The sequence below is a fragment of the Saccharothrix sp. NPDC042600 genome, assembly GCF_040647305.1.
Lineage (GTDB): Bacteria > Actinomycetota > Actinomycetes > Mycobacteriales > Pseudonocardiaceae > Actinosynnema > Actinosynnema mutabilis.
The window spans coordinates 1-49,323 of record NZ_JBEZBW010000060.1; the positions used below are offsets into that span (position 1 = coordinate 1).

The following is a 49,323-nucleotide window of genomic DNA, read 5'->3' on the forward strand; positions in this document are numbered from 1 at the left end:
GTTCCTCGCGAAACTTTTTCAGGCCGACCCCGGCGATCTGTGGTTGGGCTGCGCCCAGGCCGTACGGGGGACGAACCGAGGCCCTTCCTGTGGCTTGACAGCCAAGAGGAGCGCCTGCGGCGCAGAAGCGCGTGGCAGGGCGACAACGGCTGTGGCGGGAGGGAAGCCCTGGCGCGGGGGAGCCCGGCGCGGGGGAGCCCGGCGCGGGGGAGTCCGGCGCAGGGGGGAGCCCGGCGCGAGAGTAGCGGCGTAGGAGGTGCTAAGGGCGCATCTCGTAAGTGCCGGACAGTGCGGCAACTTGGTTCCACACCCGTTCGAACCGCTCGCGATCCACCACGGGCTTCCGCACCGCGCCCAACGCCCACTCCTGTTGCGCCCCGGTCGAAGAAGCCTTCCCGTGCAGTGCCACGGCCCACGCGGAGAAGTCCCGCACCAGTACGTCGAACACCTGGTCCACCACGTCGGCGTCCAACCCGGTCAGCCCGGCCTGCTCCAGCACCAGCTGCCCGTAGACCACCAGCGTGAACAGTTGCCCCAGCGTCAGCAGGAAGTCCAAGTCCTTCTGCTGCTCCGCGTCCGGTGCGGCCGTCGTCAGCAATGTTCGCAGGCCCTGCGCCTGCTGGTGGAACCGCGCCACGTTCGGCACGTGCGCGAACGCCCGGTAGGCGGCTTCCCAGTCGTGGAACCGGATCGAGCCCAGGCCGCGTGCCGGGCCCTGGTGCCAGAAGAAGTCGTCGTCCTTCGGCTCGTGGACCGTGGGCACGGCGGCGTACTCGACCGGCTGGAACAGGTACGCGGGCATGAACTTCAGCACCAGGGCCAGGTTCACGTGCACCGTGCCCTCCAGCTTGGGCAGCGCGCCGATGTCCCGGCCGGCCATCGAGAAGTACGTGTCCTTCTCGAAGCCCTTGGCCGCGATGACGTCCCAGAGCAGGTCGATCACCTGCTCGCCCTCGCTGGTCACCTTCATCTTGGTGACCGGGTTGAACAACAGGTACCGACGATCTTCCGGTGACGCCGTGCGGAAGTAGTCCACCGAACGGTCCGCGAACAGCTTCATGGCGATCAAGCGCGCGTACGCGTCCACGAAGTTCTGCCGCACGTGCGGGAACTCGGTGACCTTCTTGCCGTACAGGACCCGGTTGTGGGCGTGCGTGATCGCCTCGTAGAACGCGTGCTCCGAGATGCCGATGGACGCCGTGCACAGGTTGAACTTGCCGACGTTCACGGTGTTCAACGCCGCGCTGAACGCGTCCGCCCCGGTGTGCAGCACGTCCTGCGCCGCGACCGGGTAGTCCTCCAGCCGGAACTCGCTGACGAACATCTGCGAGTCCACGACGTTCTTGACCAACTTGTAGTTCGGGTGCGCGCTGTCCACGGCGAAGAACACGTACCCGTCCGGCCCGTCGACGTCCGCCCGCCGCCCGAACACCGACACCATGCCGGCGACGTTGCCGTTGCCGATGTAGTACTTGCCGCCGTTGGCGACGAACCCGCCGTCGCCGGTCGGCGTCAGGACCATGTCGGTGGAGTAGACGTCCGCGCCGTGCTCGCGCTCCGACAACCCGAACGCGAACACCGCGCCGCCGTCCAGCAGTTCGGCGGCCCGCTTCTTGGCGGCGGCGTTGTCGCTCATCCAGATCGGGCCGAGGCCCAGGACGGTGACCTGCCACGTGTACCAGTACTGCAGGCCGTAGAAGCCGAGGATCTCGCTCAGCGCCGCGTTGCGCGTCGCGTCCCAGCGCTTGTCCGGGTGACCGTCCGCTTCGGCGGCCGGCGTGAGGAAGGTGGCGAACAGCCTCTCCCGCGCGGCGAACTCCAGGAACTCGGCGTACCAGACCCGGGACTGGTCGTCGGCGATGAGGCGCCGCTTGCCGCGCTCCTCGAACCAGTCGATGGTGGCCCGCAGCAACCGCCTGCTCTCGGGGTCGAGGTGCGCGCCCTCGAAGCTGTTGGGATCGAACAACACCGGCCTGCTCCCTTCGTCTGGCCACGCACGTTACCAGCGGGTAACTTGCTTCGCCCGACCCCCTTCGGCGCGAAATTGTCCGACCCCGCGCGTACGGTGCTCCACGTCACACCGGCCCGTCGGAGGACGCCATGCACCTGCTCGCGATCGGCACGCGAAAGGGCCTGTGGCTCGCGACCAGCCCCGACCGCACGTCGTGGGAGGTCCGCGGGCCGTCGCTGCCCATGACGGAGGTCTACGCGGTGGCCATCGACCCGCGCGGTCCCCGCCTGCTCGCCGGGACGACCAGCCCCCACTTCGGCCCCACCGTCATGACCAGCGACGACCTGGGCGGGACGTGGCAGGAGCCCGACCACGCGCCCATCGCGTTCCCCGAGGACGGCGCTCTCGAACGGGTCTGGCAACTCGCCCTCACCCCGGACCCGGACGTCGTCTACGCGGGCACCCAACCCTCCGCCCTGTTCCGCTCCGAGGACGGCGGACGCACCTACTCGCTGGTCCAGGGCCTCTGGGACCACCCGCACCGCGAGGAGTGGGGAGCGGGGTTCGGCGGGCAGGCCATCCACACGGTCCTGCCGCACCCCGCGGACCCCGACCGGCTCACCGTGGCCATGTCCACCGGCGGCGTCTACCGCACGTCCGACGGCGGCAGCACGTGGACGGCGAGCAACAAGGGCGTGCAGGCGTACTTCCTGCCCGACCCGTACCCGGAGTTCGGCCAGTGCGTCCACAAGATCGCCCGCCACCCGTCCACACCGGACCGCCTGTACCTGCAGAACCACCACGGCGTGTACCGCTCGTCGGACGGCGGCGCGACCTGGGACTGGATCGCCGACGGCCTGCCGTCGGACTTCGGCTTCCCCATCGTCGTCCACCCGCACCGGCCCGAGGTGGTCTACAACTTCCCGCTCGTCGCCGACGCCGAGCGCTTCCCGCCCGGCGGGCGGTGCGCGGTCCACCGCTCCGAGGACGGCGGCGACACGTGGACACCCCTGCGCGCCGGCCTGCCCGACGGCTTCTGGACCGCCGTGATGCGGGACGCGATGTGCACGGACACCGCGACCCCCGCCGGCGTCTACTTCGGCTCCCGCTCGGGCTCGGTCTACGCCAGCGCCGACGAGGGCGAGTCCTGGCACCGGGTCGTCGAACACCTGCCCGACGTCGTCTGCGTGCGCGCGGCGGAGGTGTAGGTGAAGGTCACCGTCCTCCTGCCCGGCGTCCTGCGCCCGGCCGCCGCCAACCAGTCGAGCCTCGAACTGGACCTGCCCGAACCGGCCACCCTGGGCGCGGTCCTGGACGAGCTGTCCAACCGCTACCCCCTCCTGGACCGCCGCCTGCGCGACGAACGCTCAACCCTGCGCCGCTACGTGAACTTCTACGTGGACGGCGAGGAATGCCGCCGCCTAGACGGGCCCGGCACGGTCCTGCGCCCGAACGCGGAGATCCGCATCCTCCCGTCCGTGGCGGGCGGCTGACCTCAGCCGCCCAGCCTCCGGTACAGCGGCCGGAGCTCGTCGGTGAGCGACCGCCCGCGGACCGTCAGCGGTCCCAGGCGGTCCAGGATCGCGTCGGGGTGGTGGGCGACCGGCTCGTCCGGGTCCGGCACCGGCTCCGCCGCGGGTCGCCGCCAGAACACGGCCAGCGAGTCCTCCAACGCCGGCAACCCGTCGTCCGCGGCCACCGCGGCGGGCATCGGCGCGCGCAGCTCGCGCAACCGCTCCAGCAGGTCCTCCCGCCCGCGCCCCCGCCACGCCAGGATCTCGAACGGGTCCGCGTCGAACGACTCCGCCAGCAGGTAGCAGGCCGCCGCCAGGTGCTTGCACGGCACCTCCCAGTCCGGGCAGGTGCAGTCCATCGACATCTCGCGCATCGACGCCGGGAACAGCGTCAACCCCAGGCCCGCGAACAGCTCCTCGATCTCGGCGGGCATCTCGCCGGCCAGCAGCTTCGCCGCGAACACCGCCCGGTCGGCCAACGCCCGCTCGATGCGCACCCAGTCCTCGTCGGAGAACTTCCGCACCCCGATCCGCGCCCGGTACGGCTCGGGCCGCGACCCCATCACCAGCGCCACCACCACGCTGGTCGACAGCGACAGCGACATCACCTGCCCGGTCCGCGCGTAGGTCCGCCCGCGCGCGAGCCGCCCGCCCATCCCGAACGACTCCAGCACCTCGATGAACCGCCGCGACCACCAGGTCCGCGCGATGTCGCCGCGCTTGCTGCGCAGCGTCAACCCGCCCTCGACCCGGATCGGGCGCGCGGCGGGCGGCCGTTCCCCGTGCCAGTCACTCACCGACGGCCTCCCCGGACAACGCGAACAGCTCCCGCAGGTCCGCCGTGGACAGCTCGGTCAACCAGTCCTCGCCGGCGCCCACGACCAGCCGCGCCAGCCCGCGCTTCTCCTCGATCATCCGGTCGATCCGGTCCTCCACGGTCCCCACGCACACGAACTTGCGCACCTGCACGTGCGACCGCTGCCCGATCCGGAACGCCCGGTCGGTCGCCTGGTCCTCCACGGCCGGGTTCCACCACCGGTCCAGGTGGATCACGTGGTTGGCCGCGGTCAGGTTCAGGCCCGTCCCGCCGGCCTTGAGCGACAGCACGAAGATCGACGGCCCGTCGGCCTCCTGGAACCGCCGCACCATCTCGTCGCGCGCCTTCGCGGGCGTCCCGCCGTGCAGGAACAGCACCTCGGTGTCGAACCGCGCCGCCAGGTGCGGCACGACCAACGCGCCGAACTGCGTGAACTGGGTGAAGCACAACGCCTTGTCACCGTCGGCCAGCGCTTCCTCCAGCACCTCCTCCAGCCGCGCGAGCTTCCCCGACCGCCCCGCCACGCGCGACCCGTCGCCGAGCAGCTGCGCCGGGTGGTTGCAGACCTGCTTGAGCCGCGACATCGTCGCCAACACCAGGCCCTTGCGCTTGATGCCCTCCGCCTCGGCGATGCGGGCGAACATGTCGTCCAGCACCGCCTGGTAGAGCGTCGCCTGCTCGGTGGTCAGCGTGCAGAGCTGCTTGACCTCGATCTTGTCCGGCAGGTCGCTGATGATCCGCGGGTCGGTCTTGAGCCGGCGCAGCACGAACGGCCTGGTCACGCGCCTGAGCCGGACGGCCGCGCCCTCGTCGTGGTGCCGCTCGACGGGCACGGCGTAGCGGGCGCGGAAGGTGTTGACCGTCCCCAGGACGCCGGGGTTGACGAAGTCCATGATCGACCACAGCTCGGCGAGCCGGTTCTCCACCGGCGTGCCGGTCAACGCCACCCGGTGCCGCGCGGGCAGCGCCCGGACCGCCTGGGACTGCCGGGTGGCGCTGTTCTTGACGTTCTGCGCCTCGTCCAGCACCACGCGGTCCCACTGCACGCCGGCCAGCGCCTCGGCGTCGCGCGTGGCCACCGCGTAGGTCGTGATCACCAGGTCATGGCCCGCGGTCAGCGCCGCCGCGACCCGGTCGCCGCCGTGGTGCACGTGGACCTTCAGGCCGGGCGTGAACCGTTCGGCCTCGCGCTGCCAGTTGCCGACCACGGACATCGGGCAGATCAGCAGGGTCGGCGGGCGGCGGCCGTGCTGCCGCGCGTACGCCTCCAACGCCAGCAGCTGCACGGTCTTGCCCAGCCCCATGTCGTCGGCCAGGCACGCCCCGAGCCCCAACCGGTCCAGGAAGACCAGCCACGACAGCCCGCGCAGCTGGTACGGCCGCAGCACCGCGGTCAGCCCTTCCGGCGGGTCCACCGGGTCCAGGCGCTGTTCCGCCTCACCGGACAGCAGGTCGCCCAGCCACCCGTCCGCGTGCACGGCCGTGACCGGCAGCGGCAGGTCGGGGTCGTCCTGCGCCGAGATCCGCAGCACCTGCCCGGCGGTCATCCGCCCGCTGCCCAGCACCGCCAGCCCCTCGGCCAGCCGCTTGCGGTCCAGGTGCACCCACTGGCCGCGCACCCGCACCAGCGGCGCCTTCGCCTTGGCCAGCGCGGACAGCTCGGCCTCGGTGAGCTTCTCGTCGCCCAGCGCGAGGTCCCAGCGGTAGTCCAGCACCGCCTTCATGCCCAGCTCGCTCTCCTTGGCCACGACCCCGGCCGCGCCGCGCGTGGTGGCGGTCAGCGAGAGGCCGATCCGGCGCGGGTGCCGCCACCACGACGGCAGCATGACCCCGAACCCGGCCTCGGCCAGCAGCGACGCGCGGGTCAGGAAGTCGTAAGCGCCCTCCAGGTCCAGGTCCAGCGCGACGGGATCGCGTTCGGCCAACGCGCGGTCCAGCGGCGGGAACACCTTGGACGCCCGCCCCAGGTCGCCCAACAGCACTTCCTCGGGCCGTGCCACCCAACGCCGCAACACGGCGTCGTGGCGCCACACGTCCTTCGCGGGCACCAGAACGCTCGGCTCGTCCACGACCTGGAGCAGGAACTCCAGCCGCCAGCCCTCCTGGTCCGGCCCGCCCTGGTCGGGGGAGGCGAGCCGGAAGCACGTCCGCACGACCTGCGACCGCTCCGCCCGCCACGCCTCGACGGCGTTGACCAGCGCGGCGTCGTGGGGGCGGACGCCCCGGCCGGTCAGCGCGGTCAACCACCGCCCGACGACACCGGTCCCGGCCACCTCGACGCCCCGCAGGCGTTCGCGGACTTCCTTGTCCACCAACGAGTCCAGCACGGCGTCCAGCGGATCCCCGACGTCCCGCACGGCGCGGAACGCGGGCGGCATGGCGTCCCGCAGCCGCGCCAGCCGCAGCCGTTCCGGGGCGGCCCGCCAGCGCGCGTCGCCGCCGGGCAGCACGCGTCCCCGCGCGACCAGGTCCCGGGCGAACTCCACGACCTCGGCCAGGTAGCGGGCGGACGCGCCCAACCGGCACTCGGGCGGCGCGTCGGGCGGCTCGTCCAGCCACACCACCGGCACGCGCCAGGCGCGCAGCCGCACCGCGCCGCGCCGGACCGGGGGCTTGGCCAGCGGGTCGCGCACCAGTTCCGGCGACTCGACCGGTCCCGAGGCGTAGGAGGGCAGGCGGACGACCAGTTCGCCGTGCTTGCCGTCGAGCAGGGTCGCGAGGTCCGCGCCGGCCACCGCGAACGGGTGCGGCACGGGCGATTTCGGCAGCCGCGAGCCGACCTTCACCGGGAGCCGGGCGTCCTCGGCCCACACGGCCGTCCGCCCGTCGGTCGCGCACAGCCCGTGGAGCACCAACACGGGCTCGACTCTAGGCGGTCCGCGACCTGCGCGTTCCCCGGGACTGTCGGTGGTCGTCCGTACCCTCGCTGTCATGACGATCACCGCGATGGACGTGCGCCGGACCTTCAACGTCACCCAGGAGACCCGGTTCCGGTTCAACGGCTGGTTCCGCGACCGGACACCGCTGGTGGAGCGGGTGATGTCCCACGACACCTCGGCCGTCCTGCGGGTCACCCCCGAGGACGTGCGGGCGGTGTGCCCCGGCGTGCCCAGGACCGGTCCGCCGCCCGACGTCGCCGAGATCCGGGCGTGGCGGCCGGAGTTCCCGTTCACCCACGTGGCGCACCACGTGGTCGAGCGGCTGGGCCGATTACCCGGCTGGGACGAGTTCCGCGAGTTCTGCGAGACCGACGAGGCGACCCGGGCGATGCTGTGGACGCCCGCCAGCGAGGCCATCGCCTCGACCACCGACCGCGCGGGGGCGCGCGGGGCCATGCGGCACAAGGTGGTCACGGAGTTCGTGGGGTTCCTGCGGTACTTGTCCGTGATCGCGCACCTGCGCCACGCGGGGCTGGACGTGCGCGTGCACCCGTTGGCGGACCTGGTGTTCGACGTGGACGCCTGGGTGGAGCGGTTGATCCTCAACCCGCGCGGCGGCGGGCAACGCTCGTCCCGCCTGCTCGTGCACGCGATGCCGCCGTTCTTCTTCCACGACCTGGGGCTCAAGGAGTTTGAGCAGGTGGGCGCGGTGCCGCTGCCCACGCGCCGCGACCTGGACCGCGCGGTGCGGAGCCTGCGCGGGGTGCTCTACCCCGATGCACCATGATGGCCGCGTGCCGAACCTCCCGACCACGTCGGACGTCAGCGCGCGGATGAGCAGGCAGCGGTCCCGCGACACCGGGATCGAGGTGGCGCTGCGCCGGGAACTGCACCGCCTGGGCCTGCGCTACCGCGTCCACCGCCGCCCGGTGCGGGCCGTGCGGCGGGAGGCGGACGTCGTGTTCGGCCCGGCGAAGGTCGCGGTGTTCGTGGACGGCTGCTTCTGGCACGGCTGCCCGGACCACGGCACGTGGCCCAAGCGCAACAGCGACTTCTGGCGCACGAAGATCGAGTCCAACCAGGCCCGCGACGTGAACACGGACAAGGTGCTGGCGGAAGCCGGCTGGCTGTCCATCCGCGTCTGGGAACACGAGGACCCGGCGACCGCGGCAGCGAAGATCCACGCCACCATCCAGTCCCGCCGCTCTCCCCGCGCCTGATCCACCCCGGCGCGCCCACGTCCCATTGCGCGCCGGAGCGGACCCCTGGCCTTCCGCCGGCGTGAGCCGCCCGGTTCCCCGCCGGCGTGAGCAGCCCCGGTTCCCCGCCGGCGTGAGCAGCCCCGGTTCCCCGCCGGCGTGAGTCGCCTCCGGTTCCCGTGCCGGCGTGTCGATGTCGGGCGCGCGCAACAGGCCGGCTAGCCTGGCCCCCGTGCTCACCATGATCGACCTGTTCGCCGGCTGCGGTGGCATGACCTCCGGCTTCACCGCCGCGGGCGGCTACCGCCCGGTGATGGCGGTCGAGTGGGACCTGCACGCCGCCGCCACCTACGCCGCGAACTTCGGCGAGGACCACATGACCTGGTCCGACATCGCCGCCATCCCCAACCGCGCGATCCCCCGCGTCGACGTGATCGTGGGCGGCCCGCCGTGCCAGGGCTTCTCCAACCTGGGCAGCCGCGACGTCAACGACCCCCGCAACTCGCTGTGGCGCGAGTACCTGCGGTTCGTGCGCAAGGCCAAGCCCAAGGTCTTCGTCATCGAGAACGTCGACCGCTTCCTCACCTCCACCGAGTTCGCCCTGCTGCAAGCCGAGACCCAGGACTACGAACTCAGCGCAGGCCTGCTGCTCGCCGCCGACTTCGGCGTGCCCCAGCGCCGACGCCGCGCCATCGTCATCGGGTCCCGCGTCGGCCGCATCCCGCTGCCGACCCCGACCCACCCGAAGACCCGCTGGCACACCGTCCGCGACGTCCTCACCGGCCTCCCGGACCGCCCCCGCACCACCGCGCTGCCCGGTTCCCGGGTCGAGTTCTTCGGCGTCGAGCTGCCCGGCCGGCACAAGAGCCCGGACCTGCACATCGGCCGCAACCCGACCCCGCTGTCGCTGGAGCGCTACCGCAACATCCCGCCCGGCGGCGGTCGCTTCGACCTCCCGGACCACCTCCTCCCCAGGTGCTGGCGGGAGAAGAAGACCGGCACCACCGACGTGATGGGCCGGATGCGCTGGGACGAGCCGTCCCTGACCATCCGCACCGAGTTCTACAAGCCCGAGAAGGGCCGCTACCTGCACCCCGAGCACGACCGGCCGATCACCCACCTGGAAGCCGCGCGGCTGCAGTCCTTCCCCGACGACTTCGAGTGGTGCGGCACCAAGATCGAGGTGGCCCGCCAGATCGGCAACGCGGTCCCGCCCACCCTCGCGCGCGCCATCGCCAACCACCTCAAAAGCCATCTGACCAGCGGTTACGCCCTCACTTCGAACTGCCCGCTCTGCTGATACGCCTGGACTGTCGTACCCCGGTCCTAGCGTGATCGACATGACGACGACCACGTACGAAACCCAGACCCGCATCGGCACCACGAGCTACCGCCTGCGCGCGGCGGCCGACCCGGACCTGGTCATGGAACTGACCGGCACGGACACCTCAGGGGCCATGGTGGCCCAAGGGACGCTGAGACTGCCGTTGGACGCCGGCGCCACGGTGGGCAGGCTCTTGGCGCAGGTCCTCGACGCCCTGGGCAGGCTGGGCGCACCCCCACCCCGCTCACCCCGCTCCCGCCCGGCCAACGCCAACCTGCCCTGGACCGACGCCCTCGACGCCGACCTGCGCGCCACCTGGCTGAACGCCGGCCCGGACACCCCGACCACCGACCTGATCCGCACCCTGGCCCGAGACCACCAACGCTCCGCCACGTCCATCCGAGCCCGCCTGGCCAGGATCGGCTGCGACCCGGACGTCCCTGGCCGGCCGCTGTCCCCGGAGGCGGCGGCGGTGCTGGGAGTTCAGGGTCGGGCTCAGGGGGGTCTCAGGGGAGAACCCGATTCGCCGGGGGGAGGTGTCGAGTGATGCTCAAGGTGACGGCGCACCATCGAGGAGGGGACCTCACGTGGAGATCACCGGCATCATCTCGGCCCTGTTCATCGGCATCGCGATCGGCGGCCTGGGCCGCCTGGTCGTCCCGGGCAGGCAACACATCTCCCTGCTGATGACGATGCTGGTCGGCATAGCGGCGGCCCTGGTCGGCACCTTCGCGGCGTCGCTCATCGGCGTGGCCGACACGGGCGGCATCGACTGGATCGAACTGGCCCTCCAAGTAGCCCTGGCCGGCGCAGGCGTAACAGCCCTGTCCCGCCGCCCGAAGGCCCGCCACTGACCCGCTGACCACCGAGGCCCCACAACGCGCTGGGCCGGCCACCACCGGCCCAGCGCACCCCGCGCCGGCCGCTGCCATTCGGCGCGCTCCTCGCCGGCCGCTGCCGGCCCGGCGCGCTCCTCGCCGGCCGCTGACAGTCGGCGCGCTGCTCGGCGACCTCGGCGCTACCGGCGATCTCAGGGGCGGTTGATGTCCAGGTCGGCTCGGTTGGCCGCCGCACGGCCCGCGTTCCAGCCCGCCTCGCTGCGAACAGGAGTGGACTTCGAGACCGTCTTCGTGAACAACGTGGTGAACAGCTGGTCCACCGCCCGCTTGCGTTCCGCGAGCACGGGCAACAGCCGGTCGTCGTCGGCCGGGGGTTCGTTCGCCGCCTTCAAGCGCTCGCCCACCCGGTGCGCGTACGACAGCAAGAACGACTTCCGGTAAGCCAACGACCTCGCCTCGTCGCCCTTGCGCGCCCCGTCGCCGGCGGCCACCATCGCGCGGGTCGCCTGGACGAGCAGGGAGGCCGACAGCAGCTCCACGATCTCCAGGTCCAGTTCCTCGCCCACCAGCGCCACGAAGCCCAGGTCGTACACGACGGCGCGGCACCGGTTCGCCTCCGCCACCACGTGCACGATCTGCGCCTTGCCGTCGAAGTACCGCTTGTCCAACCACACCCGGCGGGACGCGGTGGTCGCCGACTCGGTCGGCATCCGCTCCAACGCGTGCCGCGTCACCAGCTCCTGCGCCTTGGCCGACAACGCCTCCGCCTCCTCGGGGAACGCCGTCGACTCCGCCTTCGCCAGCAACCCCCGCACCCGCTTGAGCACCTTCGGGTCCACGTGGTGGTGGGTGACCTCGGACAGCGGCGTCCCCGGCGCGGGCACGATCCGCGGCAGCACGGGCAGCGACGTCAACGCCGACAGCGCCGCCACGACCACCGCCACGGCCTCGTCCAGCAGCTCGATGTGCCGGGTCGCCCACTGCGACAGGTACGGCTCCGCCGGGTCCCACCACACGACCGCGCCGATCGACGCCGCCTGCTCCACCCACTCCGGGTGCAGCGACCGGTACCCGGCCAACGTCCGCGCCACCGCGTCGACCACCACCGACTCGGCCCGCGGCTCCGCACCGCGCCGCACGACCTCGACCACGTCGACCGGCAGCCACCCGTGCTCCCACAACCCGATCAGCACGCGATCCAGGACGTCGCGCGCCGCGGCGTCCACTTCGGCCGCCGGCCGACCGCCGGTGCGCGGCAGCGGGGCACGCCGGTTCGTCGCCGCCCGGAGGATCGCGTCGCGCAGGTTGTCCACGATCGGTGATTCTCCTCCCGCCGCGCGGTGTCGCTGCGCCCGGTGCGGCGGCGGACGTGCCAGCCTCGCCCGGTGAGCCGGAAGACGCGCACCCGGCGGCCCGTGGTGGTCGTCCACCGTCCACAGGGGACGCCGCTGACCCCGGCCCAACGCCGCTTCCTGGACCGCTGCCGCGCCCTGCCGCACCTCGCCGACCCGCTCGACGCCGAGCTGACGGTCAGCACGGCCGTGTCCGACCTCACCGCCGACGAGCACTTCTGGGCCGGCGTCATCGACCACGCCACGACCCGCCCGACCCGCCGCAACGACCGCCTGCTCCGCCTCCTGGCCGCGATGCTCACCGGCCGCCCGCGGGAATGGGCCGCCAACGCCGTCCCGGCCGCCGGCCCGCCCCTGTCGGCAGGCGGCTCCTGGATCTGCGACCGCTCACTGGACGCGGGCTACCTGGCCCTGCTCTGCACGTACCGGTTCACCGACGAACACGCGATGGTCTTCCTGATCGACGAACTGTCCGGCGGCGTGGTCCGCAAGGCCTTCGTCACCCGCAATGTCACGACGGCCCGCGAAAGGCTCGCCGAACAAGGCCACCTCCACGCCATCGGCCCGGAAGCCGCGCACTGGGTGCTGCAACGCGCCTATGCCCGCTTCGATCGGAATCCGGTGATCAAGGTCGATCCCGACCTCCACCACACGAACCTGCTGGCGCGCCGCCGCATCGCCCTCGGCTTCGGGTGAGCGGAAGGGGTGGCCCGACTCCACCCCGACAACCCGCCCGAAGCCTCCCGGCCGCGGCTTACTGGAACTGCATCAGCCCGACCCCACCACCGCCGTAGACGATGGTCGGCCAGGCCTCCGCCCGAGGCGGGTTGACTACCGAGGCCGCGGAGAGAGCGATCGCCGTCGCGGCGAACACAGCGGCGAGGGCGCGGATGATCTTGAAGCGTCGGGCTGGATTCATCACCCCGCAAAGGATTCCATACCTTAGGGAATCGGTTCTCGTCAGGGTGGGGTCAGAATTCACCCGGTGGCTCTTGGCGAGATTGTGGGTGGCTGAAGCAGGCGTTTCAGCTCGCTCGATGGCGCATGGTGCCCACTACCGTCGGGTTGACCCTAGCTCACCTGATTGCGCTCCGTGATCTCCCTCGACGGGGCATTGATCAGGGGCAGGTGTGGTTCCCTCGGGTCTGGGATGGGGTGGTCCGGGCCCCTCAGCACGGCCAGGTGGTCCAGCACGACCCCGCCTTCCAGGGTGTTCGCCCCGCCCAGTAGGTCAACGGCTTCGGCCCAGCGCCGCTCGGCCGACGCGTGGTCGCCGATCATGATCATGGCATGGCCGATCACGTGCAAGGCCCGCACCTGCTCGCGGACCGCGCCCGTCTCGACGCACAGCTCGACGGCCCGCTCGGCGCAGTGGATCGTCTCGTCGAACTGCCCGAGGTCGTAGTGCGTCTCGGACTTGGCCACCAGGGCCTCGATCGTCCGGGGCCGGTCGCCGCTCACCTCGTTCGCGGCCAGCGCCGCCTCCAGGCTCGCGAGGGCCTCGACGTCCTCGCCCTGTTCGTGCAGGAGGCTGCCGATGCCGGTCAACGCCGTGCCCTGGCCCCGCGCGTTCCCGACCCGCTCCCAGATCGCGAGCGCGGCCCGCAGGTACTCCAGGGCGATGTCGTCGCGCTCGACGCGGCGGTGCGCCAGCCCCAGTTGGCCGAGGATCGCGGCCTCCAGCGTGGGGTTGCCCAACGCCCGCGCCGACGCCAGGGCCGTCCGCCCGAGGTCCACGGCCCGCGCGATCTCCCCGCGCTCCATCTGCGCCTTGGTCAGGTTGTGGACGACGAGCACCTCCATGTCGCGCAGCCCGAGGTCGTGGGCGATGGCGATCGACTGCTCGTACGCCTCGGCGGCCTCGTCGTACCGGCCCAGGCGCAGGTGCACCGTCCCGGTGTCGGCCAGCACGCCGGCTTGCGCGTGGCGGTCCCGGGCCATGCGCGCGGCCTTCAGCGCCGCCTGTTGGCACACCAGCAGGTCGGCGTAGTAGCCGAGGCGGTCGAAGGCGTCGTGCACGTTGCCCGCGATGCGCCACGCGTGGTCGGCGAAGCCGGCGCTCACGGCGCGGGGGACGGCCGCCACGAGGTTCGCGCGTTCGGTGGTGAACCAGTCCAGCGCCGCCTGGTCGGAGTCGAACGGCTCGGCCTCCGGCACCCCGGCCAGCGGCGGGACGGGGGACTGGTCGTGGTTCAACCGGCGGCAGGCGGCGGTGGCCACGGCCAGGTAGTGGTCGAGCAGACCGGTCAGGGCGGTCCTCCGGTCCTGTGCCGAGCTCTTGGTGCGGACCAGGTCCGCCGCGTAGTCGTGGGTCAGGTCGTGCAGCCGGAACCTGCGTCCCGCGCTGTACTGCAGCAGGTTGGCCTTCGTGAGGGTGCGCAGCGCCTTCATCGTGGCGCTGATCGGCTCACCGGTGAGCGCCGCCGCTTCCGCCGGCCCGAACTCGGTGGTGAACAGGAGCCCGAGCAGCCGGAACGTGCGCGCCGTGTCGTGCGGCAGGGCGCTGTAGGACCAGTCGAACGCCGCGGCGAGCGTCGCGTGCTCGTCGTCGTTGTCGTCGGACGCGCCCAGGATGCCCAGCCCCTCCGGCGCGGTGAACTCCTCCACCAGGTCGGAGATCGAGGTCTCCGGGCGGTGCGCCACGTGCTGGGCGATGATCTTCAACGCGAACGGGTGGCCGTCCGAGCGGGCCACCAGCTCGTGCACCGCCGTGGGCTCGTGGTCGGTGCGGTTCTCGCCGATCACCGCCCGCAGCAACTGCTCCGACTCCGCACCCGACAACGGCGGCACGTGGGCCACGAGCGCGGCGTCGTCGTGCACCGGCAGGCCGAACGGACGCGTGCGGCTGGTGATGATGACGAAGCACTCGTCGGTGGCGTCGAGGATGGGGCGCACCTGAGCGCTGTCGAGGGCGTTGTCGAGCAGCAGCAACGTCGACTTGCCGGACAGTACCCGGCGCAGCCGGTCCCGGCGTTCCCCGGACGGCACCGGCACCGGGCCGGCGTTGAGCTTCGCCAACAGGATGCCCAGCGCGTCGTCGGGGGCCAGCGGGGTGCCCGGCCCGAAGCCGCGCAGGTCGAGGACCAGTTGGCCGTCCGGGAAGCGGGCCGCGTTGCGGTGCGCCCAGTGGATCGCCAGGCGGGTCTTGCCGATCCCCGGCATGCCGTGCAGGGCGACGACCTGGCCGTGCGTGCCCGACTCCAGGACGCGGTCCAGGTCCGCGAGGAGGTCGGCGCGGCCGGTGAAGTTCTTCAGGTCCCGGGGGAGGTCGCGGGGCGGAGGACGGCGGGGCGGCGGCGTGGCGCCGGTGTCCGCCTGCTTGCGCAGGATGTCGCGGTAGACGTCGCGCAGCTCGGGCCCCGGCGCCGCGCCCAGCTCGTCGAAGAGGAGGGCGCGGAATTCCTCGTGGAATTCCACCGCGGTCGCGTACTTGCCCAAACCGTCGAGGGAACGGAGGTAGGTGCGGGCGAAGCGCTCGTCCAACCGGTGTTCGCGGGTCAGTCGACCGGCTTCACCCATCACCTCGACGAGTTCGCCCAGTTCGAGCCGGCTGTCCAGCAGAGCGTACTGCGCGGGGATGCGGTCGAAGGTCTCCATTTGGTGACGACAATGCTCGACCCACGGCCCGTCGAGTTCGTGCAGGGGGCGGCCTTGCCAGAGGTCCAACGCCGACTGGAGCAAGGCTTTCGCGCGCCGGTGGTCACCTTGTGCGGCAACCGTTCGCCCGGTTTCCGCCAATGTGCGGAAACGGTGGTAGTCGACGAGTTCCGCAGCGAGTTCCAATCGGTACGCTGCACCGTCGTGGTGGATCACGCCACCGGTCTCCGCGCTGGTCAGAACCTTCCGCAAACGACTGATCAGCGGTTGCAGCCGGCCGCGCACCTCGGTCGCCGAAGTGTTCCGCCATACTGCGGACGCGAACCGTTCGACCGGCACGGCGGTTCCCACGCGGTAGAGCAGCAATGCGAGAACAGCTCGTTGCTTGGCGGGTCCGAGGTAGATCTCATTCCCATTGATGTGTAATCTCGTCCGACCCAGGATCTTGAATTCCACCAGCGCCTCCTCCGCTGGCACGGCGTGCCCCGGAATGACAGTGTGGGGGACGCGACCGTGATTCCACAGCCCGCGAACGCGTATTGCTCCGAATCGGGGACAGGACGCGCGGCGATCGGCGGTGCAAGCGAACTGCAAGGCACCGGCAAACCCGCTCGGGACGCTTGTGCGCACCGAGTGGGAGGGGGAGTGGATGACGAACACCGAATGGCTGCGGGTACCGGTCGGGATAGACGCGCCCCGTTGGGTGACGAGAGCGCGCTGCCGGCACGTCCTCGTCGTGGTGCACACCGTCACCAGCGGGCAGCGGCTGCTGGAAGCGGTGGAGCTGATCGAGTCCGACCCGAGGGTGCAGGTGCTGTTCTGCCAGGCGCCGGACACGTTCTCGCAGGGTGTGGCCGACTTCCTGCGAGCCGCGGACGCCCTCGTGGTGCCGTGGGAGCAGGCTACGCGCGAGCGGTTCGACCTGGCCCTGGCGGCGTCGTACGGGTCGCTGCACATGGTGCACGCGCCGCTGTTGCTGATGCCGCACGGCGCGGGGTTCGGCAAGTCGGTCACCGCCGCCGGGCCGCCGCAGGTCTACGGCCTGGACGCCCAGCGGTTGCTGCACAACGGCGAGGTCCTCGCGGCGGCCCTCGTCCTGTCGCACGACAGCCAGCGGGACGTGCTCCGGCGGCAGTGCCCCGAGGCGTTGGACGTCGCGGTCGTGGCGGGCGATCCCTGCTACGACCGCATGGTCGCGAGCCTGCCGGTGCGCGGCGAGTACCGCGCGGCGCTGGGCGTGCGGGACGGCGAACGACTCCTGGTGGTCACCTCCACGTGGGGGCTGGACTCGCTGTTCGCCCGGTTCGAGGACCTGCTGCCGCGCCTGCTGGACGAGCTGCGCGGCTCCCGGGTGGCCGCGATGCTGCACCCCGCCGCCTGGTACGCCCACGGCCGGCGCCAGGTGCGGGCGTGGCTCGCCGACTGCCGGGACGCGGGCCTGGTCGTCGTGCCGCCCGAGGTCGACTGGCGGGCGGCGGTGATCGCGGCGGACCACGTCATCGCCGACCACGGCTCGGTGGGCGTGTACGCGGCGGCGATCGGCACGCCCGTCCTGCTCGCGGACCCGCCGGTGACCGCGGTCGTCGGGGACGGCTCGGCGCAGGACGCGCTGCGCCGGCTGGCGCCGCGGCTCACGTTCGACCGGCCGTTGGTCGAGCAGTTCGACTTCGCGGCCGGGCGGGCGGCGGCGTTGGCCGAGCACGTCCGCGACCGCCTCACCTCGTGCCCCGGTCGGGCGGGGGCCGAGCTGCGGCGGGCCGTCTACCGGCTGCTGGGGATGTCCGAGCCGGGGCGGCACCGCGGGCTTGCGCCGGTCCCGGCGGTGCGGCCATGACGCTCGCGGACGTGTTCCTGGAGTCCTCGGCGGACGTCGTCGTGCTGCGCGAGCTCTTGCGCCGCCACCCGTACGCCGAGCTCGCCGTCGGCTCGGCCGGCGGGCGGCTGGTCGCCGTGACGCGGGCCGGCGGCGTGATCACCTGCGCGGCCACCGCGCCCGCCGCGTGCCTGACCGCCGAGGACGTCCGGCGGTCGGCCGTCGAGGTGCTCTACGTGTGGAGCGTGGCCGGGCTGGACCTGGAGTTGTTGCGCCGCAACGGCATCCCGGTGTGGTGTGCGCGGCACCGCGACCGGGGGTCAACCGTCCCCTGTGGACGGCTCCACCGCGCGCAACCGGTCTGACACCTCCGCGGCCCGGCGGGAACCGAGCCGGGTCAACAGGTCCAAGGCGTGCCGCCAGTGCTCGGCGGCACGCCTTGGATCGCCGGCGGCTTCCGCCAGCACCTCGTGCGCCTCCGCCGCGCCGCGGTCGGAGCCCAGGTCCCGCATCACGGCCAGCGCCCGCGTGCCCAACTCGGTCGCCCGTGCGCTGTCACCGGCCACCTGGTGCAGCCGCGCTTCGGCGACCGTGACGCGGGCGCGGTTGTACGGGTCGGGCTCGGCGAGCCCGTCGAGGAGGTCGGCCGCCTCCCGTAGCGCGGCCAGCCCCCGCGCCGGTCGTCCGACGCGCCCCAGCACCGTGCCGAGGTGGATCAGGGTCAGGCCGAGACTCCGGTCCGCGCCCAGCTCCCGGTTGGTGCGGACGAGTTCTTCGAACTGCGCCAACGCTTCCCGGACCTCACCGCGGTCCAAGTGCAGCAGGGCCAACGCTTCCCGCGCGTCCGCCGAGCCGCGCAGGTCGCCGGCGGCCGACGCGCGTTCCGCCGACGCGGCGTAGTGCCGCCGAGCCTCCGCGAACTCGCCGACCGCTTGGTGGGCCATGCCCTGACGGCGCAACATGACCGCCTCGGCCACCGGGACACCCCACTCGCGGGCCGCTCGGATCCCGCGCTCGTTGATCTCGAAGCGGTCCCGGTAGTGCTTGTGGTGCAGCAGGAGTGGCCACACCACGTCGGCCAGTTGCCACGCCAGGTCGGGCCAGCCGCGGTCCAGCGCCACCCGGCCGGCGGCGATGAGGTTCGCCCGTTCCCGCTCCAACCAGTCCAACCCGGTGGTGCGGTCGAGCGCGGGCAGCCGCGCGGGCTCGGCGGTGAACCGGTACGGCAGGCGGTCGCGGTGCGGAGTCACGGCCAGGTCCGCGACCCGCGCCGCCGCCAGGTACCACTCGGCGATCCGGCGCAGCGCCGACGCCCGTTCGTCGGCCCCGGCCTGGTCGCGGGCGTGCAGTCGGACGAGGTCGTGGAAGCGGAAGCGGTCTTCGTTGACTTCCTCCAGGAGGCTGCCCTGCACCAGTTCGTCCAGGGCGGCGGGTTCGGCGTCGTCCAGCACGGAGACCGCCACCGCGGGGCCGAAGTCCTGGCCGGGGTGCAGGGACAGCCTCCGGTACAGCGCCGCCGCCGTCGGCCGCAACGCGCGGTAGGACAGGTCGAACGTCGTGCGCACGGACAGGTCCGGCGACACGGACAGCATCTGCAGCCGCTCGCGTTCGTCGCGCAACTCGTCCGCGACGCGCCCGACCGACCACCGCGGCCGTGCGACGAGCCGTGCGGCGGCGACCCGCAGTGCGATGGGCAGTCCCCCGCACAGCACCGCGAGCTGCCGGGCGGGCGCGTCTTCATGGGCTACCCGCGTGCCGCCGACCGCGAGGTCCAGCAGCTTCACGGCGGAGGCGACGCCGAGCGGCCCGACGTCCAGCAGTCGGGCGCCCTCGGCGACCAGACCGGCGAGGCGACTGCGGCTGGTCACCAGCACGGCACTGCGTCGCGAGGCCGGCAACAGCGGGCGCACCTGGGCGACGGAGAAGGCGTTGTCCAGCACCACCAGCAGCCGCCGGTCGGCGGTGAGGGAGCGGTAGAGCGCCGTCTGCTCCACCGGGCCGGCGGGCACCCGCTCCGGCGGCACGCCCAACCCGCGGAGGAACAGCCCCAGCGCCTCCTCCGGCGCGACCGGCTCGTCCCCGCCGAACCCGCCGAGGTCCACGTAGAGCTGCCCGTCCGGGAACCGTTCGAGGTCCCGGTAGGCCCAATGCACCGCGAGCGCGGTTTTGCCGACCCCTCCCGGACCGCAGAGAACGGCCAGCATCCGCGCGGACGCGGCCGACATGGCGTCGAGCGCGGACAATTCGTCGTCGCGATCGGTGAAATGCGCGGGGGCGGCGGGCAACTGCCGCGGCACCGGCGGTCCGGGCGCGTGGTGGAAGTGGACGTCCCCGTGCACGACGCCCGCCTGCACGACTCCGCCGACCACGGATCCGGACAACTCGTTGCGCAACTCGGCTTCCCGGCCACCCTCGGTCGCCATGCGCCCCCTCCCGCGCAGTGCCAAGACGACCGTACGGTGTGCGAGCGCGCACGGAGATCGACTTGAGCGGAACCGCCGGAACGGTCCCCCGGAAGCACCCGCCCTGGGCAACGCCCGCGGAAGATCGACACGGACCGTTCCCGCCAAAAGGCGGCGACCCCGGCACCAAATGTGACCACGCGCACAAAAGAAGGGCACCCCGACAAAGCAAAAGCCGGGCCCGCACAATGCGAACCCGGCTTTCGTGAAGTGCGCCGCCAGGGACTCGAACCCCGAACCCGCTGATTAAGAGTCAGCTGCTCTGCCAGTTGAGCTAGCGGCGCTGGAGGGGCTTGGCCCTTCCGACGGGAGAAACATTAGCACAGCGTCCTACGCGGTTCCCAATCGCCTGGTCAGGGGCGGTGTGCGGGTCCTCAACCAAGGGGAACTTCGCGGGCGTAACGATCCGGCATCTCGGGCAACGGCGTCAACCCTCCAGGCGTCACCTTGTACGGGGACACCTGATGGGGTGTCGTGAGGGGAAGAGAGGCACGGGGATGTCGGTGCGCCGGGGGACGCTGAGAGCGTTGGCGGTGGGGTTGGTCGCTGTGGTCGCGGCCGGGTGTACGGCCAGTGGCGCTACCGAGAGCGGTTCCACCGGGACGAGTGCGAGCACATCCTCCACGCCGCCGCCCAAGCCCGTGGCGTTGAGCACCGGCCCCGCCGACCAGGCCGTCGACGTGGCGCCCGGGCTGCCGGTCGTCGCCACCGCCACCGACGGCAAGATCACCCAGGCCACCCTGACCAACCCCGAGGGCAAGGCCGTCGCCGGACAGGTGTCGCCGGACGGTCTGCAGTGGACGAACTCCGAGCCGCTCGGCTACGGCAAGAGCTACACGCTCTCCGTGACCGGCCAGGGCGCGGACGGCCAGACCGCCACCAAGACCTCGACCTTCACCACCGTCAAGCCGCGCACGCTGACCTTCCTGTCGATCTACCCGCTCGACGGCTGGACCGTCGGCGTCGGCCAGCCGCTGTCGTTCTCCTTCGACGAGCCCATCGCGGACAAGGCCGCCGCCGAGGCGATGATCTCCATCACCACCGAGCCCAAGGTGGACGGCGCGTTCTACTGGTTCGACGAGAAGGTCGTCCACTGGCGCCCGCAGGCCTACTGGGCCCCCGGCACCAAGATCACCGTCAACGCCAAGGTCTACGGCAAGCACCTCGGCAACGGCATCTACGGCGAAGAGGACCGCACGGCCACCGTCACCGTCGGCGACGCCGTGGTCCACGAGGCCGACGGCGGCACGCACCAGGTCGTCACCAAGATCAACGGCCAGGTCGCCCGCACCATGCCGACCTCGATGGGCAACGCGGAGAACGCCACTCCCACGGGCACCTACGTGCTCATGGAGAAGCACGCCGACATCGTCATGGACTCCCGCACCTACGGCCTCTCCCTGGAGGCCGGCGGCTACGTCACGCCGGTGAAGTGGGCGACCCGCATGTCCCACAGCGGCATCTTCTTCCACAGCGCGCCGTGGTCCGTCGGCGACCAGGGGCGGCGCAACGTCAGCCACGGCTGCCTGAACCTGTCGCCGGAGAACGCCAAGTGGGTCTACGACATCTCCAAGCCCGGTGACGTCGTGATCGTCACCAACTCGGGCGGCCCCGCGCTGGAGCCCTCCGACGGCTATGGCGACTGGCAGATCCCGTGGGAGGAGTGGGTCAAGGGCGGGAACCGCTAGTCACAGGTCCTCCACGCGACCCGCCGCCACCTCCAGGCGGCGGGTCGTGCGCACCGCGTCCAGCATCCGCCGGTCGTGCGTGACCAGCAGCAAGGTGCCCTGGTAGGACTCCAGCGCCTGTTCCAGCTGCTCGATCGCGGGCAGGTCCAGGTGGTTGGTCGGCTCGTCGAGCACCAGCAGGTTCACGCCCCGGCCCTGGAGCAGCGCCAGCGCCGCGCGGGTGCGCTCGCCGGGTGACAGCGACGCCGCCGGGCGCAGCACGTGCGCCGCCTTGAGCCCGAACTTGGCCAGCAGCGTGCGGACGTCCGCCGGGGTCAGGTCGGGCACGGCCGCGCCGAACGCGTCCACCAGCGCCTCGTCGCCCAGGAACAGGCCGCGGGCCTGGTCGATCTCGCCCACCACCACACCCGGCCCGAGCGCGGACGAGCCGGTGTCGAGCGGGATCCGGCCGAGCAGGGCCGAGAGCAGCGTGGACTTGCCCGCGCCGTTCGCGCCGGTGATGGCCACCCGGTCCGCCCAGTCGATCTGGAGGTCCACCGGTCCGAGGGTGAACGGCCCGCGGGTCACCGAGGCGCCGCGCAGCACGGCGACGACCGCGCCCGCCCGCGGGGCCGCGGCGATCTCCATCCGCAGCTCCCACTCCTTGCGCGGCTCCTCGACCACGTCCAGGCGTTCGATGAGCCGTTCGGTCTGGCGGGCCTTGGACGCCTGCTTCTCGGTGGCCTCGGTGCGGAACTTGCGGCCGATCTTGTCGTTGTCGCCGGCCTTGCGCCGGGCGTTCTTGACGCCCTTCTCCATCCACGCCCGCTGTGCCCGCGCGCGTTCCTCCAGGGACTGGCGGGTGGCGGCGTACTCCTCGTAGTCCTCGCGGGCGTGCCGGCGGGCGATCTCGCGTTCCTCCAGGTAGGACTCGTAGCCGCCGCCGTAGGAGCGGACCTGTTGCTGCGCCAGGTCCAGCTCGACCACCCGGGTCACCGTGCGGGCCAGGAACTCGCGGTCGTGCGACACCAGCACGGTGCCCGCGCGCAGGCCGGTGACGAACGCCTCCAGCCGGGCCAGGCCGTCCAGGTCCAGGTCGTTGGTGGGCTCGTCGAGCAGGAAGACGTCGTAGCGGCTGAGCAGCAGCGACGCCATGCCCGCGCGGGCCGCCTGGCCGCCGGACAGCGACGTCATGGGCTGGTCGAGGCTCATCGTGAACCCGAGGTCCGCGGCGACCTCCTCGGCCCGCTCGGGCAGGTCCGCGCCGCCCAGCGCGAGCCACCGCTCCAACGCCTCGGAGTACCCGTCGTCCACGCCCTCGGCCAGCGCCGCGGTCGCCCGGTCCAGCTCGGCCTGGGCGGCGGCGACGCCGGTGCGGCGGGCCAGGAAGTCGCCGACGGTCTCACCGGGGCGGCGCTCCGGCTCCTGCGGCAGGTGGCCGACGGTCGCGGTCGTGGGGGAGAGGCGGATCACACCCTCCTCGGCCGGGATGAGGCCCGCGAGCGTGCGCAGGAGGGTGGACTTGCCCGCGCCGTTGGCGCCGACCAGGCCGACGACGTCCCCGGGCGCGACGACCAGGTCCAGGCCGGAGAACAGCACGCGGTCACCGTGTCCCGCGGCGAGGCCTTTCGCGACGAGTGTGGCGCTCACTGCGACTGAACTCCTCGAATGAGAAAAACGCCCCCGGGCCGGGTGGCCGAGGGGCGTTTCGCTTGGGGTGAGTGACGGGACTTGAACCCGCGACACCTGGGATCACAACCCAGTGCTCTGCCAGCTGAGCTACACCCACCAAGACCGGTTGACCCGGCGGCATGAAGCATACAGTGCCCTACCGCCGGGACAGAAATCGACCCCTTTTCCGCCGCCGACCGGGTCGGCGCGGGGCGGGTCAGCCCTGCTCGGGCCGGTCGGTCGCCCGGTCGGCGGCCAGCAGTTCCGCGGCCACCGCCTGGGCCTGTTCGGTCGACGGGCCCGGCTGCGGCACGAAGGCCGTGCGCCGGTAGTAGGCCAGTTCCCGGATGGACTCGCGGATGTCGGCCAGCGCCCGGTGCGCCAGGCCCTTCTCCGGCTGCGCGTAGTAGATGCGCGGGTACCAGCGCCGGGCCAGCTCCTTGATCGACGACACGTCGACCATCCGGTAGTGCAGGTGGGCGTCCAGCTCGGGCATGTCCCGCGCGATGAAGCCGCGGTCGGTCGCGATCGAGTTGCCCGCCAGCGGGGCGGTGCGCGGGTCCGGGACCCACTGCTTGATGTAGGCCAGCACCTGGGCCTCGGCGTCGGCCAGGGTCACCGTGGAGCGGCGGACCTCCTCGGTGAGGCCCGACTTCGCGTGCATCGCCATCACGACTTCCGGCATGGAGTCCAGCGCCGTGTCGTCGGCGTGGATCACCACGTCGACCCCCTCGCCGAGCACGTTCAGCTCCGCGTCGGTCACCAGCGCCGCGATCTCGATGAGGGCGTCCTTGCCCAGGTCGAGCCCGGTCATCTCGCAGTCGATCCACACCAAGCGATCCATCACCCGCGCGAGCCTAGTCGTCGGATCGTCGGACACCGCGGTCGCTTCGAGTGGCGGGACCTACCAATCTCATTACGCTCGCTGCAATGACGGCTCAGACCGACATCGCCGCGGGGTACGCGTCGGAGGGCGCGGCCCTCGAACTCGGGGCCGTGCTGGTCGACGGCACGGTCGATCCCGCCGCCCGCGTCCGCGTCCCGCTGGCCACGCTGAACCGGCACGGCCTCGTCGCGGGCGCCACCGGCACCGGCAAGACCAAGACGCTGCAACTGGTCGCGGAGCAGCTGTCGGCGGCGGGCGTGCCGGTGGTCATGGCGGACGTGAAGGGCGATCTGTCGGGGCTGTCGCAGCCGGGCGCGGCGAACGATCGGGTCACCGCCCGCGCCGCCGACACCGGGGACGACTGGCGGCCCGCCGCGTTCCCCGTGCAGTTCCTGTCGCTGGGCACCGGCGGGTCGGGCGTGCCGGTGCGGGCGACGATCACCAGCTTCGGGCCGATCCTGCTGGCCAAGGTCCTGGGCCTGAACGACACCCAGGAGTCCACGCTGGGCCTGATCTTCCACTGGGCCGACCAGCGCGGCCTGCCCCTGCTGGACACCAAGGACCTCCGGTCGGTCATCACGCACCTGACCTCCGAGGAGGGCAAGGCGGACCTCAAGGGCCTGGGCGGGGTGTCGTCGGCGACGGCGGGCGTGATCCTGCGGTCGCTGGTGAACCTGGAGGCGCAGGGCGGCGACACGTTCTTCGGCGAGCCGGAGCTGGACCCGCGCGACCTGATGCGGGTGACCGACGGCCACGGCGTGGTGTCGTTGCTGGAGCTGGCGGAGTTGCAGTCGAAACCCGCGTTGTTCTCCACGTTCCTCATGTGGTTGCTGGCAGAGCTGTTCCAGGAGCTGCCCGAGGAGGGCGACCTGGACAAGCCGAAGCTCGTGTTCTTCTTCGACGAGGCGCACTTGCTGTTCGCGGACGCGTCGAAGGCGTTCCTGGAGCAGATCACGCAGACGGTGAAGCTGATCCGGTCCAAGGGCGTCGGCGTGTTCTTCTGCACGCAGTTGCCCACGGACGTGCCGAACTCCGTGCTGTCCCAACTGGGTGCGCGGGTGCAGCACGCCTTGCGCGCGTTCACGCCGGAGGACCAGGCGGCGCTGGCGAAGACGGTCAAGACCTACCCGACTTCGCCGCACTACGACCTGGAGAAGGCGTTGACGTCGCTGGGGATCGGCGAGGCGGTGGTGACCGTGCTCAGCGAGAAGGGCGCGCCGACCCCGGTCGCGTGGACCCGCCTGCGCGCGCCCCGGTCCTTGATGGACACCATCGGCGCGGACGCGATCAAGCAGGCGGCGGCCGCGTCGGAGCTGAACGGGAAGTACGCCGGGACGATCGACCGCGAGTCGGCCTACGAGAAGCTCGCGGCCAAGGTCGCGCCGCCCGCCGAAGCCCCACCGCCACAGCAAGAGCCGGAACGCGCCGAGGAGCCCAGCGTGGTGGAGAAGGTGCTCGGCAACTCGGCGGTCAAGTCGTTCCTGCGGTCCGCGGCGAGCGCGTTGGGCCGTGAGATCACGCGGGGCATCTTCGGCACGGCCCGCAAGCGCCGCTGAGGCTCAGGCCGGTTGCGGCGTGAGGGTCACCGGGGCCTTGCGGCGGACCTTCATGGACAGGAACGCCGCGCCGATGCTCAGCGCGCCGGCGGCGTACCAGGCCATGTCGTAGTTGCCGAAGTGGTCCCGGGTGAGGCCCGCCGCCGTGGCCGCGATGGCCGCTCCCAGTTGGTGTGAGGCGAAGATCCAGCCGAACACCACCGGGGCGGACTGGCCGAACACCTCCCGGCACAGCGCCACGGTCGGTGGCACGGTCGCGACCCAGTCCAGGCCGTAGAAGATGATGAACACCAGCATGCTCGGGTGCACGGACTCGTGGAACAGTTGCGGCAGCACGAGCAGCGACAGTCCGCGCAGCACGTAGTACGCGGCCAGCAGGATGCGGGAGTCGACGCGGTCGGTGAGCCAGCCGGACAGGATCGTGCCGGCGATGTCGAAGACGCCGACCAGCGCGAGCAGCCCGGCCGCCGTGGTGGTGGGCATGCCGTGGTCGTGCGCGGCGGGGATGAAGTGGGTGCCGACCAGGCCGTTGGTGGTCGCGCCGCAGATCGCGAACCCGCCCGCCAGGAACCAGAACGGGCCGGTGCGCGCCGCCGAGGTCAACGCGCCGATGGCCCGGCGGGCCGCGCCGGAGGTCTTCTCCGGCCGGGGCACCACCTCGGTGCCGCCGTACAGCGGAACGCCCAGGTCGGCCGGGTACTCGCGGAGCAGGAACCACACCAGCGGCACCACGGCCAGCGCCGCCGCCGACACCATGATCGACGCCGACCGCCAGCCCGACGACGCCGACAGGTGCGCCACCGCGGGCAGGAACACCAGCTGACCGGTCGCGCCGCCGGCGGTGAGCACGCCGGTCACCAGGCCGCGGTGCTTGATGAACCACCGGCCGGTGATGGTCGCGACGAACGCCAGCGCCATCGACCCCGTGCCCAGGCCGACCAGCACCCCCCAGAACAGCACCAACTGCCACGCGCTGGTCATGAACACCGTCAGCCCGCTGCCGATGGCCACCATGACCAGCGCGAACGCCACCACGCGCCGCACGCCGAAGCGTTCCATCAACGCGGCGGCGAACGGCGCGGTCACGCCGAACAGCACGAGGTTCACCGACACGGCGAACCCGATCAGCCCCGTGGACCAGCCGAACTCCTGCTGGAGCGGTTCGATCAGCGCACCCGGGGTCGCGCGGAACGCGGCCGCCCCCACGAGTGCCACGAACGACACCCCGGCGACCACCCAGGCCCAGTTTTGCTTCCTCCCAGTCACGCCGACAGCTTCCATGATCGGGGAGGTCGGCGGAAGTGGCCGGGCAGCCATTGTGTGAAAGAATCCGGCCATGGACCGCCACGAGGTCGCCGTGCTCGCGCTGGACGAGGTCGTGGGCTTCGACCTTGGTACACCGCCGCAGGTCTTCAACGCGGCCAGAGATGACGAAGACCGGCACTTCTACCGCGTGCGCATCTGCACGCCGGGCGGTCGGCCCGTGCGCAGCTCGGCCGGGTTCACCGTCACCCCGGACCACGGCCTGGAGCTGCTGGCCGAAGTGGACACGGTGGTCGTCTCGGGCGTCCACTCCGGTTCGGAGGTGCTGGACGGCGTGGTGGACCCGGGGGTCTGCGCGGCGCTCAGGGCCGCCGCGGCGCGCGGGACCAGGGTGATGTCGACGTGCACCGGGGCGTTCGTGCTGGCCGCCGCCGGCCTCCTGGACGGCCGCCGGGCGACCACCCATTGGATGCACGCCGAGCGCTTCCGGTCCCTGTTCCCGCGGGTGGACCTGGACCCGGAAGTGCTGTTCGTGGACGAGGGCGACGTGCTGACCTCCGCCGGCGTCGGTTCGGCGGTGGACCTGTGCCTGCACGTGGTGCGCAACGACCACGGCAGCGAGATCGCGAACCTGGCCGCGCGGCGGTGCGTGGTGCCGCCGTGGCGACCGGGCGGTCAGTCGCAGTTCATCGTGCGGCCGGTGCCGGACGTGGCCGACACGTCCACCGCCCCGGCGCGGGCGTGGGCGCTGGAGCACCTGGCCGACCCGCTGGAGCTGCGGGTGCTGGCGGAGCGCGCGCGGATGAGCGTGCGCACGTTCACCCGCCGGTTCCGCGAGGAGACCGGGGTGTCGCCGGGGAAGTGGATCACCGAGCGGCGCGTCGAACTGGCCCGCCACCTCCTGGAGACCACGGACCTGAGCGTGGACCAGGTGGCCCGGCACTCGGGGTTCGGCACCGGCGCGGCCCTGCGCCAGCAGATGAGCGCCCAGCTCGGGGTGTCCCCGAGCGCCTACCGCACGACCTTCCGCTCCGCCTGACCGGTCCGGTCGAGGAACGGGCGCAGGAGTTCGGGCACCGCTTCGTCCGCCAGGGCCAGGCCGTCCGCCTCCGCCACGTCCACCACGTGGTACGCGCCGTCGCCGGCCGCCGTGGTCGCGGAGATCGTCACCAGGCCCGAGCGGCGCTGGAAGAACGAGCGGGAGACGCGCCAGCCGATGATGCCGGTGCGTTGCAGGGCCACGGTCTCCCGGATCAGCGAGCCCTGCCGGGCCACCAGGTGGCGGTCGGTCAGGGCGTGGCCGAGGGAGCGGTAGCGGTCCCAGCCCAGGAGGGCGGCGACCGGCAGCAGGGCCACGGGCAGCCACGCCCACGGCGGCGCGAGGTACGCCAGGACCGCCGCGATGACGAGCAGCGGCGCCAGCGCTCGGACCAGTCGGCGGCGCAGGGCGGCTCCCGGGTGGCGGCGCAGGGTGGCCCGGGTCGGCGAGGTCGGTTGGTCGAGGACCAGGGCCGAGACGCGGTGGGCCTCGGTGACGGGGGCCGGCGGGAGGAGCAGGTTGCTCTCGCCCTTGCGGCCCAGGCCGGTGGTCACGGTCTTCGCGTGCGCGCCCTTGCCGGCGCGCAGCAGCAACGGTTCCTCGATCTCGACGCCGCGAAGTCGTTGCTCGGCCACGGAGACCGACCTCGTGGTGAGCAGACCCCGTTGCACGCGAACGGTGTCGTCGGGTTCGCGGGTCAGGCGGTAGCCCCAGAACTGGACCACGTAGACCAGCACCGAACCCAGGCCGGCGATCACCAGGACCGCGCCGGTGAACACCGACACCGTCAGCCAGACCGGCTGTCGGACCACCCAGTGCGCCAGGTCGGTCATCGGGCCGAGCACCTCGACGTCCAGTTCGCGCGCGTAGTTCATGACCAGGCCGAACAACGCGCCCACCGCGACCAGGCCGGAGAGCGTGAGCGGGGCGTAGCGCAGCCAGCGGGTGTCCCAAGTGGACAGGACCGCGCCTTCGGCCGGCTCGGCGGGTTCCGGGGTCTCCGGGGTGGCGGTGCGGGTGAGCAGGAGGACGCGCAGGCGTTCGGCCTCGGCCGAGGACACGGCGTCCAGGGTCAGGCCGTCCTCGCCGGGCTGGTCGCGCTGGCCGGTGCCGACGCGGATCGCGGACAGGCCGAACAGGCGGTGGCCGAGCTTGGCGGTCAGGTCGACGGTGCGGATCCGGTCGCGGGGGACGGCCAGGCGCTTGCGCACGAACAGACCGGTGTGCAGCTCGACCTGGTCGGCGGTGATGCGGTAGCGGGTGGTGACCCACCTGAGCAGGCCGAACAGCACGATGGCGGCGATCACGCCGACGCTGGCCAGCACGCGCCACGTCTCGCCGCGGCCGAGCAGGAGCAGGCCGAGGAAGACGGGGACCAGGTTGACGATCTCGTTGAGCGGGCGGACGACGAGCATCCGCACGTCCAGCCGGTGCCAGTCCACCACGGGGGCGGCGTACTCGGGCGCGGCGGGGAGGTCGGCGAACGCGGGCGCGGCGGCCGGCGGGGTGGCTGCGGGTGGTGTGGCTGCGGGCGGGGTGGTCGCGTGCGGGGGAGCGGCCGGTGGGGTGGCGGTGGGTGAGCTGTCCGCCGGGGTGGGGTCGTCCGGGGTCATGTCGCGTCGCCCGGGGTGGCCTGGGTGGTGGTGGTCAGCTCGTCGGCCAGGCGGACGGCCTCGGCGTGGTCCAGGCCCTCGATGTGCACCGGGCCGGCGGCCGACGCCGTGGTCACCGTCACCGTCGACAGGCCCAGGAGCTGCTGCAACGGCCCGCGCTTGGTGTCCACGGTCTGGATGCGCGACACCGGCGCGATCCGCCACTCCTGGTTGAGCCAGCCCGCCAGCGTGTAGACCGCGTCCGGCGTGGCCTCCCAGCGGTGCACCCGGTACCGCCAGCGCGGCATGACCAGGGTGTGCGCGGTGCCCACGACCAGCGTGGCGACCAGCGCCGCGACCTGCCACGACGTGTCGCCGAAGACCAGTGCCACGAGCTGGGGCACCACCAGCACGGTCCAGCCGATCACGGCGTGCAACGTCCAGAGGGTGATCGACTTGCGGCTCACCCGGTGCCGCGGCGCGCGCAGGCGCGGCTGATCGGTGCTCACAGGAGTCCACTGTGCCCGAAGGCCGGGCCCGCGTGGTCGCGGACCCGGCCCCCGGCGGTCGTGCGTCGCGCCTTACGGCTGGACGTACGGCGGCGTGAAGATCTCCGTGGCCGTGCTCTCGCCCTGCACTTCCGCGCTCGCGGGAGCGGCGAGGACCGCTCCGAGGCCCGCGCACAGGGCGGCCACGGCGAGGATTCTGCGGATCGTGTTCACAACCATCGTCTAGCTCCGTTCGATCGGTAGCGGCCTGGACTGGAGGGGTGTTGGCCGTACGGCCGGCGCGGCGGGGCCGGTTCCGCCTGATCGACCGGCCGCACCCGCACGGCCGGTGGGCACCCGGTGTCGCGGCGCGCGGGTGCGGTCCGCGGGGCCCCACTGCCCACCGACCACCCGCATCGCACTACCGCCGCTTCGCCAGGGGACGCAGGGAGAAGCGTCCAAGCGGAGCATGGCACACAGGTGTCGTGCGGCTCATCACCCAGTTCTGTCGCAGCGGCATAGGCAAATCCCCCAAGCGCGGTGGTGCTCTCGTCGTGAACATCCCACCATTGGCCGCACGGATCGGCCATCCCGGTCACGACGGAGTCGGGATGTGTTCTCAGCCACTGGGCCCGTCGCCGAGGTCCACCCACCACACCGCGGCCCCGGCGCGGTCCCGCACGCCGATCGTCCGGTAGATCCGTTGCAGGTGGTTCTGCACGGTCTTCGGGGAAAGCCCCAGGTCGGCGGCGATGGCCGCGGTGCTCTCCCCGGACGCGACCCGGCGGAGCACCTCGATGCCCCGTTTGGTCAGGCCGGCGGCCAACGCTCGGGCGATGCGCCGGCTGACCTGTTCGGCGGTGGACGTGGCGCGCAGCGGCTCCCGCCGGTCCGGCGGACGGGCGACGGTGGCCTCGCGGCGCGGTTCGAACCGCTGGTGCGCCAACTGCTCCACCAAGCGCGCGGACAGGTCGTGCTCGCGCATCCGCAACAGGTCGCGGCCCTCCTGGAGTTCCCACAGCCGGTACTGCTCCAGCTGGGCGCGGGCGTGCCGCAGGGCCGCGTCCAGGCGTCCGGTGCGTTCGTGGGCGGCGCTGAGCGCCCCGTGCGCCCGCACCGCCACCTCCCGGGCCAGGCACCCCATCGCCAGTTCGGCGGCGTGGGCCAGCAGCCGCACCTCGTCGGCGGGCCGGCCGCGCGCCCCGTTGACCCGGGCCCGCGCCATGAGCAGTTCGGCCTTGAGGACGGGCCGGTCGTGGCCCGCGAGGAGCTGGTCGGCGCGGCGGCACGAGCGCAGCGCGCGGTCGACGTCGCCGAGGTCGAGGCGGACGTGGGCGAGCAGCAGGTTGACCCGGGCCATCCGGATCGGGTCGTCCAGCTGCTTCCACTTCTCGCGGACCTGCGCGCACAGGGCCTCGGCGCGGCGCAGCTTGCGCAGGCACGGTTCGCCGTCCGAGCTGCACCGGGTGGCGTCGGAGCGGGTCATGCAGTGCTCGTGGTACTGCGTGCGCATGAGGTTGGCCTGCTCGAACAGGATCGAGCCGACCAGCTCGTGGTCGCCGGTCATCTCGGCCAGGCCCAAGGCGCGCGACAGCGAGTGCAGGGACCGCTCGCGGGAGTCCAGGCGCAGCTCGACCACGGCCTGGGCGTAGCTGCACCAGGCCTGGAGCTGGGTGTGGCGGTTGGCGGAGGCGATCTGGCGGACGCGGTCGATGGTGTCCAGCGCGCCGGGCAGCAGGCCGCGCTTGCCCAGCGCGACGGACTGGGTGAGCACGGCGAACGCGACGCCTTCCGCGTCGTCGAGCCAGGAGAAGGCGGCGACGGCCTTCTCGGCGGCTTCGAGGGCGTCGCCCGGCCGGCCCTCGTCCAACGCGCGGCGGGCTTCCCGCAGGTTGGCCAGCGCCCCGGCGCGCGGGTCCGCCGGACGTGGCCGCCTGGGCGCGACCGCGTGGCCGGGTGCGGTTTCGGGGCCGGGTGCGGCCTCGCGGTCGGGTGCCGGCTCGCGGTCGGAGGTGACTACGTGGTCGGAGGTGACTACGTGGTCGGGTGTGACCTCGCGGTCGGAGGTGACCCCGTGGTCGGGTGTGACCTCGCGGTCGGGTGTGGTCTCGTGCGTCGGGTCGGTGCGTGGCACGGGAATCATCGGGTTCGCCCCCCGACGCCGAAGGATACTCACCGCAGTTCGCGCTTGAGCACCTTCCCGGTGGCGTTGCGCGGCAAGGCGTCGAGGAAGACCACCTCGCGCGGCACGGAGAACTTCGCCAGGTTCTCCCGCACGTGCTCGCGCACGGCCTCCGCGTCCAGCGCGCCGGGTTCGTCGCACACCACGTACGCGGCCAACCGCTGGCCGAACCGGTCGTCCGGCACTCCCACCACGGCCACCTCGCGCACGCCCTTGAGGTCGGCGAGCAGGTCTTCCACCTCGCGCGGGTACACGTTCTCGCCACCGGAGACGATCATCTCGTCGTCCCGGCCGGCCACGAACAGCAGGCCCTCGGCGTTGCGGTAGCCGACGTCGCCGGTGGACATCAGGCCGTCGCGGACCTCCTTGCCGCCGCCGTTGGTGTAGCCGTCGAACAGCATGTCGTTGGTGACGAAGATCCGGCCGGTCGCGCCCGGCGGCACGGGCCGGCCGTCGTCGTCCAGGACCTCGACGCGGGTGCCGTGCGGCGGCAGGCCGGCGGTGTCGGGGTGGCGGGCCAGCTCGTCCGGCCTGGCGATGCTGACCCACGACACCTCGGTCGAGCCGTACAGGTTGTAGAGGACGGGCCCGAGTTCCTCCAGGCACCGCTTGGCGACCGGCGGCGGCAGCGCCGAGCCGCTGGACGCCACCACGCGCAGGTGGGGCAGGTGCGCGCGGTGGTCGACTTCGAGGATGCGTTGCAGCATCACGGGGACCACGAACAGCGCGTCGGCGCGGTGGGTGCGGGCGTCGTCCAGGGTGCCGGCCGGGTCGAACTTGCGGCGCAGCACGAAGGTCACGCCCAGCACCAGGCCGATCTGGAACGCGGCCAGGCCCCAGGTGTGGAACAGCGGGGCGGGCACGGCGAACCGGTCGCCCGCCTTGAGCGGGATGCGCGAGAGCAGCGCGGCGGCGGGCGTGAGGCTGGCCGGTTCGGGTCGCTTCGCGCCCTTCGGCGCGCCGGTGGTGCCCGAGGTCAGCACGATCATCCGGCCGCGCGGTGGCCGCTTGGGCAGCGTGGTGGCGGGGGAGCCGGCGATGAGCTCTTCCAGCGTGCGGCTCTTGGTGGGGCTGTCCACCCACGCGATGACGCGGCGGACCTTGCGCGGCGCGTTGGCCAGCAGGTCGCGGAACTCGGTGTCCGCCACGACCACGGACACGTCCTGCTCGCGCAGCACGGTCGCGATCTGGCCGGCGCTGAGCCCGGTGTTGAGCAGCACGGTGTCCGCGCCGAGCTTCACGCACGCGGTGGTCGTCTCGACGAACCCCCGGTGGTTGCGGCACAGCACGGCGACCTTGCTGCCGGCGGTGACGCCGAGGTCGCGCAGGCCGTGCGCGAGACGAGTGGTCCGCTCGTCGACTTCCTTGTACGACAACGAACCGAGGTCGTCGACGATGGCGGGCCGGTCGGGGTGGCGGGCCGCGCCGATGGCGAACCCGGACGCGATGGTGATGTCCCACTGGAGGTAGGCGTCGAGGACCTTCAGCAGTTTCAGGGGGTTCATCGGGCGCACGACCCCGGCCTTGACCAGGACGAGCAGCGCGCGCGCCGCGGACGCGACCCGGTTCACCGCAGGGCCCGCAGGGTCAGGCGCGTCACGCCGGCGGCCACGGCGGCCAGCGGTGACGTGGGTTCGCTTCGTTCCGGCATCGCGCGGTATCCCAGGTGCACCAAGGACCTCATCGTCTTCGGGGCGAACTTCCGGGCCATCTCGACCAGGACGCCCAGGGGCAGGTTCACTTCCTCGGGGCGGCGTTCGAGCGCGCGCACCACCCACTGCGCGGCGCGTTCCGGGCTGGCGGCGGGGAACGCGTCGTAGACCTTGGAGGGGCCGATCATCGGCGTGCGGACCAGCGGCATGCGCACCGACGTGAAGGTGACGCCGTCCGCGACGGTCTCGCTCGCCGCGACCCGGCTGAACGCGTCGAGCGCGGACTTCGAGGCCAGGTAGGCGGAGAAGCGCGGGGTGCCGATCTGCACGCCCATGCTGGAGATGTTCACGACGTGCCCGAACCGGCGTTCCCGCATGTGCGGGAGCAGGCCGAGGATCAGCCGCAGCGGGGCGAAGTAGTTCAACGCCATCGTGCGCTCGTAGTCGTGCAGGCGGTCCACGCTGAGGTGCACGGACCGGCGGATCGAGCGGCCCGCGTTGTTGACCAGCATGTCGATGCCGTCGTGGTCGGCGAGCACCCGTTTGAGGAGGGCCTCGACGGCTTCGGCGTCGGTGAGGTCGCACGGGTAGGTGTGCGCCCGGCCGTCGTCCTGGCGGATCTCCTCGGCGACCTGGTCGAGTTCTTCGGCCCGGCGGGCGACCAGGAGGACGGTGGCGCCCTTCTTGGCGACGGCCAGCGCCGTGGCCCGGCCGATGCCCGAGGACGCGCCGGTGATCAGGACGGTGCGACCGGCGAGACCGTGCCGGCGGGCCGCGCGCAGCGGGTCCAGGTGCTCGCGCCAGTAGCGCCAGAGGGTGTCGGCGTAGGTGTGGAACGGCGGCGGTTCGAGGCCCGTGGTGGTGCGGGTGATCGTGGAGTCGAACGTGGCGTTGAGGGCCAGGTTCGGCAGGACCTGCGGCGGGATGCCCAATTCGGTGAGGGTGCCGGTGACGATCGCGCTGGTCGGGGTGGCCGGGAGGGGGAGCGTCGGCCAGGCGGCGCGGACGACGGGGGCGCCGGCGGGTTTCGCGAGGGCGTTGTAGACGTCGGTGAGGGAGGTGTTGTCGGCGGTGAGGTGGAACGTGCTGCGGTCGGGGACGTCGGCGTGGATGAGGCGGTCGAGCGCCTCGACGACGTAGTCGACCGGGACGATGTTCGTCGCGCCGAGGTGCGGGGCCACGAGCGGGAGCCGGGCCGGGAGGTGGGCGAGCGCGGCGATCAGCGGGAAGAAGTAGTAGGGCCCGTCGACCTTGTCGATCTCGCCCGTGGTCGAGTCGCCGACGACGGCGGCGGGGCGGTAGACGCGCCAGCGGGCGTCGGTGGCGGCGCGGACCAGCTTCTCGGCCTCGAACTTGGTCCGGTGGTAGGGGGAGGGGTGCTGCTGGCCGAGGTCGAAGTCGTCCTCGTGGAAGGCGCCCCGGTAGTCGCCCGCGACCGCGATGGAGGAGACGTGGTGCAGGACGCTCCCGTGGGCGCGGGCGTGGTCGAGGACGTTGCGGGTGCCGACGACGTTGGTGAGGTGCTGCTCGTCGTCGGGGGCGGTGAGGTCGTAGATCGCGCCGAGGTGGACCACGTGGTCGGCGGCGGGCGTGTCGGGGTCGAACGGGTCGCGCAGGTCGCCCGGGACGACGGTGAGCTTGTCGTGCTTCGCGACCCGGTCCGCCGAGCGCGGCCGGACCAGCACGTACACGTGCTCGCAGTCGGGCCGAGCCAGAAGCCTCCCGACCAGGCGGCGGCCGATGAAGCCCGTCGCGCCGGTGACGAAGTAGGTGCTCACGGCTCGATAGTGGCACTACCTACCCGCGAGTAGGAAGAGTGTTCGCCGAATTCGTCGGTGGCGGGTGGGACAATGGTCAACGGGGGCCGCGGGCCGGCCCTGAGGGCGGCTCAGGCTCGCTGACCTGCGGTTTCGCGGGTTGCGGGTGGGTGGTCGGCGGCGTGGGGAGCGGTGCCGGCTGCCGTGTGGTGAGCATGCCGGGACAACTCCGCGCGCGGGCTGCCGGCGGCCGGTTGGTGCCGGCCGGTGTGTCAGCCGGCCGGTTGGCGCCGGCCGGTGTGTCAGCCGGCCGGTTGGCGCCGGCCGAACGCGAACTGGTTGACGGCAGCCGAGACCGACCGCCGGTCGAGGTCAGTCCGCCGGGCCGGACGCGTTGACCACCGCGTCGCGCAGTGCCGCGCGCAAGCGGCCGACCTCCAGCGGGGTCAGCACGGCGGCCTCGCCCGGCGGCACGGTCACCACCACGTGCCCCTGGCTGACGAAGACGGTCATGTCACGGCGACGGGATGCGATGTCGCGACAGGAGATCTGCCACTCCTTGCCTGTACCCACGGCCCCCATACCTCCCACTTCTCGACACGGGTGCTCGGACCAATCCGGGTGCGCCCGGGTGAGGGACGCACGGGGGTTGGTGCCATGACGGGAAAAATCCCGACGGGCGACCGTGCCGAGCTGTCGATAGCGTCGCATGTGGTCATCGCTCCAGTCACCTGGGAGGGTGAAAAATGGCTGAACCGCAACGGATCGTGATAATCGGGTCGGGCCTGGCCGGCGCCTCGACGGCCGGTGCGTTGCGGGAACGGGGGTACGACGGCGCGGTCGTGGTGTTCGGCCGGGAGCGGCACCAGCCCTACGAGCTGCCTGCCCTGTCCAAGGATGTGCTGGTCGGGAACGCCGAATGGCCCAATCGGGTGCACGAACCCGACTTCTACGAGACGCACGGCGTCGAACTCCGGTTGGGGGTCGAGGTCACCGAGGTCCGCGTTGGCGAACGGGTGATCGTGGACTCCGAAGGAGCAACGCATTCGTACGATCGGCTGGTGTTGGCCACCGGCTCGGTGCCGCGCCGGTTGCCCGTTCCGGGCGGAGACCTCCCAGGTTTGCGGGTGCTGAGGACGGTCGAGGACTCGCTGGCGCTGCGCGAGCGGTTGGCGCCGGGGGCGCGGGTCGTGGTGGTGGGCGCCGGCTGGATCGGGTGCGAGGTCGCCGCGGCCGCCCGCGTGCGCGGGGCCGAGGTGACGGTCGTGGACCCCCTCGACCTGCCGCTGCGGCGGGTGTTGGGACCGGTGGTGGGAGAGGTGTTCCGGAACCTGCACGCCGAGCACGGGGTCGCGTGGCGGCTGGGCGTCGGGGTGGACGGGTTCCTGCCGAACGGCGTGCGCCTCGCGGACGGGTCCGTGGTGGAGGGTGACGTGGTGGTCGTGGGCGTCGGTGCGCGGCCGTCGTTGGAGTTGGCGGAGAAGGCCGGACTGGCGCTGGCCGAGGGCGGCGTGGCGGTGGACGCGGCCCTGCGGACCTCGGTGCCGGAGGTGTGCGCGGTGGGCGACATCGCGGCGCACGACCACCCGCGGTACGGCCGGCGCGTGCGGGTCGAGCACTGGGCGAACGCGAAGGACCAGGGCGCGCATGTCGCGGGGACGCTGCTGGGGCGCGGCGAACCGTACGTCGCGGCACCGTACTTCTTCTCCGACCAGTACGACCTCGGGATGGAGTACCGGGGGTTGGCGGACGCGGAGAAGGACCAGTTGGTGGTGCGGGGGTCGTTGGAGGGGCGGGACTTCACGGCGTTCTGGGTGCGGGACGGGCGGTTGCGGGCGGCCATGAACGTCAACCAGTGGGACGACGGCGTTGCTTTGCAGGCTCTGGTGGATTCTCAGGCTGCTGTTTCTCCTGATCAGCTCCGGTCTTCCAGTCTTTCGGATCTGGTTTGAGCTGGACGGGCTTCACGCTCGCAAGATCAAAAGCTAAAAAGATCAAAAGCTCAAAAGCGGCTGGGGAGGCCTCCAGTGGGGGGAAGGGCCTGCGTGTTCCCCACCGCATGACCTGGCGGAGCCAACCACAGATTTCCCGGGTGCCGCTAAATTTTTTGCTCGTTCCTCGCAAAAAATTCGGCTGCACCCGGGAAATCTGTGGTAGCCCTTCGGGCAGGTCATACGGTGGGGAACACGAAGACCCCCTGTGGCTGGTAGCTCAGCCGCCGCTGCGCGGCGGGGGTGCCTTGGGCGTTGTTAGAGGCAGGAGCCGGTGTTTGGGTGGGTGTTTGCGGCGATCACGCGGTTCAGGAGGGTGCGCAGGGTTTGGTGTTCTTGTGGGGTCAGGGTGGCGGTGAAGGTGTTTTCCGCCGTGGTGTGTAGGGCTTGTACTTCGTTCTGGACTTCGCGGCCCTTTTTGGTGATCGTCGGGAAGCGGACTCGGCGGTCGGTCGGGTCTGGTTCTCGGATGATCAGGCCCGCGCGTTCCAGGCGGTCCAGTTCGGCGGTGAGGGTGGTTTTGTCCAGGCCCAGGGCCGTGCCCAGCGCTAGTTGGGTGCGGCGTGGGGTTTCGGTGGTCAGGGCGGTCAGGACCAGTTGGCCGCGGGGGGTGATGCCGTGGACCGAGGAGGCCTCCTGGGCTGCCGCTCCCAGCTTCTGCGCCGCTCGGTGCAGGAGGAAGTTCAGGTCTGCCTGGTTGCCCGGGTCCAAGGGCTCCATGCAACCGATGATACGTCTACGGTGGTTACTTCCCAAGGAAGACGTCTCGCCTCGGAAGGTCTCGGTCGCCCGATGGTGTACCGGCCGCTCGCTGTCACACTGTGCGCGGAGTGCGGGAGGTGGGGATGGGCGAGTCGATCGCCGCGGTGGTGGTGCGGGCCGCGGAGCTCACCGCACGGGGGTTGCCGCGCAAGGCCATCGACCTGTTGCGGCCCGCGTTGGTCGCTCACCCGCGGCACGCCGAGGCCTGGTGCCGGTTGGCCGCGGCGCACCTCGACGTGGGCGAGCCCGATCCGGCGCTGGACGCGGCCAAGCGCGCACTCGTGTTGGACGGTGACCACGCCTGGGCCCAGCGGTTGGCCGCTCTCGCGTTGAGCGAGTTGGGGCGGCACGCGGAGGCGGCGGTGGCGGCTCGGGAGTGCGTGCGGCGCAAGCCCGGGGACTGGCGGTGCCGGGTCGTGCTCGCCGAGGTGTTGGCGGCGGCCCCCGAGACGCGGGTGGAAGCGGTCGAGGTGGCTCGGGAGGCCGCTCGTCTCGCGCCGACCGAGGCGCGGGCGTTCCAGGTGCTCGGGGACGCGGCGTTGCGGGTGCGGGACTGGGGCACGGCCGAGTGGGCTTACCGGTCCGCTTTGGCGCTGGACCCGGCGGACGAGGACGTGCACGCGAACCTGGCCACCGTGCGGCGCAAGCGCGGTGCGTCGGGGCGGCCGTCGGGGGACGCGTTGAGCCGCGCCTATGAGCTGGTGTGGCCGGCGTTCTCGCGGGTGGCCGCGATGCTGGTGGCGGGTGGGTTGTTGTTGCTGCTCGCGGGCATGCCGAAGCCGACGCCGTGGCTCGGGTGGTGCTCCGGGGCGCTGGTGCTGGCGGTGTGCGTGGTGGTGGGACGGGTGGCGCTGCGGCGGGCCGTGTGGGCATTGCCGCGGTACCGGCCGAAGGTCGCCGTGGTGGCGGCGCTGTTCGGGCTCTCGACGCTGGTGCTCGCCGGGTGGACGGTCGCCCTGTTCCTCGGCGCGACGACCATGCAGCCGCTGGTCGTCGCGTGGCTGTGCGCGCTGGTCGGCGGATCCGTCGTCGTGCTCGGCGGCGGTCGGTAGCCTGGGGGTCGTGACGAGGTTGCTGACGGTCCTGGCGCTGATCGCCGGGTTCGTCGTCGCCGCGCCCGTCGCGCTCGACCGCGGGGATGTCGCGGCCTTCGCCGCCGCGGTGGACGCTGCGCACCTCCCGGGCACGGCCACCACGCGGGCGACGATCCACCCCGTCCAGCAGGGGCACCACGGCCAGCCGCTCGACGGCGTCCAGCCGCCCGTTCACGTCGCACCGCAGCCCCGGCGGTTCGCCGATGTCGTCGAGCCCACCCGTGGTGATCCCGAGCGGGCGGGCAGCAGTCCGCTTGGTGATCGTGCGCCGCCGTTGACCTCCGGTTCCTGAGTCCCCGTACCCCTTCCTGACCGCCGGAGGTCATCCCGTCATGCCGCGCTCCAGCGCGCGGCGAGAGCTGCTCGTCCGAGGGCTGTTGTCCCTCGGCGTCCTCGCCGCGTCCACGTTCGTCCTGCTCACCAGCCAGCCGCGCCTTGGTCTCGACCTGCGCGGCGGCACACAGATCGTTCTCGAAACACCGTCCGAGGCCACGTCCGACAACACCGACCGCGCGATGGAGGTGCTGCGCCGGCGGGTGGACGAGTTGGGGGTGGCCGAGCCCGTGTTGGCGCGGTCGGGTGATCACCGCATCGTCGTGGAACTGCCCGGGGTCCAAGACCCGGCGGAGGCCGTCGAGGTGCTCGGTCGCACCGCGCAGCTGGCTGTGCAGCCGGTCACTGGACCGGGTGAAATTGCGACGCCCGATGGGGATTCCGTCGGGCTGGGACCGGTCGTGCTGACCGGTGAGGGGATCAAGGGGGCGCAGGCCGCGCCGAACTCGGCCGGTGCCGGGTACGTGGTGTCGGTCGAGTTCCAAGGGGACGCGCCGTCCCGGTGGCAGAAGGTGACAGCCGAGGCTGCCTGTTACCCACCGGGTGACACCCGGAGGCGGGTCGCGTTCGTGTTGGACGGCAAGGTGGTCTCCGCGCCGCAGGTCGATCCGTCGGTCGTGTGCGGCACGGGCATGATCGGCGGCAGCACGCAGATCACCGGGAAGTTCGGCCAGGACGAGGCGCGGGAGTTGGCGCTGGTGATCCGGTCGGGCGCGTTGCCGGTGCCGGTGGAGGTCGTGGAGCAGCGGACCGTGGGGCCCACGTTGGGGGCCGAGGCGATCGACGCCAGCGCGCGGGCGGCGGTCATCGGGATCGTGCTGACCGGGTTGTTCCTGGTGTTCGTCTACCGGCTCGCGGGCCTGGTGGCGGTGCTCGCGCTCGGCGGGTACGCGGTGGTGGCGTACGCGGCGTTGTTGGCCGTGGGTGCGACGTTGACCCTGCCCGGGTTGGCCGGGTTCGTGCTGGCCATCGGCATGGCGGTGGACGCGAACGTGCTGGTCTTCGAGCGGTCGCGGGAGGAGTTCGCTCGGCGCAAGCGTTTGCCGCGGTCGGTGGACCAGGGGTTCAAGGGCGCGCTGAGCGCGGTCGCCGACTCGAACGTGACGACGTTGCTGGCCGCCGGGTTGCTGTTCTGGCTGGCCACCGGGCCGGTGAAGGGGTTCGGGGTCACGCTGTCGATCGGTGTCCTGGCGTCGCTGTTCAGCGCGTTGGTGCTGACGCGGGTGTTGTTGCACCTGGTCATGCCGGTGCTGGAGCGGCGGCCCCGGTGGAGCGGGCTGCACGACCTGGGGCGCGTGCGGACGTGGCTGGCCGGCAAGGGGTTCGAGCTGTTCCGGCGGCCCCGGCGGTGGCTGCTCGCGGCCGGTGTGGTCGCGGTGGTGGCGGTCACGGGGTTGTTCGTGCGCGGGCTGGAGCTGGGCGTCGAGTTCACCGGCGGGCGGATGATCGAGTACACCGCGTCCGGTCTGGACGCCGGGCGGGTACGGGCCGAGCTGGCGGCGGCCGGGTTCGGCGACGCCGTCGTGGCGACCTCGGGGGACAACGGGATCTCCGTGCGGACCGGGCCGATCGACGAGGCGCGGGCCGCGCGGGTCGGCGAGGCCGTGGACCGGGCCGTGGGCGGGGCCGCGCAGGTCCGCGACGAGTTGATCGGGCCGTCGTTGGGGGCGGAGCTGCGGCGCAACGCGCTGGTGGCGCTGGCCATCGCGGTGGCCGCGCAGTTGGCGTACCTGGCGGTGCGGTTCGACTGGCGGTTGGGGCTGGCGACAGTGGTCGCGCTGGTGGCCGACGTGGTGGTGCTGGTGGGCGCGTTCGCGTGGCTGGGCAAGACGGTGGACGGGGTGTTCCTGGCCGCGTTGCTGACCGTGATCGGGTACTCGGTGAACGACTCGGTGGTGGTGTTCGACCGGGTGCGCGAGCTGCGCCGGGCGCGGCGGTCCTCGCCGTACGCGCAAGTGGTGTCCGCGGCGGTGCTGCAGACCGTGCCGCGGACGGTGAACACCGGCATCGGCGTGCTGTTCGTGCTGGCCGCGCTGCTGGTGCTGGGTGACGGGTCGCTCGCCGACTTCGCCACCGCGCTGCTGATCGGGCTCGTCGCCGGTACCGTCTCGACCGTCCTGACGGCGGCGCCGGTCGCGATCGCGCTGGAGGCTCGACGATGAACACAGGCCACGCCCTGCTGGCGGTCGGCGGCGCGTTCCTGGCGGCGGGCCTGATCGCCCGCGCCGGTGTCCGCATCGGACTGCCGACCATCCCGCTGTTCATGGTGGCGGGCATCCTGTTCGGACCCAACACACCCGGACTGTCGCTTGTGGACGACCCGGCCGAGATGGGTGTGCTGGCCAGCCTCGGCCTGGTGTTCCTGCTGTTCTACCTGGGTCTCGAATTCTCCGTGGACGACCTGGTCTCCGGCGGGCGCAAGCTCGCGTTCGCGGGCGTCGGGTACCTGGCGCTCAACATCGGCGGCGGGCTGGCGTTCGGGTTCGCGCTCGGGTGGGGGTCGCGGGAGGCCCTGGTGGTGGCCGGGGCGATCGGCATCTCGTCGTCGGCGATCGTGACCAAGCTGCTGGTGGAGGCGCAGCGGTTGCGACGGCCGGAGTCCCGGCTGGTCATGGGCATCATCGTGATCGAGGACGTGTTCCTGGCGCTGTACCTGGCGGTGCTGCAACCGGTCCTCGGCGGCACCTCGGGCGTGCGGGCGCTGCTGGACTTCGGCAAGGCGTTCCTGTTCCTGCTGGTGCTCGCGGCCATCGCCCGGTGGGGTGGTCGGGTCGTGACCGGGCTGTTCGGGCGGATGGACGACGAGCTGCTGGTGGTGTGCTTCGTCGGCGTGGCGGTGACCGGCGCGGCGGTGGCGCACGAGCTGGGCGTGTCCGACGCGATCGGGGCGTTCATGGTCGGCGCGGTGCTCGGCGGTTCGGGGGTGGCGTCGCGGGTGCACAAGCTGGTGCTGCCGCTGCGCGACGCGTTCGGGGCGCTGTTCTTCTTCATCTTCGGGCTGAGCATCGACCCGGGTGCCGTGGGCGGCGTGGTGCTGCCGGTGCTGGCGGCGGTGGCGGTGACGATCGTGCTCAACCTGGGCGCGGGGCTGTTCGCGGCGAAGCTGCACTCGTTCGACCGGCGGCAAGCCGTGGACATCGGGCTGACGGTGCTGACACGCGGCGAGTTCTCGCTGGTCCTGGCGGCGATGGCGGTGGCGGCGGGCCTGGACTCGCGGGTCGCGCCGTTCGTGGCCGGGTACGTGCTGCTGCTGGCGGTGATCGGGCCGTTGGCAGTGCTGCGGTCGGAGCGGCTGACCTGGCTGCTGCCCCGGCGGTGGTTCGGCGAGGACCTTGCGGCGGCCGGGGATCGGGTCGAGCATGATCGGCGGACGTGATGTGGAGGAGGGACGCATGACGGGATTCGCCGGGTACCAGAACGAGATCTACCTCCAAGGCCTGGCCGGGCAGGTGCCGCCGTTCACCACCGACCCGGAGGCGTTGGAGGCCTCCGCGCGGGAGCGGCTCGGGCCTGGGCCGTTCTGGTACGTCGCCGGGGCCGCCGGGTCCGGGGCCACCGCGCGCGCCAACCGGGAGGCGTTCGACCAGTGGCGGATCGTGCCGCGGATGCTCACCAACGCCACCGAGCGGCACCTCGGCGTGTCCGTGCTGGGCACGAAGCTGCCCGCGCCGGTGCTGCTCGCGCCGGTCGGGGTGCAGTCGATCCTGCACCCGGACGGTGAGCTGGCCACCGCGCGCGCCGCCGCCGAACTCGGGGTGCCGTTCGTGCTGTCCACCGCCTCGTCGCACACGATCGAGGAGGTCGCGGAGGCCGCCGGGGACGGGGCGCGGTGGTTCCAGCTGTACTGGCCGAACGACCCGGACGTGTGCGTGAGCATCCTCGACCGGGCGCGCAAGGCCGGGTTCTCCGTCCTCGTGGTCACGCTCGACACGTGGACGCTGGCATGGCGGCCCCACGACCTCGACCGGTCCTACCTGCCGTTCCTGCGCGGCGTCGGCACGGCCATCCCGTTCTCCGACCCCGCGTTCCGGGCCGGCCTGGCGGCGCCGCCGGAGGAGGACCGGCCGATGGCGATCCTACGGTGGGTGCAGCTGTTCACCGGCACCGACAAGTCGTGGGACCAGCTCGCGTTCCTGCGCGAGCACTGGGACGGGCCGATCGTGCTCAAGGGCATCCAGCACCCCGACGACGCGCGCAAGGCCGTGGACGCCGGCGTGCAGGGCATCGTGGTGTCCAACCACGGCGGGCGGCAGGTCGACGGGGCGGTGGCGTCGCTGGAGGTGCTGCCGGAGATCGCCTCGGCGGTGGGCGAGCAGGTCGAGGTGCTGTTCGACTCGGGCGTCCGGACCGGCGCGGACGTCGTGAAGGCGTTGGCGCTGGGCGCTTCCGCGGTCATGGTCGGGCGGCCGTTCGCCTACGGCCTGGCCCACGGCGGGCAGGTCGGCGTGCGGCACGTGCTGCGCGGGCTGCTCGCCGACTTCGACCTCACCCTGGGCCTGTCCGGGCACCGCAGCCCGGCCGAGCTCAGCCCCGAGGTGTTGCGGCGTCGCTGAGCCGGCGCAGCCGGTCCTGGAGGGTGGCGAAGTCGGCGGGCTGCACGGTGATCCACGGGGTCCCGTCGCCGCCCCTCGACTTCGCCGACAGGTACCGGCCGGTGATCGTGTCGAAGAACGTCAGCGGCGCCTCGCAGCGCTGCTTGCGGCCGAACCGGTCGCGGCGGGCGGCGAACAGCTGTCCGCCGCCGGTCCGCTTCTCCGCCAACAGGTTCTTGAGCTGCTGGGTCTCCGCGACGTGCGCGCCGGTGGGCCGGCTCGCCTGCAGGAAGCTGCGCTCGTACTCCTCGTTGTACGACGGCGGCCTCGGCTTGTCGTCCAACGCGTCCGCGGGCAGCGAGATCACCCCGCCCCGACCCGGCTTGGCCTCGGGCAGGGCGGCGACCAGCGACTGCACGGCGTCCTCGGGGCGCACCGGTTCGAGCACGAAGTGCTTGTCCGGCCGCAGCACCACGCGCACCGCGTCGTCGCCCGACTGGGCCACCAGCGCGGTGCGCGTGTCGCCGTCACCCTCGTTGAAGAACGCGTAGTACTCCGTGCCGGCCTCGGCGACGAGCCGCAGCGTGCGGCCGAGGTCGGGGTGCACCTGCCGGCCGCGCGCCAGGCCGAGCCGCTCCAACTCCGCCCAGCCGCCCCGCGCGAGGTCCGCCAGACCGCCCAGGTCGCCCTCGGCGAGGCGGTCGGAGTCGAAGTCGACCTCGGTCAGCAGCGCGTTGTGCAGGGTCGGCAGCCCTTCGGCCTGCCAGGCGTTGTAGAGCGCGACGACCGGGATCGCCACCTTGGTGCGCAGCACTGTCCTCCCCCTACTCGCCGATGACCGGCGGGGCGACCATCGTGCCGTCGCCGAAGATGTCCTCGGTCTCCTGCAGGTACGAGGCGGACTTGTGCTCCTTGTCCTCGTCGCCCTGCCCCCGGCCGGCGCCGGCGCCCATGCCGCCCATGCCGGCGCCCGGAGCGCCACCACGTCCGCCACCGCCACCGGGACCGAAGCCGCCCGCGCCACTGCCGGGCCCGAACCCGCGCTCACCGCCGGGCATGACCCCGGCCGCGCCGCCACCCGGCCCGAACCCGCCGCCGGGTCCACCCATGCCACCGGGCATGCCGGGCATGCGGCCGAGCCCGCCGCCACCGCCACCGCCGCCTCGGCCGCCGCCGGGACCACCGCCCGGTCCACCGGGCCCGCCCGGGAGCCGTCCGCCGCCGGGTCCGGGCGTGGGCACGCGCGGCCGGTTGTTGGGGTTGCGGGGGTCGTTCGGGTTGCGCGGGTCGTAGGGCAGCCTGGGGTCGTACGGCAGGCGGGGGTCGTAGGGCAGACGCGGGTCACCCGTCCGCGGCGGGTCCACGGTGATCGGCGGCGGCACCGGCCGGTCGATCGGCGGGACCACCTCGGACTTCTTCAGGTCGCCGCCACCGCCGTCGATGTTCGGCGGGGGCGGGGTGACCGGGGGCGGCGGCGGGTTGGTCCGGTCCTTGCCGTCACCGTCGCCGTCACCACCACCGTCCTCGGGCGGCACCGGCTTCCACTCGCGCGGCGGCGTGATCGGCGGCGGGGGAGTGGGCGGCTCGATGCCGCCGCCCATCTCTTCGGGCGACTGGAACTTGGGCATCGAGGCGCTGGCCGAGTTGGCGGCGTTGCCGTAAGCGGAGAGCACCTGGACGTTGCGCGAGTTGACCTCTTGGCTCTTCTCGACCGCGTCGTCGTAGTCGGTGTCCCACGGGACCATGCCGTTGTACCAGGGCTTGTCCGGGACGTCGACGGGCTTCTCGACGGAGTCGCGGGCGTGCCGGAAGGAGTAGCTGATGTCGCTGGTGCCCTGGGAGGCGATCATGGCGCTGTCGCCTGCGGCGGCGGACCACGTGGCCAGCGGCGTGGTGGCGGCCCGCGCCTGATCCCCGGCGGCGCCTTCCCAGGACGCGCCGGAGTTGCGAACGGCCGTCTCGATCAGGGAGGTGACCTGCTCGTGGATCTCCCCGACCTTGCTCCAGCTCTCCTTGGCGGCGTCGGTGGTCTGCTCCGGGCCTTTGCCGTCCTTGAACCAGCTGTAGATGTTGTTCGCGCCGATGCCCATCTGGAGCAGCATGAGACCGGGCAGGTCCATGTCCACGGCAGGTGCTGAGGGAGGAGTCACGGCCTACCCCTTCAGGTTCCCTATGACCGTCACGCCGAGCTTCTCCGAGGCGTCACACGGCTTGCCGGCGTTCGTCTTGTCGTCTTCGGCGACGTTCGTCTGGATGAGGACCGCGTCCTTGTCGGACGTGCCGATGACCGTGGTGCAGTCCCGGGTACCGCTACCCCTGTCGTAACTCACCGCCGGGTAACCCGAAACGGTGGCCTCCCGGAACACCGGCAGGGACTTGTTCTCCTCCCGGTAGGTGTCGAGCGTGGCGTCCTTGACGACCAGGACGACCCGGTAGGTCGAGTCCGCCAGAACGTCCTTGCCGACCCAGGCGCAGCCCGGTCCGTAAGGGCTGTCCTCCCGCTCGGCGGGGTCGAAGGTGCCGAGCGCCGAGACCTGGGCCGAGGTCAGGATGGTGCACGGGTCTCCGGTGAACTTCTGGAGGTCCAGCGCTCCCGGGCCGCTCGGTTTCGCGCTGCTCTTGGTCGTGGCGGACCCGCCGCCCGTGGTGGTCGATGCCGGTGTCGGGTTGCCCGCGTCGGTCGAAGTGCAGGCGGCGAGTGCGGACGCTGCCGCGCCGACGACGAGAACGGACCGGAGAGTGCGGTTCAAGGAGTTCAGTCCTTCGGCTTCAGTGCGTCTCGGGCCGCGGAGTTGGTGCTCTTGTAGGCGGCGAGCGCTTCTCTGATGTTCCGGATCGTCTTCTCAAGAGCCTTGCGGGCCTCTTCGTTGGCCCAAGCGTAGCCGCCGTGTTCAGCGGTGACGGTCTCGCGGATCTTCAGGGTCGCGAACCCGCTGTAGGCGTCCTTGCCCGGTGACGGCATGACGGCGATCGTGTCGGCGGCCCGCCTCGCCTTGGCCAACTCCTTGTGGGCCTCTTCCAAGCCCTTGATCAGGTTCTCGGCCTCGTCCGGGTCCACTAGGAAGTGGGTTTGCGACACCACGTAGCCACCGGCGCCGCCGGGTGCCTTGGACACCGTGTCGCCCACGAAGCTGAGTTTTCCGCCCCCGCCCTCGGCGTCGTACATCGTTCGCGCTCCCCTCACGCCAACCGCCGATCAATGATGGCACAGCAGGTCAGCGCGGTCCGGGAGTTCGACGCGGTTACTCCTGGTGGGGGATGTCGCGTCGGGTTCGGTGAGCGCCGGTGTGCCTTCCGCTTGTCCATGACGGACGGCTGGGATGTCCGATCCGTTCAAGACGGGGGCGGGTGGGCGGAATAGCGTCGGGGCATGGTGGATTTGGCCAGGCGTTTCTTGTGGCTCAACGCTCGGGTGTTGGAGCAGCGGCGGTTCGCGTTCCTGTTCGACGGTGGGGACGCTGGGGCTGTTGTGGCGGCTGTGGTGGCCTATCGGAACGACGATGGCGGGTTCGGGCACGCCCTGGAGCCCGATGGGCGTGGGCCCACCAGTCAGCCGTTGCACACCTACACCGCGTTGACGCTGTTGCGGGAGGTCGGGGACGAGTCGTGTGTGGCCGGGGCGGTGGAGTTCTTCGCCTCTGTCGCCAATGACGACGGTGGGTTGCCGAACTGCCTGGAGACGGCTCGGGAGCACCCGCGTGCGCCGTGGTGGCAGGTCGGCACCGGGACCGACCTGTTGATGACCGGGCTGGCCACCAGCGTGTTGCACTCGTTCGGGGTCGAGCACCCCTGGCTGGACAAGGCGACCGCGTTGGTGTGGGAGGCGATTCACTCGTTGGAGGACAGTCACCCGTACGAGGTCAACGCCTGCGCTCGGTTCCTGGACCACGTGCCGGACCGCGCGCGGGCCGAGGTCGCGGCCAAGCGGTTGGGGGAGTTGGTGCGGGCCAAGGGGTTGGTCGATCTCGGTGCCGGGGAGGCGCCCGAGGGGTACGCGGTCGGGGAGACGCACAAGCCGCACCACTACGCGCCCACGCCGGACAGCCTCGCGCGGCGGTGGTTCGGCGACGACGAGATGGCGCGCGACCTCGACCGGTTGGCGGCGGAGCAGCAGGACGACGGCGGCTGGACGTTCCCGTGGAGCGCGTGGACGCCCGTGACCACCTACGAGTGGCGGCCGATCGTGACGATCGAGGCGTTGAAGACGTTGCGGGCCTACGGCCGGATCAGCTGACCCAGCGGGACGCCGGCCAGCTCCTTCACCTCGCGGGACAGGTGGGCCTGGTCGGCGTACCCGGTGCGGTGGGCGATGTCGGCGAACGGCACCCCGCGCCACGCCAGCTTCACCGCCCGGTCGAAGCGCAGCACGCGGTGCAGGACCTTGGGGCCGTAGCCGAACGCGTCGAGGGACCGGCGGTGGAGTTGGCGGGTGCTCAGGCCCAGGTCGTCGGCCATCGCCGCGACGGTCGTCGGGAGCGCTCGGGTGATGGCCCGCGCCAGTGGGTCCGGTGGGGTGGCGCGGAGCCGGCGGGCGGCGGCTTGGGCCAGGACGGCGCACGGGTCGGTGGCGGTGGCCAGGGCGTCTTCCAAGTGGGCCGGGTGGGTCCACAGGTCGGCCAGTGGGACGCGCAGGTCGCGCAGGGCGTGCGCCGGGACGCCCAGGACGGACGGGCCGACGCCGGGGGCGAAGCGGACGCCGTAGAGGGTGCCGGGGCGCATGTCCGCGAGGTGGCCCGTGGTGTCGGGGCCGGCGACGAAGAGGGCGCCGGTGTCGGACCACATGAGGTCGGTGCAGCCGTCCGGGACCACGCGGCCGGTCGTCGGGGTGTCGGCGGAGCGTTCCCAGACGCAAACCAGGCCGGGGAGGGTGGTGGCTCGTTCCCGGTAGTGGCTCATGGCGGTGGGGCGGGGAGGGGGCGGATCGGGGTGACCTGCACCTGACCAGCCTAATCGCGGCCGGTGGGTGCGCGGGGTGGAGGAGGGTGCGGGTCGGCTGCGCGGGGGGGGGTGGGGGGGGGGGGGGGGGGGGTGGGGCCCCCCCCCGGGGGGAGGGTGAGGTGGTGAACTATAAACAGATAAACCAGTCGTACGCCGCCAGTTGGGCCCGGGTG

At 72.2% G+C, this 49,323-nt stretch carries 43 protein-coding genes and 2 tRNA genes; 20 read left to right on the forward strand and 25 right to left on the reverse strand.

Annotated elements, in window-relative coordinates; genetic code table 11:
- Positions 1-259 precede the first annotated feature (259 nt).
- Positions 260-1,969 carry an acyl-CoA dehydrogenase gene (locus tag AB0A74_RS28480; protein ID WP_358254133.1) on the reverse strand — a complete coding sequence of 570 codons (1,710 nt, stop codon included), beginning with the start codon at positions 1,967-1,969 and terminating at the stop codon, positions 260-262.
- Positions 1,970-2,100: 131 nt separating this feature from the next.
- Here AB0A74_RS28480 and AB0A74_RS28485 point away from each other — a divergent pair, with 131 nt between their 5' ends.
- Complete coding sequence (locus AB0A74_RS28485) at positions 2,101-3,159, forward strand: exo-alpha-sialidase (protein ID WP_358254135.1); 1,059 nt, start codon at positions 2,101-2,103, stop codon at positions 3,157-3,159.
- A complete protein-coding gene (locus AB0A74_RS28490; RefSeq protein WP_358254136.1) occupies positions 3,160-3,444 on the forward strand; it encodes a MoaD/ThiS family protein in 285 nt (94 codons plus the stop codon).
- A 2-nt stretch (positions 3,445-3,446) separates the two neighbouring features.
- On the opposite strand, the gene AB0A74_RS28495 is transcribed toward AB0A74_RS28490, so the two are convergent.
- Together AB0A74_RS28495 and AB0A74_RS28500 are read right to left on the reverse strand one after the other, a co-directional pair.
- The gene (locus AB0A74_RS28495) at positions 3,447-4,262 is read right to left on the reverse strand and encodes an SWIM zinc finger family protein (RefSeq protein ID WP_358254138.1); all 816 of its coding nucleotides are present in this window, start codon (positions 4,260-4,262) and stop codon (positions 3,447-3,449) included.
- A complete protein-coding gene (locus AB0A74_RS28500) occupies positions 4,255-7,140 on the reverse strand; it encodes a DEAD/DEAH box helicase (protein WP_358254140.1) in 2,886 nt (961 codons plus the stop codon). The genes AB0A74_RS28495 and AB0A74_RS28500 overlap by 8 nt, the downstream gene beginning before the upstream one ends.
- Before the next feature lie 73 nt (positions 7,141-7,213).
- On the opposite strand from AB0A74_RS28500, the gene AB0A74_RS28505 reads away from it, so the two are divergent.
- The 5 genes from AB0A74_RS28505 to AB0A74_RS28525 all read left to right on the forward strand — a co-directional run bounded on the left by AB0A74_RS28505 (position 7,214) and on the right by AB0A74_RS28525 (position 10,538).
- Positions 7,214-7,948: a hypothetical protein gene (locus AB0A74_RS28505; protein WP_358254142.1), complete on the forward strand. Its 735-nt coding sequence runs from the start codon at positions 7,214-7,216 to the stop codon at positions 7,946-7,948.
- A gap of 7 nt (positions 7,949-7,955) precedes the next feature.
- Positions 7,956-8,381: a very short patch repair endonuclease gene (locus AB0A74_RS28510; protein WP_358254143.1), complete on the forward strand. Its 426-nt coding sequence runs from the start codon at positions 7,956-7,958 to the stop codon at positions 8,379-8,381.
- A gap of 220 nt (positions 8,382-8,601) precedes the next feature.
- Complete coding sequence (locus tag AB0A74_RS28515) at positions 8,602-9,660, forward strand: DNA cytosine methyltransferase (protein ID WP_358254208.1); 1,059 nt, start codon at positions 8,602-8,604, stop codon at positions 9,658-9,660.
- A 40-nt stretch (positions 9,661-9,700) separates the two neighbouring features.
- Positions 9,701-10,231: a hypothetical protein gene (locus tag AB0A74_RS28520; RefSeq protein ID WP_358254145.1), complete on the forward strand. Its 531-nt coding sequence runs from the start codon at positions 9,701-9,703 to the stop codon at positions 10,229-10,231.
- A gap of 40 nt (positions 10,232-10,271) precedes the next feature.
- Positions 10,272-10,538, forward strand: a complete 267-nt coding sequence (locus tag AB0A74_RS28525) for a GlsB/YeaQ/YmgE family stress response membrane protein (protein WP_358254147.1) — start codon at positions 10,272-10,274, stop codon at positions 10,536-10,538.
- 176 nt (positions 10,539-10,714) lie between these two features.
- On the opposite strand, the gene AB0A74_RS28530 is transcribed toward AB0A74_RS28525, so the two are convergent.
- Entirely contained in the window at positions 10,715-11,836 is a 1,122-nt protein-coding gene (locus AB0A74_RS28530) for a DUF2786 domain-containing protein (protein ID WP_358254149.1), read from the reverse strand.
- Between the two features lie 72 nt (positions 11,837-11,908).
- Between AB0A74_RS28530 and AB0A74_RS28535 the strand changes: the two genes are divergently transcribed.
- Positions 11,909-12,571, forward strand: coding sequence for a hypothetical protein (locus AB0A74_RS28535; RefSeq protein ID WP_358254151.1), 663 nt, complete (start codon positions 11,909-11,911; stop codon positions 12,569-12,571).
- A gap of 58 nt (positions 12,572-12,629) precedes the next feature.
- Here AB0A74_RS28535 and AB0A74_RS28540 read toward each other — a convergent pair whose 3' ends face one another.
- The gene (locus AB0A74_RS28540; protein WP_358254153.1) at positions 12,630-12,794 is read right to left on the reverse strand and encodes a hypothetical protein; all 165 of its coding nucleotides are present in this window, start codon (positions 12,792-12,794) and stop codon (positions 12,630-12,632) included.
- Positions 12,795-12,946: 152 nt separating this feature from the next.
- Entirely contained in the window at positions 12,947-16,225 is a 3,279-nt protein-coding gene (locus tag AB0A74_RS28545; RefSeq protein ID WP_358254155.1) for a BTAD domain-containing putative transcriptional regulator, read from the reverse strand.
- Between AB0A74_RS28545 and AB0A74_RS28550 the strand changes: the two genes are divergently transcribed.
- Complete coding sequence (locus tag AB0A74_RS28550; protein WP_358254210.1) at positions 16,122-17,306, forward strand: hypothetical protein; 1,185 nt, start codon at positions 16,122-16,124, stop codon at positions 17,304-17,306. The two genes, AB0A74_RS28545 and AB0A74_RS28550, sit on opposite strands and share 104 nt — an antisense overlap.
- Positions 17,303-17,650 (forward strand): hypothetical protein, encoded by a 348-nt coding sequence (locus AB0A74_RS28555; RefSeq protein ID WP_358254157.1) that lies wholly within the window; start codon positions 17,303-17,305, stop codon positions 17,648-17,650. The genes AB0A74_RS28550 and AB0A74_RS28555 overlap by 4 nt, the downstream gene beginning before the upstream one ends.
- Here AB0A74_RS28555 and AB0A74_RS28560 read toward each other — a convergent pair.
- Entirely contained in the window at positions 17,606-19,708 is a 2,103-nt protein-coding gene (locus AB0A74_RS28560) for an NB-ARC domain-containing protein (RefSeq protein ID WP_358254159.1), read from the reverse strand. The two genes, AB0A74_RS28555 and AB0A74_RS28560, sit on opposite strands and share 45 nt — an antisense overlap.
- A 250-nt stretch (positions 19,709-19,958) precedes the next feature.
- Positions 19,959-20,031 (reverse strand) — tRNA-Lys (locus AB0A74_RS28565).
- Between the two features lie 357 nt (positions 20,032-20,388).
- On the opposite strand from AB0A74_RS28565, the gene AB0A74_RS28570 reads away from it, so the two are divergent.
- Complete coding sequence (locus AB0A74_RS28570) at positions 20,389-21,435, forward strand: Ig-like domain-containing protein (protein ID WP_358254161.1); 1,047 nt, start codon at positions 20,389-20,391, stop codon at positions 21,433-21,435.
- On the opposite strand, the gene AB0A74_RS28575 is transcribed toward AB0A74_RS28570, so the two are convergent.
- The 3 genes from AB0A74_RS28575 to orn all read right to left on the reverse strand — a co-directional run bounded on the left by AB0A74_RS28575 (position 21,436) and on the right by orn (position 23,932).
- Entirely contained in the window at positions 21,436-23,064 is a 1,629-nt protein-coding gene (locus AB0A74_RS28575) for an ABC-F family ATP-binding cassette domain-containing protein (RefSeq protein WP_358254163.1), read from the reverse strand. It lies immediately after the preceding gene.
- Positions 23,065-23,127: 63 nt separating this feature from the next.
- Positions 23,128-23,203: transfer RNA gene (locus AB0A74_RS28580), tRNA-His, on the reverse strand.
- Positions 23,204-23,302: 99 nt separating this feature from the next.
- Positions 23,303-23,932 carry an oligoribonuclease gene (orn, locus tag AB0A74_RS28585; RefSeq protein ID WP_358254165.1) on the reverse strand — a complete coding sequence of 210 codons (630 nt, stop codon included), beginning with the start codon at positions 23,930-23,932 and terminating at the stop codon, positions 23,303-23,305.
- Between the two features lie 83 nt (positions 23,933-24,015).
- On the opposite strand from orn, the gene AB0A74_RS28590 reads away from it, so the two are divergent.
- On the forward strand, positions 24,016-25,527 hold the full coding sequence (locus tag AB0A74_RS28590; RefSeq protein ID WP_358254167.1) for a helicase HerA-like domain-containing protein: 1,512 nt from the start codon (positions 24,016-24,018) through the stop codon (positions 25,525-25,527).
- Between the two features lie 3 nt (positions 25,528-25,530).
- Here AB0A74_RS28590 and AB0A74_RS28595 read toward each other — a convergent pair whose 3' ends face one another.
- Positions 25,531-26,808: an MFS transporter gene (locus tag AB0A74_RS28595; protein ID WP_358254169.1), complete on the reverse strand. Its 1,278-nt coding sequence runs from the start codon at positions 26,806-26,808 to the stop codon at positions 25,531-25,533.
- Positions 26,809-26,863: 55 nt separating this feature from the next.
- Here AB0A74_RS28595 and AB0A74_RS28600 point away from each other — a divergent pair, with 55 nt between their 5' ends.
- On the forward strand, positions 26,864-27,829 hold the full coding sequence (locus AB0A74_RS28600) for a helix-turn-helix domain-containing protein (protein ID WP_358254171.1): 966 nt from the start codon (positions 26,864-26,866) through the stop codon (positions 27,827-27,829).
- Here the strand turns inward: AB0A74_RS28600 and AB0A74_RS28605 are convergent.
- The 7 genes from AB0A74_RS28605 to AB0A74_RS28635 form a co-directional block, all read right to left on the reverse strand.
- Positions 27,802-29,442: a PH domain-containing protein gene (locus AB0A74_RS28605; RefSeq protein WP_358254173.1), complete on the reverse strand. Its 1,641-nt coding sequence runs from the start codon at positions 29,440-29,442 to the stop codon at positions 27,802-27,804. The two genes, AB0A74_RS28600 and AB0A74_RS28605, sit on opposite strands and share 28 nt — an antisense overlap.
- Positions 29,439-29,930 (reverse strand): PH domain-containing protein, encoded by a 492-nt coding sequence (locus tag AB0A74_RS28610; protein WP_358254175.1) that lies wholly within the window; start codon positions 29,928-29,930, stop codon positions 29,439-29,441. Before AB0A74_RS28610 ends, AB0A74_RS28605 begins: the two co-directional genes overlap by 4 nt.
- A 72-nt stretch (positions 29,931-30,002) precedes the next feature.
- Complete coding sequence (locus AB0A74_RS28615; RefSeq protein WP_343937682.1) at positions 30,003-30,149, reverse strand: hypothetical protein; 147 nt, start codon at positions 30,147-30,149, stop codon at positions 30,003-30,005.
- Positions 30,150-30,528: 379 nt separating this feature from the next.
- The gene (locus AB0A74_RS28620; RefSeq protein ID WP_358254177.1) at positions 30,529-32,043 is read right to left on the reverse strand and encodes a LuxR C-terminal-related transcriptional regulator; all 1,515 of its coding nucleotides are present in this window, start codon (positions 32,041-32,043) and stop codon (positions 30,529-30,531) included.
- 38 nt (positions 32,044-32,081) lie between these two features.
- On the reverse strand, positions 32,082-33,662 hold the full coding sequence (locus tag AB0A74_RS28625) for an AMP-binding protein (protein WP_358254179.1): 1,581 nt from the start codon (positions 33,660-33,662) through the stop codon (positions 32,082-32,084).
- Positions 33,659-35,521, reverse strand: coding sequence for an SDR family oxidoreductase (locus tag AB0A74_RS28630; RefSeq protein ID WP_358254181.1), 1,863 nt, complete (start codon positions 35,519-35,521; stop codon positions 33,659-33,661). The genes AB0A74_RS28625 and AB0A74_RS28630 overlap by 4 nt, the downstream gene beginning before the upstream one ends.
- A gap of 351 nt (positions 35,522-35,872) precedes the next feature.
- Positions 35,873-36,082, reverse strand: coding sequence for a hypothetical protein (locus AB0A74_RS28635; protein ID WP_343937674.1), 210 nt, complete (start codon positions 36,080-36,082; stop codon positions 35,873-35,875).
- 164 nt (positions 36,083-36,246) lie between these two features.
- Here AB0A74_RS28635 and AB0A74_RS28640 point away from each other — a divergent pair, with 164 nt between their 5' ends.
- Positions 36,247-37,452: an FAD/NAD(P)-binding oxidoreductase gene (locus AB0A74_RS28640; RefSeq protein ID WP_358254183.1), complete on the forward strand. Its 1,206-nt coding sequence runs from the start codon at positions 36,247-36,249 to the stop codon at positions 37,450-37,452.
- Positions 37,453-37,749: 297 nt separating this feature from the next.
- On the opposite strand, the gene AB0A74_RS28645 is transcribed toward AB0A74_RS28640, so the two are convergent.
- Positions 37,750-38,211, reverse strand: a complete 462-nt coding sequence (locus tag AB0A74_RS28645) for a MarR family transcriptional regulator (RefSeq protein ID WP_358254185.1) — start codon at positions 38,209-38,211, stop codon at positions 37,750-37,752.
- A gap of 110 nt (positions 38,212-38,321) precedes the next feature.
- Here AB0A74_RS28645 and AB0A74_RS28650 point away from each other — a divergent pair, with 110 nt between their 5' ends.
- The 5 genes from AB0A74_RS28650 to AB0A74_RS28670 are packed head-to-tail and all read left to right on the forward strand — an operon-like array spanning position 38,322 to position 44,233.
- A complete protein-coding gene (locus AB0A74_RS28650; RefSeq protein ID WP_358254187.1) occupies positions 38,322-39,305 on the forward strand; it encodes a tetratricopeptide repeat protein in 984 nt (327 codons plus the stop codon).
- 10 nt (positions 39,306-39,315) lie between these two features.
- Positions 39,316-39,639, forward strand: coding sequence for a hypothetical protein (locus AB0A74_RS28655; protein WP_358254189.1), 324 nt, complete (start codon positions 39,316-39,318; stop codon positions 39,637-39,639).
- Between the two features lie 40 nt (positions 39,640-39,679).
- Positions 39,680-41,842: a protein translocase subunit SecD gene (gene secD, locus AB0A74_RS28660; RefSeq protein WP_358254191.1), complete on the forward strand. Its 2,163-nt coding sequence runs from the start codon at positions 39,680-39,682 to the stop codon at positions 41,840-41,842.
- On the forward strand, positions 41,839-43,056 hold the full coding sequence (locus tag AB0A74_RS28665) for a cation:proton antiporter (protein WP_358254193.1): 1,218 nt from the start codon (positions 41,839-41,841) through the stop codon (positions 43,054-43,056). Before secD ends, AB0A74_RS28665 begins: the two co-directional genes overlap by 4 nt.
- Positions 43,057-43,072: 16 nt before the next feature.
- Positions 43,073-44,233, forward strand: coding sequence for a lactate 2-monooxygenase (locus AB0A74_RS28670; RefSeq protein WP_358254195.1), 1,161 nt, complete (start codon positions 43,073-43,075; stop codon positions 44,231-44,233).
- Here AB0A74_RS28670 and AB0A74_RS28675 read toward each other — a convergent pair.
- From AB0A74_RS28675 to AB0A74_RS28690, 4 genes are read right to left on the reverse strand one after another with little or no spacing between them, the layout of a single operon-like run.
- Positions 44,205-45,026: an ESX secretion-associated protein EspG gene (locus AB0A74_RS28675; RefSeq protein WP_358254197.1), complete on the reverse strand. Its 822-nt coding sequence runs from the start codon at positions 45,024-45,026 to the stop codon at positions 44,205-44,207. The genes AB0A74_RS28670 and AB0A74_RS28675 overlap by 29 nt on opposite strands.
- A gap of 10 nt (positions 45,027-45,036) precedes the next feature.
- On the reverse strand, positions 45,037-46,362 hold the full coding sequence (locus AB0A74_RS28680; RefSeq protein WP_358254199.1) for a hypothetical protein: 1,326 nt from the start codon (positions 46,360-46,362) through the stop codon (positions 45,037-45,039).
- A 3-nt stretch (positions 46,363-46,365) separates the two neighbouring features.
- Positions 46,366-46,962 carry a DUF3558 domain-containing protein gene (locus AB0A74_RS28685; protein ID WP_358254201.1) on the reverse strand — a complete coding sequence of 199 codons (597 nt, stop codon included), beginning with the start codon at positions 46,960-46,962 and terminating at the stop codon, positions 46,366-46,368.
- Positions 46,963-46,967: 5 nt separating this feature from the next.
- Positions 46,968-47,378, reverse strand: coding sequence for a hypothetical protein (locus AB0A74_RS28690; RefSeq protein WP_358254203.1), 411 nt, complete (start codon positions 47,376-47,378; stop codon positions 46,968-46,970).
- 204 nt (positions 47,379-47,582) lie between these two features.
- Between AB0A74_RS28690 and AB0A74_RS28695 the strand changes: the two genes are divergently transcribed.
- Complete coding sequence (locus tag AB0A74_RS28695; protein WP_358254204.1) at positions 47,583-48,446, forward strand: hypothetical protein; 864 nt, start codon at positions 47,583-47,585, stop codon at positions 48,444-48,446.
- Here the strand turns inward: AB0A74_RS28695 and AB0A74_RS28700 are convergent.
- Positions 48,428-49,108, reverse strand: a complete 681-nt coding sequence (locus AB0A74_RS28700; protein ID WP_358254206.1) for a helix-turn-helix domain-containing protein — start codon at positions 49,106-49,108, stop codon at positions 48,428-48,430. The genes AB0A74_RS28695 and AB0A74_RS28700 overlap by 19 nt on opposite strands.
- Positions 49,109-49,323 lie beyond the last annotated feature (215 nt).

Coding starts and splice junctions, on each gene's coding strand:
- AB0A74_RS28485 (WP_358254135.1), top strand. CDS start 2,101: ATGCACCTGCTCGCGATCGGCACGCGAAAGGGCCTGTGGCTCGCGACC.
- AB0A74_RS28505 (WP_358254142.1), top strand. CDS start 7,214: ATGACGATCACCGCGATGGACGTGCGCCGGACCTTCAACGTCACCCAG.
- AB0A74_RS28515 (WP_358254208.1), top strand. CDS start 8,602: ATGATCGACCTGTTCGCCGGCTGCGGTGGCATGACCTCCGGCTTCACC.
- AB0A74_RS28520 (WP_358254145.1), top strand. CDS start 9,701: ATGACGACGACCACGTACGAAACCCAGACCCGCATCGGCACCACGAGC.
- AB0A74_RS28540 (WP_358254153.1), bottom strand. CDS start 12,794: ATGAATCCAGCCCGACGCTTCAAGATCATCCGCGCCCTCGCCGCTGTG.
- AB0A74_RS28550 (WP_358254210.1), top strand. CDS start 16,122: ATGACGAACACCGAATGGCTGCGGGTACCGGTCGGGATAGACGCGCCC.
- AB0A74_RS28555 (WP_358254157.1), top strand. CDS start 17,303: ATGACGCTCGCGGACGTGTTCCTGGAGTCCTCGGCGGACGTCGTCGTG.
- AB0A74_RS28560 (WP_358254159.1), bottom strand. CDS start 19,708: ATGGCGACCGAGGGTGGCCGGGAAGCCGAGTTGCGCAACGAGTTGTCC.
- AB0A74_RS28590 (WP_358254167.1), top strand. CDS start 24,016: ATGACGGCTCAGACCGACATCGCCGCGGGGTACGCGTCGGAGGGCGCG.
- AB0A74_RS28595 (WP_358254169.1), bottom strand. CDS start 26,808: ATGGAAGCTGTCGGCGTGACTGGGAGGAAGCAAAACTGGGCCTGGGTG.
- AB0A74_RS28600 (WP_358254171.1), top strand. CDS start 26,864: ATGGACCGCCACGAGGTCGCCGTGCTCGCGCTGGACGAGGTCGTGGGC.
- AB0A74_RS28605 (WP_358254173.1), bottom strand. CDS start 29,442: ATGACCCCGGACGACCCCACCCCGGCGGACAGCTCACCCACCGCCACC.
- AB0A74_RS28615 (WP_343937682.1), bottom strand. CDS start 30,149: ATGGTTGTGAACACGATCCGCAGAATCCTCGCCGTGGCCGCCCTGTGC.
- AB0A74_RS28635 (WP_343937674.1), bottom strand. CDS start 36,082: ATGGGGGCCGTGGGTACAGGCAAGGAGTGGCAGATCTCCTGTCGCGAC.
- AB0A74_RS28640 (WP_358254183.1), top strand. CDS start 36,247: ATGGCTGAACCGCAACGGATCGTGATAATCGGGTCGGGCCTGGCCGGC.
- AB0A74_RS28645 (WP_358254185.1), bottom strand. CDS start 38,211: ATGGAGCCCTTGGACCCGGGCAACCAGGCAGACCTGAACTTCCTCCTG.
- secD (WP_358254191.1), top strand. CDS start 39,680: ATGCCGCGCTCCAGCGCGCGGCGAGAGCTGCTCGTCCGAGGGCTGTTG.
- AB0A74_RS28665 (WP_358254193.1), top strand. CDS start 41,839: ATGAACACAGGCCACGCCCTGCTGGCGGTCGGCGGCGCGTTCCTGGCG.
- AB0A74_RS28670 (WP_358254195.1), top strand. CDS start 43,073: ATGACGGGATTCGCCGGGTACCAGAACGAGATCTACCTCCAAGGCCTG.
- AB0A74_RS28690 (WP_358254203.1), bottom strand. CDS start 47,378: ATGTACGACGCCGAGGGCGGGGGCGGAAAACTCAGCTTCGTGGGCGAC.
- AB0A74_RS28695 (WP_358254204.1), top strand. CDS start 47,583: ATGGTGGATTTGGCCAGGCGTTTCTTGTGGCTCAACGCTCGGGTGTTG.
- AB0A74_RS28700 (WP_358254206.1), bottom strand. CDS start 49,108: ATGAGCCACTACCGGGAACGAGCCACCACCCTCCCCGGCCTGGTTTGC.